General features: G+C 72.3%; 47 protein-coding genes and 1 pseudogene (1 of these 48 running past the window's edge). 25 read left to right on the plus strand and 23 right to left on the minus strand.

Annotated features, from left to right (window positions below):
• From HP550_RS21935 to rfbB, 4 genes and pseudogenes are all read right to left on the minus strand, one after another.
• A pseudogene (locus HP550_RS21935) lies at positions 1-319 on the minus strand (translation initiation factor IF-2); the annotation flags it as partial.
• Positions 320-322: 3 nt separating this feature from the next.
• Complete coding sequence (locus tag HP550_RS05870; RefSeq protein ID WP_343048004.1) at positions 323-1,555, minus strand: LCP family protein; 1,233 nt, start codon at positions 1,553-1,555, stop codon at positions 323-325.
• Between the two features lie 109 nt (positions 1,556-1,664).
• Positions 1,665-3,458 carry a DUF6311 domain-containing protein gene (locus tag HP550_RS05875; RefSeq protein ID WP_175346660.1) on the minus strand — a complete coding sequence of 598 codons (1,794 nt, stop codon included), beginning with the start codon at positions 3,456-3,458 and terminating at the stop codon, positions 1,665-1,667.
• Positions 3,459-3,566: 108 nt separating this feature from the next.
• Positions 3,567-4,562, minus strand: a complete 996-nt coding sequence (gene rfbB / locus HP550_RS05880; RefSeq protein WP_175346661.1) for a dTDP-glucose 4,6-dehydratase — start codon at positions 4,560-4,562, stop codon at positions 3,567-3,569.
• A 167-nt stretch (positions 4,563-4,729) separates the two neighbouring features.
• Here rfbB and HP550_RS05885 point away from each other — a divergent pair, with 167 nt between their 5' ends.
• From HP550_RS05885 to HP550_RS05930, 10 genes are all read left to right on the plus strand, one after another.
• Positions 4,730-6,670, plus strand: a complete 1,941-nt coding sequence (locus tag HP550_RS05885; RefSeq protein ID WP_175346662.1) for a DUF4214 domain-containing protein — start codon at positions 4,730-4,732, stop codon at positions 6,668-6,670.
• 109 nt (positions 6,671-6,779) lie between these two features.
• Complete coding sequence (gene rfbF / locus HP550_RS05890) at positions 6,780-7,559, plus strand: glucose-1-phosphate cytidylyltransferase (protein WP_175346663.1); 780 nt, start codon at positions 6,780-6,782, stop codon at positions 7,557-7,559.
• The gene (locus tag HP550_RS05895; protein ID WP_210767734.1) at positions 7,556-8,539 is read left to right on the plus strand and encodes a glycosyltransferase; all 984 of its coding nucleotides are present in this window, start codon (positions 7,556-7,558) and stop codon (positions 8,537-8,539) included. The genes rfbF and HP550_RS05895 overlap by 4 nt, the downstream gene beginning before the upstream one ends.
• Positions 8,536-9,126 carry a GtrA family protein gene (locus HP550_RS05900; protein WP_175346664.1) on the plus strand — a complete coding sequence of 197 codons (591 nt, stop codon included), beginning with the start codon at positions 8,536-8,538 and terminating at the stop codon, positions 9,124-9,126. Before HP550_RS05895 ends, HP550_RS05900 begins: the two co-directional genes overlap by 4 nt.
• A complete protein-coding gene (locus tag HP550_RS05905; RefSeq protein WP_175346665.1) occupies positions 9,123-11,009 on the plus strand; it encodes a thiamine pyrophosphate-binding protein in 1,887 nt (628 codons plus the stop codon). Before HP550_RS05900 ends, HP550_RS05905 begins: the two co-directional genes overlap by 4 nt.
• A complete protein-coding gene (locus tag HP550_RS05910) occupies positions 11,006-11,875 on the plus strand; it encodes an acetaldehyde dehydrogenase (acetylating) (protein ID WP_175346666.1) in 870 nt (289 codons plus the stop codon). The genes HP550_RS05905 and HP550_RS05910 overlap by 4 nt, the downstream gene beginning before the upstream one ends.
• Before the next feature lie 7 nt (positions 11,876-11,882).
• Positions 11,883-12,908, plus strand: a complete 1,026-nt coding sequence (gene dmpG / locus HP550_RS05915) for a 4-hydroxy-2-oxovalerate aldolase (protein WP_175346667.1) — start codon at positions 11,883-11,885, stop codon at positions 12,906-12,908.
• Positions 12,909-12,925: 17 nt separating this feature from the next.
• Positions 12,926-13,882 (plus strand): NAD-dependent epimerase/dehydratase family protein, encoded by a 957-nt coding sequence (locus HP550_RS05920; protein WP_175346668.1) that lies wholly within the window; start codon positions 12,926-12,928, stop codon positions 13,880-13,882.
• The gene (locus HP550_RS05925; protein WP_210767735.1) at positions 13,879-14,517 is read left to right on the plus strand and encodes an NUDIX domain-containing protein; all 639 of its coding nucleotides are present in this window, start codon (positions 13,879-13,881) and stop codon (positions 14,515-14,517) included. Before HP550_RS05920 ends, HP550_RS05925 begins: the two co-directional genes overlap by 4 nt.
• A 116-nt stretch (positions 14,518-14,633) precedes the next feature.
• Positions 14,634-15,824, plus strand: coding sequence for a hypothetical protein (locus tag HP550_RS05930; RefSeq protein ID WP_175346669.1), 1,191 nt, complete (start codon positions 14,634-14,636; stop codon positions 15,822-15,824).
• Between the two features lie 30 nt (positions 15,825-15,854).
• Here the strand turns inward: HP550_RS05930 and HP550_RS05935 are convergent, their stop codons facing one another.
• From HP550_RS05935 to HP550_RS05955, 5 genes are all read right to left on the minus strand, one after another.
• Positions 15,855-16,193: a ferredoxin family protein gene (locus HP550_RS05935; protein WP_175346670.1), complete on the minus strand. Its 339-nt coding sequence runs from the start codon at positions 16,191-16,193 to the stop codon at positions 15,855-15,857.
• A gap of 3 nt (positions 16,194-16,196) precedes the next feature.
• Complete coding sequence (locus HP550_RS05940) at positions 16,197-17,234, minus strand: NAD(P)/FAD-dependent oxidoreductase (protein ID WP_175346671.1); 1,038 nt, start codon at positions 17,232-17,234, stop codon at positions 16,197-16,199.
• Positions 17,231-18,265 (minus strand): CDP-glucose 4,6-dehydratase, encoded by a 1,035-nt coding sequence (gene rfbG, locus HP550_RS05945; RefSeq protein WP_175346672.1) that lies wholly within the window; start codon positions 18,263-18,265, stop codon positions 17,231-17,233. The genes HP550_RS05940 and rfbG overlap by 4 nt, the downstream gene beginning before the upstream one ends.
• Complete coding sequence (rfbH, locus tag HP550_RS05950; RefSeq protein ID WP_175346673.1) at positions 18,265-19,590, minus strand: lipopolysaccharide biosynthesis protein RfbH; 1,326 nt, start codon at positions 19,588-19,590, stop codon at positions 18,265-18,267. The genes rfbG and rfbH overlap by 1 nt, the downstream gene beginning before the upstream one ends.
• 81 nt (positions 19,591-19,671) lie before the next feature.
• The gene (locus tag HP550_RS05955; protein WP_175346674.1) at positions 19,672-21,942 is read right to left on the minus strand and encodes a hypothetical protein; all 2,271 of its coding nucleotides are present in this window, start codon (positions 21,940-21,942) and stop codon (positions 19,672-19,674) included.
• Positions 21,943-22,170: 228 nt separating this feature from the next.
• On the opposite strand from HP550_RS05955, the gene HP550_RS05960 reads away from it, so the two are divergent.
• Complete coding sequence (locus HP550_RS05960) at positions 22,171-24,195, plus strand: SpoIID/LytB domain-containing protein (RefSeq protein WP_175346675.1); 2,025 nt, start codon at positions 22,171-22,173, stop codon at positions 24,193-24,195.
• 54 nt (positions 24,196-24,249) lie between these two features.
• Here HP550_RS05960 and HP550_RS05965 read toward each other — a convergent pair whose 3' ends face one another.
• Genes HP550_RS05965 through HP550_RS05985 form a run of 5 tightly spaced genes read right to left on the minus strand, consistent with a single transcriptional unit; the run spans position 24,250 to position 30,136 of the window.
• Complete coding sequence (locus tag HP550_RS05965; protein WP_175346676.1) at positions 24,250-25,770, minus strand: glycosyltransferase; 1,521 nt, start codon at positions 25,768-25,770, stop codon at positions 24,250-24,252.
• Positions 25,767-27,272 (minus strand): glycosyltransferase, encoded by a 1,506-nt coding sequence (locus HP550_RS22945; protein ID WP_175346677.1) that lies wholly within the window; start codon positions 27,270-27,272, stop codon positions 25,767-25,769. The genes HP550_RS05965 and HP550_RS22945 overlap by 4 nt, the downstream gene beginning before the upstream one ends.
• Positions 27,269-27,964 (minus strand): hypothetical protein, encoded by a 696-nt coding sequence (locus HP550_RS05975; RefSeq protein ID WP_175346678.1) that lies wholly within the window; start codon positions 27,962-27,964, stop codon positions 27,269-27,271. Before HP550_RS05975 ends, HP550_RS22945 begins: the two co-directional genes overlap by 4 nt.
• Positions 27,965-28,013: 49 nt before the next feature.
• Positions 28,014-29,234, minus strand: a complete 1,221-nt coding sequence (locus HP550_RS05980) for an ABC transporter ATP-binding protein (protein WP_175346679.1) — start codon at positions 29,232-29,234, stop codon at positions 28,014-28,016.
• Entirely contained in the window at positions 29,234-30,136 is a 903-nt protein-coding gene (locus tag HP550_RS05985; RefSeq protein ID WP_175346680.1) for an ABC transporter permease, read from the minus strand. The genes HP550_RS05980 and HP550_RS05985 overlap by 1 nt, the downstream gene beginning before the upstream one ends.
• Before the next feature lie 240 nt (positions 30,137-30,376).
• On the opposite strand from HP550_RS05985, the gene HP550_RS05990 reads away from it, so the two are divergent.
• Genes HP550_RS05990 through HP550_RS06005 form a run of 4 tightly spaced genes read left to right on the plus strand, consistent with a single transcriptional unit; the run spans position 30,377 to position 35,938 of the window.
• Positions 30,377-31,435, plus strand: a complete 1,059-nt coding sequence (locus HP550_RS05990; protein ID WP_175346681.1) for a methyltransferase domain-containing protein — start codon at positions 30,377-30,379, stop codon at positions 31,433-31,435.
• Positions 31,436-31,489: 54 nt separating this feature from the next.
• Entirely contained in the window at positions 31,490-32,476 is a 987-nt protein-coding gene (locus HP550_RS05995) for a GDP-mannose 4,6-dehydratase (RefSeq protein ID WP_175346682.1), read from the plus strand.
• The gene (locus HP550_RS06000; protein WP_175346683.1) at positions 32,466-33,455 is read left to right on the plus strand and encodes a GDP-mannose 4,6-dehydratase; all 990 of its coding nucleotides are present in this window, start codon (positions 32,466-32,468) and stop codon (positions 33,453-33,455) included. Before HP550_RS05995 ends, HP550_RS06000 begins: the two co-directional genes overlap by 11 nt.
• Positions 33,452-35,938 carry a glycosyltransferase gene (locus HP550_RS06005; RefSeq protein ID WP_175346684.1) on the plus strand — a complete coding sequence of 829 codons (2,487 nt, stop codon included), beginning with the start codon at positions 33,452-33,454 and terminating at the stop codon, positions 35,936-35,938. The genes HP550_RS06000 and HP550_RS06005 overlap by 4 nt, the downstream gene beginning before the upstream one ends.
• A gap of 9 nt (positions 35,939-35,947) precedes the next feature.
• Here HP550_RS06005 and HP550_RS06010 read toward each other — a convergent pair whose 3' ends face one another.
• On the minus strand, positions 35,948-38,320 hold the full coding sequence (locus tag HP550_RS06010) for a glycosyltransferase (RefSeq protein WP_175346685.1): 2,373 nt from the start codon (positions 38,318-38,320) through the stop codon (positions 35,948-35,950).
• On the minus strand, positions 38,317-39,282 hold the full coding sequence (locus HP550_RS06015; protein WP_175346686.1) for a glycosyltransferase: 966 nt from the start codon (positions 39,280-39,282) through the stop codon (positions 38,317-38,319). The genes HP550_RS06010 and HP550_RS06015 overlap by 4 nt, the downstream gene beginning before the upstream one ends.
• Positions 39,283-39,314: 32 nt before the next feature.
• Between HP550_RS06015 and HP550_RS06020 the strand changes: the two genes are divergently transcribed.
• Entirely contained in the window at positions 39,315-40,421 is a 1,107-nt protein-coding gene (locus HP550_RS06020; RefSeq protein WP_343048005.1) for a glycosyltransferase family 4 protein, read from the plus strand.
• On the opposite strand, the gene HP550_RS06025 is transcribed toward HP550_RS06020, so the two are convergent.
• Positions 40,407-41,039, minus strand: a complete 633-nt coding sequence (locus HP550_RS06025; RefSeq protein ID WP_175346687.1) for a dTDP-4-dehydrorhamnose 3,5-epimerase family protein — start codon at positions 41,037-41,039, stop codon at positions 40,407-40,409. The genes HP550_RS06020 and HP550_RS06025 overlap by 15 nt on opposite strands.
• Before the next feature lie 87 nt (positions 41,040-41,126).
• On the opposite strand from HP550_RS06025, the gene rfbD reads away from it, so the two are divergent.
• Positions 41,127-41,981: a dTDP-4-dehydrorhamnose reductase gene (rfbD, locus tag HP550_RS06030; RefSeq protein WP_175346688.1), complete on the plus strand. Its 855-nt coding sequence runs from the start codon at positions 41,127-41,129 to the stop codon at positions 41,979-41,981.
• Here the strand turns inward: rfbD and rfbA are convergent.
• Positions 41,978-42,847 (minus strand): glucose-1-phosphate thymidylyltransferase RfbA, encoded by an 870-nt coding sequence (gene rfbA / locus HP550_RS06035; RefSeq protein ID WP_175346689.1) that lies wholly within the window; start codon positions 42,845-42,847, stop codon positions 41,978-41,980. The genes rfbD and rfbA overlap by 4 nt on opposite strands.
• 71 nt (positions 42,848-42,918) lie before the next feature.
• Between rfbA and HP550_RS06040 the strand changes: the two genes are divergently transcribed.
• Positions 42,919-44,049, plus strand: coding sequence for a glycosyltransferase family 4 protein (locus HP550_RS06040; RefSeq protein ID WP_175346690.1), 1,131 nt, complete (start codon positions 42,919-42,921; stop codon positions 44,047-44,049).
• On the opposite strand, the gene HP550_RS06045 is transcribed toward HP550_RS06040, so the two are convergent.
• Positions 44,034-45,596, minus strand: a complete 1,563-nt coding sequence (locus HP550_RS06045; RefSeq protein ID WP_175346691.1) for a DUF2142 domain-containing protein — start codon at positions 45,594-45,596, stop codon at positions 44,034-44,036. The two genes, HP550_RS06040 and HP550_RS06045, sit on opposite strands and share 16 nt — an antisense overlap.
• A 104-nt stretch (positions 45,597-45,700) precedes the next feature.
• Here HP550_RS06045 and HP550_RS06050 point away from each other — a divergent pair, with 104 nt between their 5' ends.
• From HP550_RS06050 to HP550_RS06065, 4 genes are read left to right on the plus strand one after another with little or no spacing between them, the layout of a single operon-like run.
• Positions 45,701-46,444 carry a glycosyltransferase family 2 protein gene (locus HP550_RS06050; protein WP_175346692.1) on the plus strand — a complete coding sequence of 248 codons (744 nt, stop codon included), beginning with the start codon at positions 45,701-45,703 and terminating at the stop codon, positions 46,442-46,444.
• Positions 46,441-46,851 (plus strand): DUF2304 family protein, encoded by a 411-nt coding sequence (locus HP550_RS06055; RefSeq protein WP_343048006.1) that lies wholly within the window; start codon positions 46,441-46,443, stop codon positions 46,849-46,851. Before HP550_RS06050 ends, HP550_RS06055 begins: the two co-directional genes overlap by 4 nt.
• Complete coding sequence (locus tag HP550_RS06060) at positions 46,848-48,161, plus strand: lipopolysaccharide biosynthesis protein (protein WP_175346693.1); 1,314 nt, start codon at positions 46,848-46,850, stop codon at positions 48,159-48,161. The genes HP550_RS06055 and HP550_RS06060 overlap by 4 nt, the downstream gene beginning before the upstream one ends.
• Positions 48,154-49,176 (plus strand): glycosyltransferase family 2 protein, encoded by a 1,023-nt coding sequence (locus tag HP550_RS06065; protein ID WP_175346694.1) that lies wholly within the window; start codon positions 48,154-48,156, stop codon positions 49,174-49,176. The genes HP550_RS06060 and HP550_RS06065 overlap by 8 nt, the downstream gene beginning before the upstream one ends.
• A 10-nt stretch (positions 49,177-49,186) precedes the next feature.
• On the opposite strand, the gene HP550_RS06070 is transcribed toward HP550_RS06065, so the two are convergent.
• Together HP550_RS06070 and HP550_RS06075 are read right to left on the minus strand one after the other, a co-directional pair.
• Positions 49,187-49,909, minus strand: coding sequence for a TIGR03089 family protein (locus HP550_RS06070; protein ID WP_175346695.1), 723 nt, complete (start codon positions 49,907-49,909; stop codon positions 49,187-49,189).
• Positions 49,906-50,544 (minus strand): methyltransferase, encoded by a 639-nt coding sequence (locus HP550_RS06075; RefSeq protein WP_175346696.1) that lies wholly within the window; start codon positions 50,542-50,544, stop codon positions 49,906-49,908. Before HP550_RS06075 ends, HP550_RS06070 begins: the two co-directional genes overlap by 4 nt.
• Positions 50,545-50,812: 268 nt before the next feature.
• On the opposite strand from HP550_RS06075, the gene HP550_RS06080 reads away from it, so the two are divergent.
• The 3 genes from HP550_RS06080 to HP550_RS06090 all read left to right on the plus strand — a co-directional run bounded on the left by HP550_RS06080 (position 50,813) and on the right by HP550_RS06090 (position 56,372).
• Positions 50,813-51,142, plus strand: a complete 330-nt coding sequence (locus HP550_RS06080; protein ID WP_281362148.1) for a WhiB family transcriptional regulator — start codon at positions 50,813-50,815, stop codon at positions 51,140-51,142.
• A 65-nt stretch (positions 51,143-51,207) separates the two neighbouring features.
• Entirely contained in the window at positions 51,208-54,714 is a 3,507-nt protein-coding gene (locus HP550_RS06085; RefSeq protein WP_175346697.1) for a glycosyltransferase family 2 protein, read from the plus strand.
• Entirely contained in the window at positions 54,711-56,372 is a 1,662-nt protein-coding gene (locus tag HP550_RS06090) for a DUF5719 family protein (protein ID WP_175346698.1), read from the plus strand. Before HP550_RS06085 ends, HP550_RS06090 begins: the two co-directional genes overlap by 4 nt.
• A gap of 1 nt (position 56,373) precedes the next feature.
• Here HP550_RS06090 and HP550_RS06095 read toward each other — a convergent pair whose 3' ends face one another.
• A complete protein-coding gene (locus tag HP550_RS06095) occupies positions 56,374-57,249 on the minus strand; it encodes a glycosyltransferase family 2 protein (protein WP_175346699.1) in 876 nt (291 codons plus the stop codon).
• A 12-nt stretch (positions 57,250-57,261) separates the two neighbouring features.
• On the minus strand, positions 57,262-57,671 hold the 3' portion of the coding sequence (locus HP550_RS06100) for a metallopeptidase family protein (protein ID WP_343048008.1). It continues 88 nt past the right edge of the window; only the last 410 of its 498 coding nucleotides appear in the window; its start codon lies off the right edge, out of view; its stop codon occupies positions 57,262-57,264.

A 57,671-nucleotide genomic window follows, 5' to 3' on the forward strand; every position in this document is an offset into this window, starting at 1 on the left:
GGCGGGAGGAGGTCGACCGGGGAGCGGTCGCGGCCGCCGGCCCGGTCGTGCGGCCGGGGACCTCGACCGGCGCGGCCGCCCCCGCGGGCCGGCCGGACTGCCCTGCCGGAGAGATCGCGGGCGGTCGTCCCGTGCTCGGCGCAGGCGTCCGGCCGGCGTCGGCGCGCTCGGGACGTGCGGGACGTGCGGGCGGTGCGGTCGGGCGCGGGGGACGCCCGACGACGATGGGCTCCGCGTCGGCCGGACGGACCGGACGCGCCGGAGCGCCGGGGGCGAAGCTCGGAGGTGGGGTGCGCGGCGACCGCTCGTCGGAGGCCATGCCTCAGCAGACGTCTGTGGTGTCGTCGGCGCTGAACGCCTCTTGCCCGGCCTTCTTCGTCTCCGACGGCGCCGGAATCACGGGCGTCTCCGGGGCGGTCGTCGCGCCCGGCGTCGTCGGGGCCGTCGTCGCCGGAGCGGCAGGCGTCTCGCCGAGGGCCGGGACGTCGTTCACGAGGTTCGCCCACACCTCGTCGGCGGCGGACGTCCACTCGACGCGGTTCGGGTCGGACCTCGCCGCAGCGAACGGGATCGTCATGAAGGTGATGTTGCCAGTGCTGATGTTCCGGAGGTTGTAGGCGAGGCCGGTCATGTTGCCGATCGACATCCCGTTGTCGGTCGTCAGCGAGGCGGTCGCCGCGCTCAGGAACGAGATCAGCTTCTGCGGGTTGGTGAGCACGTCGCGGGACAGGACCTCGCGCACCATCGCGGCGATGAGCTTCTGCTGGTTGCCGATCCGGTTCGTGTCGGAGCCGTCACCGATGCCCTCGCCCTTGCGCGCCCGGGCGTAGGCCAGGGCGGTCGCGCCGTCGAGCGTCTGGAATCCCGGCGCCAGCGCGAGCCCGGCTTCGGGGGAGAACATCGAGTTCGGGATGCACATGGGCACCCCGCCGATCGAGTTCACCATCTGCTGGAAGCCGGTGAAGTCGACGACGACGAAGTGGTCGATGGTGACGCCGGTGTTCTGCTGGACCGTGTTGATCGTGCACGCGGCGGCTGACGTCATGTCGCCCCCGTTGTCCCAGCCGGTCGCGAACGCACCGTTGAACATGCCGTGGGTGGCTCGCGTGGTCTTGCCGTTCGTCATGGTGCACACCGGGATGTCGACCAGCGAGTCGCGCGGGATCGAGATCAGCTCGACGCGCGACCGGTCGGCGGAGATGTGCAGCACCATGGTCGTGTCGGAGCGCATGCCCGCGACCGCGCCACCGATCTCGCCGTTCTCGCCGTCGCGCTGGTCCGAGCCGAGGATCAGGATGTTCACGGCCTGACCGGCGTTCGGGTCGTCCGGGTCGGGCTCCTTGGTGGGCTCCGCGATCGGGTTGACCAGGTCCGAGACGTCGACCTTCTCCATGTTGCCGTTGAGCTTCGCGGCGACCGCCGCGACGCCACTTCCACCGAACACCACGAGAGCCGCCACGCCGAGGGCGATCGTGCGGAGCACGCCGTGGGCGTGCAGGGTCCGGGCATGCCTGGCGGCACGAGGGCGTGGGACGGCAGCGTGGCGGGAGGTCACGCGTCGATCGTAGGAGAGCGCCCCGGACGTGCGGGGGAGTGCACGCAGTGGCGTCGTGGAGGATCTGTGCAGATCAGCGGCCCGGGCGGGCCAGAGCCGCCCGCCCGGACTACGAACGCAGGTCGAACACGAGGTAGCGGCCGTCGGCACCCTCGACGACCGGGGCACCGACGAGGGCACGCCAGGCTCGCTCGACCCCGCCGTCGTCGTCGCCGAGCGCCTGCGTGTCGAGCACGACGGCCGAGAACCCGGCGTCGAGCATCGCCGCCTGGGCGTCGGCGACGGGCATGCCGGCGACGACCGAGGGCCACGCCGACTCCGGGCGTCCCTTGATCCCCCCGCCCGACCAGCGCAGGGTGTCGGAGTGCAGGAACGGCCTGAGCTGGTCGGTGTCCGCGACGCCGTTCACGGCGGGCGACTCCGGATAGCTCATGAAGGGCAGCTGGAAGACCGCGGCGTCATCGCCGAACGTCTCCTCCACCTGGCCGACCCAGTCCGCGTCGGCCCGGAACGTGGCCTGCACCGACTGGTGGTCCGGGCGGTACAGCGGGCTTGCCTGGTCGAGCGTGCCGAGGACGATCAGCACGGTACCGCCCGCGACGAGCGTCACCATGGCGACCGCACGCGAAGTGCGGGCACGCAGCCGGCCCGCGGCGTGATCGAGCAGCAGGCCGACCGCGGCGAGCGACAGCAGGGCGAGGACGATCGACATCCGGTTCCAGCCCCGGACGTTCGGTGTGAGGAACGAGATCAGGCTGCTGACCCCGCCGACGGTGCTCAGCAGCAGCGCCACCAGCGCGAGGCCGCCCAGGGACACCAGCATCGACAGGCGGACGCCTGGGTGGGACGGGTGCGATGCCGGCCGCGCGACCTGGACGACGACGATGACGAGCAGGGCGAGGAGCCCCGCGGCGGCGACGAGTCCCAGCGACGGGAACTCGCCCGGCAGCGGGAAGTCGTCGTCATAGGTGGTACGCACGTCCGCGAGCAGCCTGATCGCATGGCCCGGCACGGGCAGGAGCAGCGCGGCCAGCTTGAGGGCGTACACCTCGGAACCGGCCTGGTTGCGGAACAGCGCGCCCTGGTTGGCGCCGTGCGCCCGCGCGTACAGGAGGTCCGGGACCATGAGCAGCGCCAGCGTGGCCACCAGGACCGCCCCCGCTGCCGCCGCGCCGAGGAAGCGTCGATCGTCCCGGTGGTAGAACATCGCGACGAGCGCGCCGATCCCGAGCAGGCAGAGCGTGAAGACGGCGTAGTACGTCGACCCCGTCGCGACGAGCACGAGGGCCAGGCCGGTCGACAGTGCGCGCGTGTCGAGCCGCCACCGGCCGAGCCGGAGACCCGCGCCGGTGCCGCCGGACCACAGCGGTTCTCCGCGCCACACCCGCACGACGACCAGGAGCGCCGGCGGCAGCACCCAGTAGGACGCGAGGAAGAGGTGCGTCTCACCGCGGGAGAAGTGGTAGGGCGCGAGCGCGAAGAGCGTGGCGCCGACCACCGTCATCGCACGGCCCACACCGATGCGGCGCAGGAAGTAGGCGGCGGTCAGCGCCGCCAGCGGGAAGCCGAGCACGAAGTACACGTTGAGCGTCACGGCCCAGTCGCCAAGCACGGCTCCGAGGAGCTTGATCAGGAGGAGGTGCAGGTCCTCTGACAGGGGGTAGTCGTGGTAGATCTGCCCGGCCGGCCACCCGAGGAGCGGCTGGTGCTCGTACCAGCCGGTGGTCAGCGTGGTCTTGACGTGCGCGGCGATCGCGACGGCATCGCCGGAGTACGAGAAGGGGACGTGCCAGTCCACCCGCGTCAGACGCAGCGCCCAGGCGGCGCTGACCAGTGCGAGCATCGCGGCGGTCGCGTAGACGAGCACCTCGGACAGCCGTCCTGTCGTTGCCCGTCCCCGCACCGGAGCTCTTCCCGTCGTCATCCCGCTCGACGGGAGGGTTGCCGCGCGTGGTGCCCACGCTGGTCGCACAGCATAGGCGACGTCAGTCGACCGGCGACGACGCGACAGCTAGCGTCCCAGCTGCGCGTACTTCGCCTCGGTGGCGTCCTTCTGCGGACGCCACCAGGCCTCGTTGGCCTGGTACCAGGCGACGGTGGCCTCGAGCCCCGCGCGGAAGTTCTCGTACCGCGGCGCCCAGCCGAGCTCCTCGCGCAGCTTGGTGGAGTCGATCGCGTAGCGCAGGTCGTGGCCGGGACGGTCGCTCACCAGGTCGTAGGCGTCGGCCGGCTGCCCCATGATCTCGAGGATGTCCTCGACGACGGTCTTGTTGTTCTCCTCGCCGTCGGCCCCGATGAGGTAGGTCTCCCCGAGGCGGCCGCGCTCGATGATCGCCCAGACCGCGCTGTTGTGGTCCTCGACATGGATCCAGTCGCGCACGTTCTCGCCCGAGCCGTACAGCTTGGGGCGGACGCCGTCGATCACGTTGGTGATCTGGCGCGGGATGAACTTCTCCACGTGCTGGAAGGGGCCGTAGTTGTTCGAGCAGTTGGAGATCGTGGCGCGGACGCCGAAGCTGCGGGCCCACGCGCGTACCAGCAGGTCCGAGGCGGCCTTGGTCGACGAGTACGGGCTGGACGGGTTGTACGGGGTCTCGGGCGTGAACTTCGCCGGGTCGTCCAGCTCCAGGTCGCCGTAGACCTCGTCGGTCGAGATGTGGTGGAAGCGCACGTCGTGGCGGCGGACCGCCTCGAGCAGCTGGTACGTGCCGATGATGTTGGTGCGCAGGAACGGCCACGGGTCGTGCAGCGAGTTGTCGTTGTGCGACTCGGCGGCGAAGTGCACCACCAGGTCGACGTCCTTGACCAGGCTGTCGACGATGTCCGGGTCCGCGATGTCGCCCTTGGCGAAGACGATCTTCCGCTCGACCGGGTCCAGGCTCCGCTCGTCTCCGGCGTAGGTCAGCGCGTCGAGCACCGTGACCTGGACGTCGGGACGCTCACGGACGGTCTGGTGGACGAAGTTGGAGCCGATGAAGCCGGCTCCGCCGGTGACGAGCACGTGCACGACGGAAGACCTCCGAGCGGGGGACAGGTGTCGGCAAGCCTATCGGTGCGGGTGTCGACGCCCGACTGCGCGCACGACGCGAAACGGACAAGTGCGCGGCGGTCTTTGACAATGCGGACGGCCCAGGTGAACCTCGACGGAAACCGTTGTCTGCGTCAGGACCCGCCATGCCATCACGTACCGCCACGATCACTGCGGCCGTCGTCGCCGCCGCGGTGCTCGCCGTGCCCGGCCTCGCCCAGGCACGCGCGGCCGAGCGCCCGGCGTTCAGTGACGGCGTGGTCCGCGCGGCCACCGCCAGCGCAGTGACTCCGGCCGCGTCGCAGGACCCGGACGTCGTCGTCGAGGAGGCGCCGCTCGTCGTGGCGACCGAGGCCGAGGCCACCCCGAGCACCGGTGAGAACCCCGCCACCGTCGATCCCGGTGACGGCACGCTCGTGGCCGACGCCCTGACCCAGGACGGCCGCGTCGAGACCGACGTGATCGTGACGCCCGACGCCCAGACGATCGGGGTGACCTGGCCCGCGGGTGCCGCACCCGCCGAGGACGCCCAGGTGCGCACGCTCGACGACGGGACCTGGACGGCGTGGCAGGCGCTCGAGGGCTCGGACGTCGCGCCGGATCTCGGCACCGTTGACGCCGCGCGCACCCGCGACGGCACGGACTCGTTCTGGATCGGCGACGCCGACGCCGTGCAGCTGTCCTTCGCGGCGACGAGCACCGGCGGACCTGCCGACATGAGCCTCACGCTGGTGGGCTCCCAGGAGGTGGCGCCGGCGAGCGCCGAACCGCTGGTCGGCAGCGTGGCGTCGACGGGCAGCGCTCGGGCCACCGTCCGCAACGCAGCGCTGACGGCCCCGGCGGCCGCGGCGCTCCCCACGGCGGTCGCAGCGCCCATCGTGTTCACCCGCGACGCGTGGGGTGCGCGTGCCCAGGCCTGCTCGCCCGACGTCGCCAAGACGTTGGTCGGCGCCGTGCTCCACCACACCGCCGGCAGCAACACCTACGCCTCGGTCGCCGAGGCGATGCAGCAGATCAGGAACGATCAGGCGTACCACATCGACGGTCGCGGCTGGTGCGACATCGGCTACAACTTCATCGTCGACAAGTGGGGAAACCTCTATGAGGGTCGGCAGAACAGCCTCACGCAGCCGATCATCGGGGTCCACGCCGGAGGGTTCAACACCGGGACCGTCGGCGTCTCGATGCTCGGCGAGTACGGGGCCGTCGCGCCCTCCCCGGCGATGCAGGAAGCCGTCGCCAGGATCATCGGCTACCGCCTGGGCGTCTACGGCAGGAACCCGGACGGCTCCATGGTCTACACCACCCTCGGCGGCGAGAACTCGCGCTTCGCTGCCGGAACGACCCTCCAGCTCCCTGTCGTCTTCGGCCACCGGGATGTCGCCTACACGGCCTGCCCCGGGAACCTCGGCTACTCGACGCTCCCGGGGATCAGGCAGCGCGCGCTGCGCGTCGCGTACGCGGAGCCGCTGGTGCGTGCGCTCTACCACGACATGCTCCAGCGCGTGCCCGACCCGACCGGTCTCCAGACGTGGACGAGCATGATCCTCACGGGTGCGACGCCGGCGTCTGCGCTGGGCACCGCGATCGCGCACAGCCGGGAGTACGTCCAGCGCAGGGTCACGGAGGCCTACGTCGAGGTGCTCGGGCGCGGCCCGGACCCGCAGGGTCTCGAGGTCCAGACCCTGGAAGTCATGGCCGGCCGCCTGCGGGTCGAGGATCTTCGCGGACGTCTCATCGCCAGCGACGAGTACTACCTGCGGGCGGGTGGGACCAGCACGGCCTACGTCCAGCGGCTGTACCGCGACATCCTGCACCGCGAGGCCGCGGCCTCCGAGGTCGCCTTCTGGGTGAGCACGATCGGCACGCGCGGCCGCTCGGCTGCGCCGTCCGGCGTCTGGTGGTCGCTGGAGAGCGCCCAGATCCGCGTGACCGAGATGTACGTGATCTACCTGGGCAGAGGGCCTGATCCCACGGGATTCGCCACCTGGGCGCCCTACTGGATCACGAACGGGGAGGACGCCCTGCGTGCCGGCGTCGTCGGGAGCGAGGAGTACCTGGCCCGATCGCCCCAATTCATGCCGTGAGGCCGTGCGGGCAGGGGAGCGAGCCCGACGCGGCTACACTCACCTACCGAAAGCGGGCATCCACGAGTCGGAGTGGGTTCCGGCATCGACGAGAGGCAAGCCCACCACGATGAAGGCCGTTCTGCTGGCGGGTGGTCTCGGTACCCGCATGCGCGAGGAGACCGAGTTCCGTCCCAAGCCCATGGTGGAGATCGGCGGCAAGCCGGTCCTGTGGCACCTGATGAAGACGTTCGCGGCGCACGACGTCACGGACTTCGTGATCTGCGCCGGGTACAAGGGCGAGCAGATCAAGGAGTACTTCCTGAACTACGCCGCCCACAACACCGACTTCACGATCACCCTGGGGCGGTCGGGCAGCGTGGAGTTCCACGACGACCACCTCGAGCGTGACTGGACCGTGACGGTCGCCGACACCGGGCAGTCGACGCTGACCGCCGGGCGGGTCGAGCGCATCGAGCCCTACGTCAAGGGCGAGCGGTTCATCGTGACCTACGGCGACGGCCTGGCGGACATCGACATCAGCGCGCTGCTGTCGTTCCACGAGGCCCACGAGCTCAAGGCGACCATCACCACGGTGCAGCCGCTCTCGCGTTTCGGGCTCGTCGAGCTGGACGACCAGAGCCGCGTCACGCGCTTCCGCGAGAAGCCGCAGATGGAGGACTGGGTGAGCGCCGGGTTCTTCGTCTTCGAGCCCGAGGTGTTCGACTACGTCCGCGACAGCGACGAGGTGATGCTCGAGCACGAGCCGCTGGACCGCCTCGCGGACGAGCGTCAGCTCGCCGCCTACCGGCACGAGGGCTTCTGGCAGCCGATGGACACCTACCGCGAGTCGCAGATGCTCAACGAGATGTGGGACACCGGCAAGGCGCCGTGGAAGGTCTGGCAGTGACCGCGGACATCGAGGTGTCGACCACCTCCACCGATGCGGTGGTCGGTCGCAAGCTGATCTCCGTCGTGATCCCGGCGTACAACGAGTCCGACTGCGTCGACGAGCTCGCGCGTCGTCTCGCGGACGTGGCGGACGGCGAGAAGGACCAGTACGACTTCGAGGTCATCATCGTCGAGAACGGCTCGCAGGACGACACCTGGGAGAAGCTGCAGAAGATCCACGCCGACGACGGGCGTTTCAAGATCCTGCAGCTCGCGCGGAACTTCAAGATGGACGGCGGGCTCACCGCAGGCCTCGCCTTCGCCACGGGCGACGCCTGCGTGGTGATGACGGCCGACCTCCAGGACCCGCCCGAGCTGATCCCCGAGTTCCTCCGCAAGTGGGAGGAGGGCTACGAGAACATCTACATGGTCGTGAGCGAGCGCCAGGGCACAGGGCCGCTGCGCACGTTCAACTCGAAGGCCTTCTATTGGCTGGCGGGAAAGCTCACCGACGGAGCGATCCCTCGCAACGCGAGCGACTTCCGGCTCGTCGACCGGGGCGTCTACGAGACGATCAACCAGATGCAGGAGCGCAACCGGTTCATCCGGGGGCTCTTCGCGTGGGCCGGCTACAAGTCGATCGGCATCCCGCACCGGCGGCCGCCGCGCTTCGGTGGAGAGTCGAAAGCGCACTCCCTCAAGGTTCTGGACCTCGCGTTCAAGGGAATCTTCGCGCATTCCTATGTCCCGCTCCGGCTCATTACCGTCACCGGGCTCGGCGTTTCCGCGATCTCCGCGATCGTGCTCGTCGCTTTCACGCTGCAATTCCTCTTCTCAGGCGTTCCCTTCGCGGGGTTCGGCACCTTGATCGGCTTCATCCTGCTGCTGTTCGGAATTCTCTTCTCGATGATCGGCATCGTCAGCGAGTACGTCGGCCTGATCTACGAAGAGGTCAAGCAGCGCCCCAACTTCGTCGTGCGACGTCGGCTCGGTCTGTGACGGTCGCACCGGTGGACGGATCGTCGGCGCCGACCCGGCTGCGTGCGCTGCTCGACTCCGAGGGGTTGCGCTTCGTCCTCGTCGGCGGTGTCAACACCGTGTTCGGGTTCGGGATCTTCGCCCTTCTCCAGTCCACGCTCGGCACGGTCGTGCACTACCTCGTCGTGCTGGTCGTGGCGCAGGTGATCGCGGTGCTCGAGGCGTACGTCCTGCAGCGTTACGTCGTGTTCCGGGCGCGCGGGCGCTGGTGGCGTGACCTTGTCAGGTTCAGCTCCGTCTACGCGGTGGCGTTCGCCGTCAACGCGGCCGCGCTGCCGCTCCTGGTCGAGGTCCTGCACATGGCCGTGATTCCGGCTCAGGCCGTGGTCACCGCGGCCGTCGCGCTCGGGACGTTCCTGGTGCACCGCAACTTCACCTTCCGACACTCCCGGAGGTCGGCCCGCGAGGCCGTGCCGACCGCCACGACCCGAGGGGCAACGCCTCAGGTCACCGCCCTTCCCACTGCCGGCGCCCCTGCCGACGACACCACGTCCCCCCGCGTCGCGCAGACTGACGACGCCGCACCCAGGAGTACGATCCGACCATGAGCGAATCCGTCGTGACCGGCGCCGATGCCGTCGCCGCAGCCCTCGAAGAACTCGGTGTCGACATTGTTTTCGGTATCACCGGAGCAGGGAATCTCGCGATCTGTGACGCGATTTATCGGCGCGGAGCGACCCGGCTGATCTTCGTGCACCACGAGCAGGCGGCGCTCATGGCGGCCCAGGGCCTGGCGCGCACGACCGGTCGGCTCGGTGTCGCCCTCGTGACGACGGGCGGCGGCTCGACGAACGCGCTGACCGGGATCGTCGGAGCGCAGATGGACTCGGTGCCGCTGCTCGTCCTCTCCGGCAACGAGAGCTCGATCCACACGAGCACGGACAACGAGCTGCGGATCTGGGGTGTGCAGGGCTTCGACTCGCGCCAGGTCTTCGCGCCGGTGACCAAGGCGGCGCACCGTGCGCGCAACGCGGACCAGATCCGCGACCTCGTGGTGAACTCGGCGCGCACGGCGCTCGAGGCCCGAGCCGGCGCCGTGACGATCGACATCCCGATGGACCTCCAGCGCAAGCCGCTCAGCACCACGCTCGCCGGGTCCCCGGCCGTCCCGGTCCTCGACCTCGGGAGCAGCGTGGACTACGGCGACGTCCTCGACTCGTCGCTGGACCGCCTGACGGCGGCGCTGCGGCGCAGCATGCGCCCGGTCCTGCTGCTGGGGAACGGCCTGCGCAACGGCATGGACCGGCCCGAGATCCGCTCGCTCGTCGCGGACATCGGCATCCCCACGCTGCTGTCCTGGTCGGCGATCGACCTGCTCGACTCGTCGCACGCCATGAACTTCGGTCGCTCGGGCATCTACGGCGACCGGTACTCGAACATGATCGTGCAGAACGCCGATCTCGTCATCGCCATCGGCTCGCGTCTGGCCATCCCGCAGCTCAGCTACGACCCGGCGGACTTCGCTCGCGACGCGCAGGTGTTCGTGGTCGACGTGGACGGCAAGGAGCTGGAGAAGTTCGTCGGGGACCGGTGGGTCCGGGTGCAGGCCGACGCGGCGCAGTTCCTGGAGCAGTTCGCCAAGCTCGGGCCCGTCGCTGCGGACATCGACACATGGGTGCGCAAGTGCGAGCAGCTGCGCACCGACTTCCCGCGTCGTGCGCAGACCACCGAGGCGATCCCCGCCGCACAGCGCGACCAGTTCGTGAACTCCTACGACGTCGTCTACGAGATCAGCGACCAGGCGGGCTCCGACGACATCTTCGTCACCGACATGGGCACCGGGCTGTTGTCCGGGTTCTACGGTCTGGACGTCAACGAGGACCAGCGCCTGGTGACGTCGCTGGGGCTCGGGGAGATGGGCTACGGCCTGCCCGCAGCGGTCGGTGCGCAGTTCGCGCACCCGGAGGCCCGGGTGGTCTGCCTGAACGCCGACGGCGGCATGATGCTCAACCTCCAGGAGCTCCAGACCGTCGCTCACCACAAGCTGCCCATCAAGCTCGTCGTGTTCAGCAACGACGGGTACCTGATGATCAAGCACTCTCAGCGCAACCTCTTCGACGGCCGGTACGTCGGGTCGGACCTCGACTCCGGGGTGTCGTGCCCGGACTTCTCGAAGCTGGCGGACACCTTCGGGTTCTCGTACGTAGGGCTGTCGGAGCAGGGCGACATCAGCGCGAAGGTCGCCGAGTTCCTCGCGACGGACGGCCCCGTGCTCCTCGAGGTGTTCATGCACCCCGAGCAGCTGTTCATCCCCCGCGTCGGCACGCTCAAGGGCGAGAACGGCACGCTCATCTCGCCGCCGCTCGAGGACATGATCCCGCTGGTGAGCGAGGCGGAGCTGAGTGCTGCGATGAGCGGGGCGCTGCACCCGGAGTCGACCAGGATCCGCAGCGTGCCGGGCGTGCTCCCGGTACAGGGAGGCAAGTCATGAGAGCCGCGATCATCGGGACGGGCAACATCGGCATCGACCTGGCCGAGAAGCTTCTGCGGGAACACTCGCTGGAGCTGATCGCCATGGCAGGTCGGCGAGCGAGCTCTCCCGGCCTGGCGCGCTTCGAAGGCCGGGTCAAGTACCTGACGGCCGACGGCGTCGACGGGCTCGAGGAGCACTTCGACGAGATCGACGTGTTCTTCGACGCGACCTCGGCGGACTCGCACCGTGAGCACTGGAAGCGGCTCGAGGGGCTCGGCAAGGCTGTCGTCGACCTGACCCCGTCGCGGGTCGGTGCGGCGTTCGTGCCCGGGGTGCTCGACCACGAGAACCAGCCCGGCAAGCCGATCCACAACATGTCGATGGTGACCTGCGGCGGCCAGGCCTCAGTGCCGATGGTCAGCGCCCTCGCGCGCCATGTCGAGCGCGTCGACTACGTCGAGGTGTCGTCGAGCATCGCGTCGCTCTCCGCCGGACCGGCCACGCGCGCGAACATCGACGACTACATCCGTGCGACGGAGAACGCCGCGCGGCTGGCGTCCGGCGCCGACGTCGCCAAGTCGATCCTCGTGCTCAACCCGGTCGAGCCGCCGACGATCATGCGGACGACCGTGCACATGAAGGGCCTCCTGGGTGACCTGGCGACTCTCGACCGCACCGTCCGCGACGCGGTCGACCTCGTGCGGGAGTACGTCCCGGGCTACCGGCTGCTGGTGCCGCCCGTGCAGCATGCCGCCGACGTTCTCACCGTCTCCATCGGCGTCGAGGGGGCCGGCGACTACCTGCCGCCCTACGCCGGCAACCTGGACATCATCACCGCGGCCGCGGTGAAGACCGCGCTCGACATGGTCGCAGTCGCGAGTTAGGCATCCCATGACCACCACCACCACGCCCACCGCGCAGATCACCGTCTACGACGTCACGCTGCGCGACGGCAACCACGCCCTCCGGCACCAGGCCTCGCGCGAGCTCGTGCGTGACTACTGCCAGCTCGCCGACGTGTCGGGTGTCGACTACGTCGAGGTCGGCCACGGCAACGGCATCGGCGCATCGTCGGCCCTGGTCGGCTTCTCGCTCGAGACCGACGAGGTCCTGCTCACCACCGCGCGTGAGGCGCTCACCCGCAAGAAGCTCGCCGTGCACTGCATCCCGGGTTTCGCGACCGTCGAACGCGACGTGCTCCCGGCGCTGGCGAACGGCGTGGACCTCGTGCGGATCGGGACGCACGTCACGGAGGCGGACACCGGCGCCAAGCACCTCACCGCGGTGCGCGAGGCGGGCCGCGAGGCCGTCTCGGTGCTGATGATGAGCCACATGGCCACCGTCGAGCGTCTGGTCGAGGAGTGCGTGAAGGTCGAGGGCTTCGGCGCGCAGGCCGTTGTGCTCATGGACTCGGCGGGCCACTTCTCGCCGGCGGACGTCACGGCACGGATCTCCGCGATCGTCGACGCCGTTGGTATCGACGTGGGTTTCCACGCACACAACAACCTCGGTGTCGGCATCGCAAACGCGCTCGCCGCCCTGGACGCGGGTGCGACCATCGTCGACGGGTCCTCCGCAGCGCTCGGTGCCGGTGCAGGCAACGCACAGCTGGAGTGCCTCGCGGCGGTGCTCGTCCAGGAGTACGGGGTGGATCTGGGCGAGCTCACGCCGTTCTTCCGGATGGGCAGCCTGATCGCCGAGCGAGCTGCCGGCCACCTGCCGAAGACCACCAGCTCGAGCGTGATCAGCGCGCTGGCCGGTGTGTTCAGCGGCTATGCGCCGCACGTCCAGGCGATCGCCGAGGAGCTCAACCTCGAGCCTGCGCTCCTGTGGCGTGAGCTCGGGGCGCGCAAGGTCGTCGCCGGCCAGGAGTCGATCATCCGTGAGATCGCCCGCGATCTCATGGACCTGTCCTAGGCGTGGTCGCAGGGCCGATGCCGCCGTCCCGAACGACGGCTCCCGTCAGCGCGCGCGCCGCCGACCAGGTGGCCTCCGTCGTCCGACCTGACGACCGGGTCCTGCTCACCGGCGCCGGAGGCTGGTTCGGCTCCACCGTCGCGGCGCTGCTGCACGGGCACGACGCACAGGTCATGCACGTGACCCAGCGTCCCCGCACGGTCCAGCACGGGAACGGCTCCGTCGAGGCCGTGGCGTGGGACTGGGCGACCGTGCGCGACTTCGCACCCACCGTCGTCGTGGACTGCGCCTTCGTCCTGCGCGACTACATCGACCAGACGTCGATCGAGCAGTACGTCCACGTCAACACCGTGCTCACCCAGCGCCTGCTCCAGGTCTCCCAGCTGCCGGGGGTCCGCACGGTGCTCTCGGTGTCGAGCGGCGCGGCGGCCCACCCCGTCGACGCCTCGCGGCACGAGGTGGACGTCGACCCGTACGGCTACCTGAAGCGGCAGGCCGAGCTCGCGTTGTCCGGGCTGGATGCGGCGGTCGACGCGAACCTGGTCGTCGCGCGCCCCTACAGCCTCTCGGGGACGCTGGTGAGCCGCCCTCGACGGTACGCGTTCTCGGACCTCGTGCTCCAGGCCCGCGAGGGTGCCGTCCACGTCAAGGCGGGGCACGACGTGTGGCGTCGGTACGTCGGTGTCGACGACTTCTTCGCGGTCTGCCTCGGCGTGGGTGCGCAACGGTCGGGGACCGTGAGCTCAGCCGGCGAGCTGGTCGAGTTCGGAGCACTGGCTGAGCGCGTGAACCACGTCCTGGACGCACGCGCGACGGTGACTCGTGCCGACCGGACCGGCGCGCCGGCGGACGACTACTACTCACGGGACACCACGTGGGACGAGGCGTGCAGATCTCTCTCGTACCGGCCGGCGGACCTCGACGAGCAGATCCGCACGGTCGACGCCTACCTGGCCGCGGCCGGCCGCTCGTGACGGAGGAGCACGCCTACGACGTCCTCGCGTCCCGCAGGGTGTTCGACGGGCGTGTGCTCTCGGTGCGCTCCGACCGGGTGCTCATGCCGGGCGGCACGGACGCGCAGCGCGACGTGGTGGAGCTGCCCGGCGCGGTCGGGATCGTGGCGCTGCGCGACGACGGCCGCGTGCTGCTGGTGCGGCAGTACCGCCACCCCGTCCGCCGTCGACTGTGGGAGATCCCGGCGGGGCTGCTCGACTCCACGTCCGAGACCCCGCAGGACGCGGGGGAGCGCGAGCTGTTCGAGGAGGGCGGACTGCGCGCGAGCGGGTGGCACACGCTCGTCGACACCTTGACGTCGCCGGGCATGTCCGACGAGACCATCCGGATCCTGCTCGCCCGAGGCCTGACGTCGATCGACGCCGACGAGGAGTACTCGCGGTTCGACGAGGAGGCCGAGATGGAGCGCTCGTGGGGCGACCTCGACGAGGCCGTCCGATGGTGCCTGGACGGCACGCTGGAGAACGGGCTCACGATCGCGGGCCTGCTCGCGGCGCGAGTCGCACGGGAGACACGGTTCGCCGACCTGCGGCCGAGCTCGACGCCGTGGCGGGCGCGGCGCGCCGGGTCGACCACGGACGACGGGCAGCGGTGATGGGGGAGGGTGCCGCAGCGGCCCTGGACGAACCCGCCGCCCCGTGACGGGACCGCAGCATCCCGTCTCCGGCCGATCAGGTCCGGCTGGACCTGAGGCTCCTGAGGCGCCCGTCCGTGCTCGCCCCAGCCCTGTCTGCGTGGCTCGCCGGTTGCTGGCTGGCGATCATCACGGCGACGACGTACATCGGTGACGACCTGATCAACAAGGACATCCGAGCCGCCGCCGCCGAGCGGGGTACCGATCTGGGTGGCCTCATCGGGCACTACACGTCGCAGTGGATGACGGAGCAGGGACGGTTCTTCCCCGGATCCCTGGGCTGGTCGTACACGGTCTTCTGGGTGACCGAGGTGCGCGTGCCCTACAAGTTCGTCCTGGGCGCGGTGCTGGTGGCGTGCGTCGCGGCGTGCGCTCTGCTCAGCGTCACGCTGACCGGTCGGTGGCGCGTCGCCCCCGCTCTGGTCGCGTCGGCGGTCTGCTTCGTGCAGGTCCGGGTCGGCTTCGATGCCATCATCGGGTTCGCTGGACTCGTCCCCCTCACCCTCGGGCTGTGCGCAGCCGCGATCGTCCTCCTCGTGCGAGGCCGCGGCTGGGTGTCCGCACTCGTCGCCGCGGCGCTCTACTCGATGGCGCTCGTGACCTACGAGACCGTGATCCTGTTCGTCCCCGCCATGGCCGCGCTCGTCGTGTACTGGCGTCGGCGCTGGCTCCCCGCCCTGGCGCTGGTGGTCCCAGCGGCGTTGGCCGCCGGGGCGGCGGTCGTCCTACGAGGCGCGGTGCGCACGCCCACCCTCGCCGCCTACACCGTGGACCTCGACCCGCACGTCGTCGTCCCGACGTTCGCGAAGCAGGCCCTCGCTGCCCTGCCGATGTCGCAGTGGATCCTCGGCGCTCCAGGCGTGCCGTCGGTGCCGACCGGCGCAGTCGTGGTGGCTGCGCTGGTGTGCGGACTGCCTGTCGCCGCGCTGATGCTCTCCGCGTCGGGCGGCCCTCTGCGTGCGTCGTGGGCGGCGATCGTCAGCCTGGGGGGATTTGGGCTGTGGATCTGGCTGACCTCAGCACTGCTCACCGGGATCACCGTGCGCTGGCAGGAGGAGGTGCACCGGGGACAGGGCTACCTGTCGGTCGTCTACGGCTATCTCGGGTGCGCCCTGCTCGCCTGTGCGATCTGGCTCGTCGGCGAGAGACTGGTGGCGGATCGGTCGCGGACGGCGCGGGCGGCGTGGAGGATCACGAGCGCGCTCGTGATCGCGGCTGTCGCGACCGCGACGATGGCGGGCAACCTCGCGATCACGTCCTTGGTCTGACGATCCCGCGGACGGGACCCCGGCAACGGGCTACTGCCAGCCGTTGACCAGGGGCGTGTCGACGCCGATCGGTCCGAGCGCCTCGGCGCCGCCAGGGTTTCCGAGCGGCTCGGGACGACCCGGCAGCGGCAGCTCGAAGAACGCCAGGTTGTCCGCGGTGAACGCCTCGCGCTCGTCGTCGCCCTTGGCGCGCCGGGCGGGGAAGATGGCGACCTCGGGGCAGGCGAGCTCGCACGCGCCGCAGTCGATGCACTCGCTGGCGTTGATGTAGTTCTTCCGCTCGCCCTCGTAGATGCAGTCCACGGGGCAGACGTCGACGCACGAGCGGTCCAGCGCGTCGATGCATTCCTTGCCGATGACGTAGACCATGGCTCAGCCTTCCGATCCGGCAGCGACGAACTCTGGCTGGAGCTCCTCGTCGGTGGAGTGCCCCGGGAACAAGGACAGGTCGGGGTCGATGAGGACGGCGGCGTTGTTCACCGCGGTCGCGGCCTCGCCGAACCCGGTGGCCATCAGTGCGACCTTGCCGGGGTACGTCGAGCAGTCTCCCGCGGCGAAGACGCCGGTGACGTTCGACTGCATCGCGGAGTCCACGACGATCTTGCGGTCCTGCATGGCCAGGCCCCAGGCGGCGAACGGCGAGGGTGCGGTGACCAGGCCCAGCGCACCGATCACGGTGTCGGCGGGCATCTCGTGCTCGGCGCCCGACGAGTCCCGCACGACGACCGCACGGACCGCGTCGTCGCCGTGGATCGCCTGGATCTCGCTCTCCGTGAGCAGCGTGACGCCGAGCGACTCCGCGCGGCTCATCTGCGACGCGTGCGCCCGGAACTGGCGTCGGCGGTGGACCACGGTCACGGAGCGCGCGATGGGGGACAGCTGGATCGCCCAGTCCAGCGCGGTGTCCCCGCCGCCCACCACGACGATGTCCTCGTCCTCGTGCGACGACGGGTCGTGCACGACGTACGTGACGCCCCGGCCGTGCCAGCCGTGCCCTAGGGGGAGCACCCGTGGTCGGATGCCCCCGACGCCCGTGGCCAGGACGACCGCGCGGGAGTCGATGGCGGAGCCGTCCTCGAGCGAGACGGACAAGCCGGCCTCGCGCTCCTCGCGCACGATGTCGACCACGTTCTGGCCGAAGATCGTGCGGGGCTCGTAGATCTCGGCCTGCGCGCGCAGCCCGGCGATGAGCTCGGCCCCCGTGATGCCGACGAACCCGGCGACGTCGTGGATCGTCTTGGCGGGGTAGAGGGCGGCAACCTGGCCACCGGGGTCCGGCTGGGCGTCGACCAGGGTCACGCTCAGGCCCCGGAAACCCGCGTAGTAGGCAGCGAACAGTCCTGCGGGTCCGGCACCGACGATGGTCAGGTCACACGCCGTGCGGTGCGCGAACACGTCCTGGTCCTTCATGCGGGCCGCCCCGCGAGCTCGAGGTACTCGCGCACCTGCGCGACGGTCTGGGTGCGCGGATCGGTGCCCGCGCCGACCTTCTGGGCCCACTCGACGGTCCAGGCGAGCGCGTCCGGCAGCCGCAGCGCGTCGTGCCAGCCCAGCGCCAGCGCGGCCTTGCGGGAGTCCAGGGCGAGCAGGCCAGCCTCGTGCACCTTCGGACCCTCGTCGAGCTCGACGGTCGCGTCGCGGCCCCACAGGGCAGCCACCGACGTCGCGATGTCGCCGACGCGGACGAACGACTCCGTGCCCGGGCCGAAGTTGAACGCCTCGCCCGCGAGCCGGCCGTCGAGCAGCGCGTCCGCGAGCAGCAGGTAGCCGTGCAGGCAGTCGAGCACGTGCTGCCACGGACGGACCGCGTCGGGGTAGCGCAGCCGCACGGGCTCGCCGGCGGAGAAGGCGGCCACCAGGTCGACCATGAGCCGCTCGGGGCAGACATCGCCGCCGCCGATCACGTTGCCCGCACGCGCGATCCCGGTGGGCACCGCCGAGCCGGAGCTCTGGATCCAGCTCTGCGTGAGCAGGTCCGCCGCTGCCTTCGAGGCCGAGTACGGGTCCACGCCGCCCAGCGGCTCGCCCTCGCGGTAGCCCCAGATCTGGTCGACGTTCTTGTAGACCTTGTCGGTCGTCACGATCACCTGGGCCTGCACGCTCGGCGTCGACTGCACCGCCTGGAGCACGTGCAGCGTGCCCATCACGTTCGTCTCCCACGTCGTGCGGGGGTCGCGGTACGACTCCCGCACGAGCGGCTGAGCGGCGAGGTGCAGGACGACGTCGGGCGCGATGGCCCGGATGGCGTCCGCCGTCGCCGCAGCGTCCCGGATGTCGACCCGCAGGTCGTCGCGCAGGGCCTCGCCCAGACGCGCCCGCTCGTACACCGCACCGGGCGCCGGGTCGAGCGACAGCCCGGAGACCGTGTGCCCTTGCTCCGTCAGCATCAGGGTCAGCCACGCGCCCTTGAAGCCCGTGTGACCGGTGACGAGGTAGTGCATCAGCGAGCGCCGTCCTTGCCCGTGACGTAGTTGATGAGCGTGTCCGCCATGTAGTCGATCATGCTCTCGGTGAGGCCCGGGTAGACGCCGAGCCAGAACGAGCGGTTCATCACGGTGTCGGAGTTGCGCAGGTCGCCGACGACGCGCCGCTCGATGTTGCGGTAGGCCGGCTGGCGCAGCAGGTTGCCCGCGAAGATCAGGCGCGTGCCGATCTTCTTGGTCTCCATGTGCCGCATCAGCTCCTCGCGGTCGACCGCGAGGTCGTCCGCGAGCGTGATCGGGAAGCCGAACCAGGCCGGGTCCGAGTTCGGGGTGGCCACCGGGAGGATGAGCCCCTCGACGCCCTGGAGGCGCTCGTACAGGTAGGCGAAGTTCTCCTTGCGGCGCTTCACGAAGAAGTCGAGCTTGCGCAGCTGGCTCAGGCCGAGCGCGGCCTGCATGTCCGTGCCCTTGAGGTTGTAGCCGATGTGGCTGTACGTGTACTTGTGGTCGTAGCCGAGGGGCAGGTCGCCCAGCTGCCACTGGAACCGCTTGCCGCACGTGTCGTCCTGGCCGGTCTCGCAGTAGCAGTCACGGCCCCAGTCGCGGAACGACTCCACCTGACGCGTGACCAGCGGGTGCTTAGAGAAGACCACGCCGCCCTCACCGGTGGTGATGTGGTGGGCCGGGTAGAACGAGACGGTCGCGGTGTCGCCGAAGCTCCCGGTGCGCTGACCGCGGTACGTCGAACCGAGCGCGTCGCACGAGTCCTCCACCAGCCAGAGCTTGTGCTCCTTGCACAGCTCCTGGACCAGGTCGAGGTCGAACGGGTTGCCGAGCGTGTGGGCCATCATGATGGCCTTCGTCTTCGGGCCGACAGCCTCGCGCAGCTGGTCGCCGATCGCGTCGTACGTGCCGAGCTCGACGTCCACGAAGACGGGCATCAGCCCGTTCTGGATGATCGGGTTGAGCGTCGTCGGGAACCCCGCGGCCACCGTGATGACCTCGTCGCCGGGCTTGAGCTGACGCTTGCCCAGCTTCGGGCTCGTGAGCGCGGACAGTGCGACGAGGTTCGCCGACGAGCCGCTGTTGACGAACGACGCGGCGCGCGTGCCGACGTAGTCGGCGAGCGTGTCCTGGAACTCGGTGGTCCAACGACCGGCGGTGAGCCAGCCATCGAGGGACGAGTCGACCAGGGCGACCATGTCGTCCGCGTCGAGGACCTTTCCGGACACGGGAACGGTGGACTCCCCGGGGACGAACTCTCGTGCGGCGAGAGAGACGTCGGCGAACTGACGCACACTCTCCAGGATCGACTCTCGGCGAGCGGTCAGGTCGTCGTTCACAGGTCTCCTCGAAGCGGGGCGGAAGCGGCCATGATCTTACCTCCGCCCGGTCGGTGTCCGAGTTGCGGGCTCGGCGGGTTCTCAGTCCAGCGGGCTGAGATGCAGGTCGATGATCTGCTGCCGCAGGTCGCGCGTCTCGCCGGGGGCGGTGGTCGGTGCTGAGTCCGTCACGAACGCCAGCGGGGTCGTCCCCGGCGGAGCGACGACGGGGATCGCGAGGGTCGCCACGTGGTTGACGACTATGAGCTCGTGCTCGTCGGCCCCCACCGTCACGGTCACGTCGGCGCGGGGGTCCGCGACGACGATCGAACCCGTGAGCATGACATCGACAGGATCGTCGGTCGGGTTCAGGATGACGGCGTCGGCCCGCGCCCCGCCCCAGCGCCACGTCTTCGTCGCATCCGCCTCCGGCGCGAAGAAGCCGGTGCCGTACTCGATCCGCACGGGGTGCAGCACCTGATCGAGCGACGGGATCTGTGCGCCCTCGGCCCGGAGACGCGACGCGTACGGACGCAGGTCGTAGACGGCGAGCGTGTTGTCCGGGTTCACGAACGGCACCTGCGGGCCGATGGTCGCCACGATGGCGGCCTCCTCCGCGACACCGTGGTCGGCGTAGCCGTTCCGGTTGACGTAGATGGCCTGGAACCCCGCGCCGACGAGCTTGGGCAGCGTGCTGGGTATGCCCTCACTGAGTGCGACCTGCTGCCAGCTCGTGAACGCACCCTTCACCGAGCCGTAGCTCCACGCCAGGTCGGAGTGGACGTAGGCGCGCAGGTGGTCGTACGGCGCCATGGAGACCACGGGTGGGGCCTCGGGGAAGTCCGAGTACGGGATCTGGAACACCGCCGCGCCGGCCCCGTACCGGTCCTCCAGCTGCTGGAAGTAGTCGGCGTCCGCGTTCCAGGCGTTCGATGTGTGCGGGTAGTCCGGCCGGATCGCCGGCCCGGTCTGGTCGAAGAGCGCGATGCCCAGCACGACGGCGGCGACCCCTGCGCGGGCGAGCGGCCGTCGAGCGACCGGCCACCGTCGACCCAGGCGGTGCAGGCCGCGGTCGATCAGGACGGCGAGGCCGGCCAGGGCGAGGAACGCGATGTTCACGGACATGCGGTTCCAGGCGCGCAGCTGGTCGAACGCGAGCGCCGCAGCGACGCTGTTCAGCCCGGCGACCGTCGAGAACAGCAGAGCGACGACGGTCAGCACCCCGAGCGGATGCAGCCGGCGGCGCCAGAGGGGCCGATGCGCGGCGACGGGCACCAGGACGGCGAGGAGGACGGCGACGAATCCCACGAGTCCCAGCACGCCGAGCGTCTCGGTGTTCTCGCCGGGGATCACCGACTCGCCGGTGACAGCGCGCAGGTCGGCGAGCGCGGGGATGCGGTGGTACCAGGCGGGGAGCACCAGGTTCACGATCTTCAGGCCGAAGAACTCGCTCGCCGCGTAGGACCTCCCGGTGACGGCAGCGGAGTCGGCGTCGGCGGACCCCAGGTACAGGAGGTTCGGGAGCGCTGCGAGGCCGATGCCTGCGACGACGATCACGAAGAACGCCGCAGCCGTCGCGAGGGGCCGGACGGTGCGTTCTCCGATCGCGCGCAGCAGGGCAGCGGCGAGCGCCAGGACCAGGCCGAACGCGGCGTAGTACATGCCGCCGCCGATGAGGACCACCGCGGACGCCAGGACCACGTACTCACGCCATCGGTAGAGCCGCGGGCTGCGCCACAGGTCGACCTGGCGCGTGTAGATCCACATGGCGACGAGGCAGCCGATCGGCGCCGCGTAGTACACCGAGAGGAAGAGGTGCGGCTCGCTGCGCTGGAAGTGGTACGGCAGGATCGCGTAGGCGGCACCGAGGACGACGCTGATCGGTCGCGAGATGGACAGTCCTCGGAAGCACAGGCACGCGACCGCGGCGACCAGCGGGAACCCCAGGACGAAGAAGACGTTGACCGAGGCGGCGGGGCTGAGGACCAACGACAGGACCTTGAGCGACAGCAGGCCCCAGATGTCCCCGACCGCGACCGGCCACGGCCTCAGGTCCTGACCGATCGGTGCACCGAGCAGCGGCGTGCTCTGGAACCAGCCGGTGAGCTGCATGTTCCGGACCAGCATGAGGTTGAGCAGGGCATCCCCTGAGCCCACGAGCGGCACGTTGAGGTGCGCTGCCCACAGTCGCAGAGCCCAGACCGCGGCGAGGCCGCCGAGGGCGGCACTCGCCAGTGCGGTGGCCACCTCGCGCCACACGACGCGTGAGGTGGTGCGCACGGGCGCGCCGCGCACCTCCGCGCTCTCGGCCACCGGCTCGTCGGTCCGGGAGGGTGAGCCGTCCGCCGCCCCCATCACTGCCGCGCGAGCCATCCTTCTCCATACGTGCGAATCGTCTCGGTCGGCGGTCCGCCGACAGAGAACGATACTCGACGGCTCCGGTCGGCCGAACACCACCAAACCGCCCGACCCGGGCACCAGCTCCGCGGTCCGGTCAGCGACATGCCGTCACCGTCGTTGACGTGCGGGATCCTGCGTCCAAAGATGAGCAACCCGTGCGGCCCATGGCCCCGCGAAGGACATCGTGAGGAGTCAGACACCGTGCAGGCTACGCAGGTCCGAATTCCACGGCGCAGCGGCTCGCGCTGGCTGGCGGCGGTCGTCGCCCTGGTCGCCGCGGCTGCCACGCTGACGTCGGCGGCCGCGGGCGCGGCTGCAGCGGCCGACGACGTGACCATCACCGGTCACGGGTGGGGTCACGGGCGCGGTATGGGCCAGTACGGCGCGCTCGGCTACGCGCTGCAAGGTGCGTCCTACGCCGACATCGTCCGCCACTACTACGGCGGGACGACCTTGGCGGCCGACGCAGGGAACCCGGAGATCACGGTCGAGCTGTCGGCGCTGACCGGCAAGGACACGATCCTCACCGGACCCGGCCTGTGGGTGAACGGTGAGTCGACAGGCACCGGCGCGGTCCTCGTCCGGGCCGACGGGGCCGGCGGGCTGAACGTCTACACGGCCGCGTCGTGCGCAGGTCCGGCCTGGACCCTGTGGAGGACGCTCGGGTCCGGGCTGACGGTCGGCAGCTCTGCCGACACCACGCAGCAGAGCCAGCAGACGCGCGTGTGCGAGGCGACCGGGTCGCGCGGGTACCGCGGTGTCTTCCGCGTCGTGCTCGCCGGCGGTGTCCAGTACACGTGGAACCAGGTGGCGGTCGAGGACTACCTGCGGGGTGTTGTCCCGCGTGAGATGCCGTCCTCATGGTCCACCCAGGGCAGCGGCAAGGGCATCGAGGCGCTCAAGGCTCAGGCAGTCGCCGCCCGCGCGTACGCACTGAGCGGCTCGAAGAGCTCGTCGGGTGCGATCACGTGCGACACCACCGCGTGCCAGGTGTACGGCGGATCAGCGACCTGGTCCGCCGACGGCACGCAGGTGACGTCGCTCGAGGCGGCGTCCACCGACAGCGCCGTGGCCGCCACGCGCTCGCAGGTGATGCGGACGGCGGGCGGGGCGATCGCGCGGACCGAGTTCAGCTCGTCGACGGGTGGATACACGGCCGGCGGCGTGTTTCCCGCCGTCGTCGACGACGGCGACGCGATCGGCGGGAACGTCAACCACAACTGGACGACCACGCTCTCCCGGGCGTCGGTCACCAGCGCGCTCGGCGTGGGGGCGCTCGCGTCCATCCAGGTCACCGGGCGCAACGGCCTCGGTGCGGACGGCGGGCGGGTGACCCAGGTGACGGTCACGAACACCGCCGGCACAGTTACGACGTTCACCGGCAACGCCTTCCGCAGCCGGCTCGGGCTCAAGAGCGACTGGTTCTCCGTCACCGTGACCGCACCCGTCGACTACTGCTCCGGATCGGGCGGGGCCGGCTATTGGATGGCGGCCTCGGACGGCGGCGTCTTCGCGTTCTGCGGTGCCGGGTACTACGGGTCGGCGGGAGGCCTGCGTCTGGCCTCGCCCGTCGTCGCCATGGCCTCGACCGCGAGCGGGCGGGGCTACTGGCTGGTCGCCTCGGACGGAGGAGTCTTCTCCTACGGTGACGCGGCGTTCTTCGGGTCCACCGGCGCGATCAAGCTCAACAAGCCGATCGTCGACATCCTGCCGACCGCGTCCGGCAACGGGTACTGGCTGATCGCGACCGACGGGGGAGTCTTCGCGTTCGGTGATGCCGCGTTCCGCGGGTCCACGGGTGCGATCCGGCTCAACAAGCCGATCGTCACCTCGCAGCGGACGCCGTCCGGGAACGGCTACTGGCTGATCGCCTCGGACGGGGGGGTCTTCGCGTTCGGGGACGCCGGCTTCTTCGGCTCCACAGGGGCGATCCGCCTCAACCAGCCCATCGTCGCGGCGGTCGCCCCCGCCGTCGGTGGGTACGGGCTCGTCGCCTCGGACGGCGGCTACTTCGCGTTCCCTCCTGCCCAGTTCTACGGCTCGACGGGCGCGATCAAGCTGAACAAGCCGATCGTGACCGCGTCGCTGACGCGCTCGGGTGCGGGGTACTGGATGTTCGCGTCCGACGGCGGTGTCTTCGCGTTCGGTGACGCGCCGTTCCTCGGTTCTCTCGGCGCGCTCAAGCTCAACGCGCCGATCGTTGATGCCGCGGCGCCCTCGCGCTGACGCGGGAAGGGCACTCCGGAGGCGACGCCCCCGGAGTGCCCTCCTGACCGGCGATCAGCCGACGAGGTACTCCCAGACGTCCGCGGCGTAGTCGTCCCACGTCCGCGCGGGGCGGCTCGCGGCCTCCGCGCGCAGGCGGTGGTACTCGTCCTCGTTCGTGAGCAGCCGGCGCAGGGCGTCCGTGACCGACGTGTCGTCGCGAGGGTCGACGAACAGGACTCCGCCGTCCGCGCCGATCTCGTGCATGCTGCCGTAGCCGGAGGTGATCGCCGGTGTGCCGGCGGCGATCGACTCGGCGACCGGCAGCCCGAATCCCTCGTTGAACGACGGGAAGATCGTGCACCTCGCCAGCCGGTAGGCGGCCCAGAGCATCTCGTCGCTGATACCGCTTGCGCTCTCCACCGGCCGGCCAGCAGCCTGCAGCTCGGTGAGGCGGGCGCTGAAGCGCTGCCCGCGCCAGGAGTGGCCGCCGATGAAGGTCAGGCTGAACTCGAGACCTTCGCGCCAGAGGATCTCGGCAGCGTGCAGCACCGCGCCATGGTTCTTGCGGGGCTCGTGCGTCCCGACGCACAGGACCATGGGCATCCCCGCGACGCGGAAGCGGCCGTTCGCCCGGGCGAGGACGTCGTCGTCGACCGGAGGAGCCTCGGCGGGGAGCAGGATAGGTGTGATCTCGGGGCCGACCATGCCGATCGCGCCGAGCATCGTGCTCCAGCCGCCGTACTCGCCGCCGGCCGCCTGCGAGATCGTGGTGATCCGGTCGAAGTGGCGGACCGTCGCGAGGTGGTCGGCGAAGAAGTCGGGCACGCCGACGTCGCTCGTGTCGCCCGAGGTGATGGGGATGCAGTCGAACCCGATCGCGCCCGTGCGGTTGGGTGCGTACCGGGCCATTGCCAGGATGCGCTTGTTGCGCTCGCGGTCGGCGACCAGCTCCGGCAGCGCGTACGTGCAGGTCCACGCCACGACGATCGCGGCGTCCGTGCGAGCAGCCGACTCCTCGGGGGAGCCGTCGGACCCCGGAGGTAACGGTGCTCCGGTCATCCGGGCGTCCTCGCGCGCCGTGAGCTCCCGCATGGCGTGGAAGTGGTCGATCCACGCCACCATGGTCAGCGGGTGCGCGGCCGACCATCGCCGCGCAGTCTCGCGGGCCACCCGCTGGATGCCGGTCGCCAGGTCGGTGTGCGCGGTGTGGTGTACGTCGACCACGACCGCGCCGGTGACGATCCGGACGGGGCGGTGCAGCGTGTCCGCGGTCGTCGCCGCGACGATCTCCGCCATCAGCGGCTCGGCGCCCGAGAACTCGGCCTGCCGGCAGACCGCGAGGACGGTGCGGTCGATCGGGAGCTGTCCCGAGATCGCTGCGAGCGCCAGCCACGCCTCGCCGCGGTCGGTCGGTCGGACGACGCGGCCGAGCTCCGCGGTCAGCTCGCGCATCGACGGTGTCGCCCCAGGAGCGATCCGGCACGGGCGCCCGAGGGTGTCGGCGACCTGGCGGAGACGGTCCGACCAGGCGTGCCGCTGGGGCGCACCCGTCGGGTCTGCGGCCTGTCGGGACAGGACGGCAAGCCTGCTCATGCGCTTACCACGCCGGACATCGAAGCCTCCCAGAGCTCGTCCGCATACCCCTGCCACGTCCGTTCCTCACGCGCCGCGATCTCGTCCCGCAACGCCCTGCGGCGCTGCGGGTCGGTCAGGAGCGTCCGCATCGCTGCGGTCACCGCGTCGTCGTCCCGGGGGTCAACCGTCACGCAACCGCCGCCCTCGGCGATCTCTTGGAGCGACCCGAAGTTCGACGTGATCACGGGCGTGCCGCAGGCGAGCGACTCGGCAACGGGGAGCCCATAGCCCTCGTGCAGCGAGAGGAAGACGGTGAACGAGGCGCTGCGCAACGTGTTCGCCATCTCCTCGTCACTCACACGACCGAGGTTGCGCACCGGCCGGCCGGCCTTCAGCAGCGGCGTGAAGCACATGTTCTCCGGACCCATGAACCCGACCCCACCGATGAAGACGAGCTCGAAGTCGACCTTCTCGCGCCAGAGCCGCTCCGCTGCCTGGACGAGGACGGCGTGGTTCTTGTGCGGGTCGTGGGTGCCGACGCAGACGACGACGGGACGTGCGTCGTCCGCGGGGCCGGCAGCGGCCTGGACTCCGCGGTCGGGCGGAGAGGCAGGCAGGAGCACCTCGGTGACCCGTGGCCCGGCGAGCCCCTGCGCCCCGAGGGCTTGCGAGAATCCGGCGAACTCGGTCGTCGCTGAGCGGCTGATCGCGGCGATGTGGTCCGCGTGCTTCACGACGTTCAGATACCGGGCGAACCGGGTCGCCTCGAAGCCCGGCCGCAGGTCGGCGCTGACGATCGGGATCATGTCGTAGCCGATGGCGACGATCCGGTTGTCGGTCCACTGGGCCAGCGCCGCGTAGCAGTCGCTGGCCTCGGGCTCCGGGATCTCGGGGAGGATGATGCTGCTGCCCAGCGGCACGACGAGTCGCGTGACTCCCTGGTCCGCCCGCTTCGCGGACGAGCCCCCGCCCGGCTGGTACGCCATGACGTTCGGGACCTCCCACGGGTGCAGTCGCCGCAGGGCCGTGTAGGAGTCGGTCCACGCGACGGGGAGGATCTCGTGCGCCTCGTCCCACCGCGGCACGGTCTCGCGGACCACGCGCTGGATCCCGGTGTGGAAGTCGCGGCGGGCGCAGAAGTCGACGTCGACCACCACGGCATCGCGCACGATGTCCAGCTCGTAGGCGCCGTCGGAGTCGGATGCCAGCTCGAAGGCGATGTCGAGCAGTCGCGTCTGGACCTCGCGGTCGGTGCCGAGTGCCATGTGTCGGGAGGCGTCGCGCAGGTCCTCCTCGCCGGGCAGGGCGCCACCGAGCGCGGTCATCAGGAGCCAGAGGTCCTGACGCGAGCCCGAGCGCTGGCAGGCGGCGATCAGCTCGGGGAGCAGGAGAGCACCGGCGCGTCCCGGGGCCGACGGCCGGGGGTCGTGCCCGCGACCCAGCAGCACCGTGCTCGCGGCGCGCAGCCGCTGGTCCAGCGCACCGACGGCGGACTCTGTGTCGACGTCCGAGATCGTCACTTGCGGCCCGCCCGCAGCCGGACGGACTGGACGGCGCGCAGCGGTGCGGTGAGCCGCCACGAGACCGTGCTGTACGTGGCGTTGAGCAGGTGGTGCAGGTGCGCCACCTCGTCCTTCAGCTCCTTGTTCGTCCGGCCGCTCTCGACAGCGGCGCGCTTCGCCCATCGCGTGAGCGCTGCCGTGCGCCAGTACACGATCTCGTCGACGAGCTCTGAGCGAGAGCGCGAGGACACGCCGTCCGGCCACCGCTCACGGTCGGACGGTGCGAACGAGAGAACCGGTCCGAGCTCGTCGACCCTGCTCTCGTGGGCGTACAGGCACCAGTCGACCGTGCGGAGGCAGCCGACGTAGCCTGCCGCCTGCGCAGGCTCGTCCCAGCCCGGCCATGGCCGCTCGTCGGGGGCGTCCGAGCGCCGCACCGCCAGGACGGCGGGCGACGTTGGCCCCGCTGTCGAGAGCGCGTCGGTCACGGAGTCCTCGAGCGTCAGCAGAACGGACGGCGCGGCGTCCGACGCCCACCCGCGGACGTCGAGCGCGGCGACCACGGAGCGGACAGTGTCGTCAGACGTCCCGACGACGGCGTACGTGCTGGGCTCCTCCGTACGCAGGGCGCGCACCAGGACGAGCACCTCGATCGGCACGTCGGCCGCAGCAGCAGCGTGGGTGAGGGGAGTGGGCGAAGCGTTGGTCATCGGAGTTCCTCGTCCGGTACTAGCGATCTTCATGGCGGTGCTCGGGGCGCTAAGCCAGCGAGCGGTCCTGGGTGGAGCGGGTCTCGATGAGCGGTCGGAGATCGGCCGTGCCGACCGCCCGGGTGTCGGAGTGAACGGTGAACATGGCGGCCTGGGACTTCCAGTCGATCGCGGTCCCGTCGGCGTGCTCGAGAGCGGCGGTGACGTAGTACTGCCCGGTGACCAGGTCGAGCCGGGGGATCCTGAAGACGACCTGACGCTCCCCCATCAGGGTCGGCAGGTCGACGGCCGCGAGCTCCGTGTTGGTGCCGTAGACCACCTGCGCCAGCGGCGTCTCGATCGAGATGCCGGCGCGCCAGCGGGTGAGGGGAGTCGGGCTGCGGAACGTCAGCGCGACGTCGACGGAGTCGCCCGCGTCGAACTCGGCGGCACGGGATCCCGTCCGGTCGAACAGCTCGACCTTGGCGAGCGTCGCCTGCGTGCTGGGTGCGGCGACGGCCTTGATCTCGAGCTCTTCCTGGCGCGCGTCCTCGTACCCCTGGCGCAGGACCTGCAGCCCTCGCTCGGGGAGCCCGTCGAAGATGACCCGACCGCTGTCGAGAACCACCGCACGGTCGCAGAGCTCGCCGACCTGCTGCGCGGAGTGCGAGACGAGGATGATCGTCCTGCCCTCGGACTGGAACTCGTGGATCCGGTCCATGCACTTGCGCTGGAACGGTTCGTCACCCACGGCGAGGACCTCGTCCACCAGCAGGATCTCCGGGTCGACGTGCACGGCGACCGCGAACGCGAGCCGGACGTACATCCCCGACGAGTAGAACTTGACCTGGGTGTCGATGAACCGCTCGATGCCCGAGAAGTCGACCATCTCGTCGAAGTGCTTCTCGGTCTGCTTCTGGCTCAGGCCGAGGATGGACGCGTTGAGGAAGACGTTCTCGCGACCGGTCAGGTCCGGGTGGAAGCCAGCTCCGAGCTCGAGGAGCGCGGCGACCCGACCACGGTGCTCGACGGTGCCGGTCGTCGGCTGGAGGATGCCGCCGATGAGCTTGAGGAGCGTCGACTTGCCGGATCCGTTGTGCCCGACCAGCCCGACGGTGGATCCGGCCTCGATGTCCAGGTTGACGTCCCGCAGGGCCCAGAAGTCGTCCTTGCCCCGCTCCCGGTCCTTGAACAGGCCGATCGCTCGCTCCTTGAGCGACTTCTCCTTGTGGATGATGAAGCGCTTGGACGCGTCCTGGACCCTGACGACACTGATCTCACTCGTCGACATCACAGCTCCTGCGCAAAGTTGCCCTCGAGCCTCGCGAACACGCGATGACCGATCACCAGGAGCACGAGGCTGATGCCCAGCGCGATCAGGAGCCGGATGGTGAGGTGGTCGGGGTAGGCGGCGCCGGCGCCGGCGGCCCAGAACGTCCGTTGGAAGCCGAGGACGCACAGGGTGACGGGGTTGGCCAGGTAGAGGTCCTTCAGGAACCCGTCGGGGATCGCCTGATCGACGAGCGCCCAGGAGTAGACGATGGGCGACGCCCACATGGCCACCATCAGGACGACCTCGACGAGGTACTGGACGTCCCGGAGGAAGACGTTCAGGGCCGACAGGGTCAGCGCGAGCGCGAGCCCGAAGACCAGGAGGACCGCAGCGGCCAGCGGCGCGTAGTACAGCGTCGACAGCTGGGGAGGTTCTTGGAGGACCACCGTGGCGACGATCAGGATGCCCAGCTGGATCGCGAAGTTGAACAGGGCCGAACCGACCACGCTGAGCGGGAAGACCTCACGCGGGAGATAGATCTTCTTGACGAGGCCGCCGTTCCCGACGATCGATCCCGTCCCGCCGGCGACGATGTCGGAGAACAGCGACCACGCGGTCAGTCCGGTGAAGACGAAGATGGCGAACGACGGGATCGCCCGCTCGCCTCCGAGGAACTTGCCGATGGCGACGTAGTAGACGAGCAGCATCGTCAGCGGTCGGACCAGGGACCAGAAGAATCCGAGGGCGCTGTCCTTGTACCTCGCGCGGAGCTCGCGCCGGACGAGCAAGCCCAACAGCTCGCGCCGGTCCCAGATGTCCTGGATCGACTTCAGTGCACCCGACCAGCCGCGCGTGCGCCCGGTCGCCTTCAACGGCTCACGGGAGACGGCTGCTATCCGCTCCTGGGCACTGATGGTCATGCGGCTCCGATCGTCGGGGAATCGCTCGCTCGCGCCGGGCGCCGTGGCACACGCAGCGCGCGCAAAGGCGCGAGCGGAACGTCACTCTACCCTTGCGGGTGGTTCTCCCCGGCGTCACCCGCACGCGAACCGCTCCGCGACGGTGGGCGCTTCGTCCCCACCTAGGGTGTACCAGTGCGCGGGGGCGTCGACGAGGTGAGGAGCTCAGTGATGGTCGGTCGGGAGGAGCACCCAGCTCCCGTGAACGGACGGCAGCCCGATGACGCGCTGCCCAGCACACCGGCGGCCGTACAAGCCGTAGCGGCGCGGGAGTACGCCGCGGACCAGTTCGTGACCCGCGGCGGTGCGCGGGGGATGGCCAAGCGGGTCGCCTCACCCGCGGCGCGCAAGCTCCTCACCCGCGTCATCACCGCCCTGGGCATGCTCTCCAGCGCGGTCGAGCGCGCGGAGGGCGATCGAGTCGCGCAGGGCCGCACCACATCCGCGGAGCTCGCCGCGCTCCTGGCGCGCATCGACGACCTGGAACGACTCGAGCTGACGCGACGCGAGCACGTGCGCGCGCTCGCCGGGCGGGTCGACGCTCTCGACCCGTCCGGGGTGTCGTCGGACGCCGACGACATCCTGGACGCCGACGGCTACGTCGAGTTCGAGCGTCGGTTCCGGGGTTCCCGGGAGTCGATCCTCGAGCGGCAGCGCGACGCCGTGCAGTGGGTCTCCTCCCTGGTGGGCTCGGACGCGCCCGCGCTCGACCTCGGCTGCGGTCGCGGTGAGTGGCTCCAGGTCCTCAAGGAGTCGTCGGTGCCGGCCATCGGCGTCGACTCGAACACCGGCATGGTCGAGGCGGCCAGGGCAGCGGGCCTCGACGTCCGCCTCGGTGATCTGCTGGAGTACCTCGAAGCCGTGGAGCCGGGAACCCTTGGCGCGGTCACAGGTTTCCATGTGGCCGAGCATCTGCCGCTGCCGGTGCTCCGTCGACTGATCGACGCGGCGTTCGTCGCGCTGCGACCGGGCGGCATCCTGCTGATGGAGACGCCGAACCCGATGAACATCGTGGTCGGCGCGTCGTCGTTCTACCTCGACCCGACGCACCTGCGCCCCGTGCACCCGCACTTCTTCCAGTTCCTGGTCGAGCACCGCGGGTTCGAGGAGGTCCACCTGCACTACGTGCACCCGGCGGACGCGTCCGCGATCGTGGGCCCTGACGAGGTGGCGTCGGCAGGGGGCGCGCGTGTGCTCGAGGCGGCCTCGCACGCGATCTTCGGTGCGCAGGACTACCTCGTCGTCGCCCGCAAGCCCTGAACCCGCTGCCGCTAGGATCTCCGAGTCACCCGGTCCCGAAACCATGAGGAAGTCATGCCCCGCGCACTCATCACCGGTATCACTGGCCAGGACGGCCTCTACCTCTCCGAGCTGCTGCTCGCGAAGGGATACGAGGTCTACGGCCTGATCCGCGGCCAGAACAACCCGAAGTACGGGCTCGTCCGAGAGCTCCTGCCGGACGTGAAGCTGTTGACCGGTGACCTGACCGACTTCTCGAGCCTCATCCGAGCGCTCGAGGTTGCTCGGCCGGACGAGGTCTACAACCTCGGGGCGATCTCGTTCGTGGCCTACTCCTGGGAGAACGCGCTGGTCACCAGCGACGTCACGGGCAAGGGCGTGCTCAACATGATCGAGGCCGTGCGGCTGTACGCCGGTGACGACCTGAGCAAGGTGCGGTTCTACCAGGCGTCGTCGTCCGAGATGTTCGGCAAGGTGCAGGAGGTGCCGCAGCGCGAGAACACGCTGCTGTGGCCGCGCTCGCCGTACGGCGTGGCCAAGGTCTTCGGTCACTACATGACGATCAACTACCGCGAGTCGTACGGCATGCACGCCTCCTCGGGGATCCTGTTCAACCACGAGTCGCCGCGTCGTGGGCCGGAGTTCGTCACGCGCAAGGTCTCGCAGGCCGTCGCGCGGATCTCGCTCGGGCTCCAGGACGACATCACGCTGGGCAACCTGGACGCGAAGCGTGACTGGGGCTTCGCCGGTGACTACGTCGACGCCATGTGGCGGATGCTCCAGCAGGACGAGGCCGACGACTACGTGGTGGCCACGGGTGAGACGCACTCGATCCGCGAGCTCCTCGACATCTCCTTCAAGCACGTCGGCATCGACGACTGGGAGCCGCTGGTCAAGCAGGACCCGCGCTTCATGCGGCCCGCAGAGGTCGACCTGCTCATCGGCGACCCGTCGAAGGCCCAGGAGAAGCTCGGCTGGAAGCGCCAGGTCGACTTCCCGTCGCTGGTCACCATGATGGTCGACAACGACCTCGAGGAGCAGCGCGCGCTGAATGGCCGGTGACGGTGTGACGAGGGCGTTCGTCACGGGGATCAGCGGTCAGGACGGCACGATCCTCGCGGGGGTGCTCGCTGCCGAGGGCGTCGAGGTCCACGGGCTCGTCCGGTCGGCCGAGGAGGCCGACTCGCACCGGCAGCACCTGCCGGCCGGCGTGGTGCTGCACGAGGGTGAGCTCACGGACCGGGCCCGCATCGCCGAGCTGGTCGACGCGGTGTCCCCGGACGAGATCTACAACCTCGCGGGGATCAGCTCGGTCGCCTACTCGTGGGAGCACCCCGCGCTCACGGGCGAGGTGAGCGGGCTCGCGCCGGTCGGCGTGTTCGAGGCCGCGGCGCGTCTTCAGGAGCGCACGGGCCGGACGGTCCGGGTGCTCCAGGCGTCGAGCGCGGAGATCTTCGGCCGGCCCGAGCGTTCCCCGCAGGACGAGGGCACGCCGATCCGGCCGATCTCGCCCTACGGCGCCGCGAAGGCCTACGCGCACCAGATGGCCGGCATCTTCCGGGACCGCGGCCTGCACGTCGCCACCTGCATCCTCTACAACCACGAGTCGCCGCTGCGGCCGACCACCTTCGTCACCCGCAAGATCACGGCCGCCGCGGCGCGGATCGCGCTCGAGGGCGGGGGAGTGCTCACGCTCGGCTCCACCGACGTCCGCCGCGACTGGGGGTGGGCGCCCGACTACGTCGACGCGATGACCCGCGCCCTGCGGCACCCCACCGCCGACGACTTCGTCGTCGCGACCGGCCGGACCCACTCGGTGGCCGAGTTCGTGGAGGCGGCCATGGTGCACGCCGGCGTGACCGACTGGGAGAGCCACGTGGAGACCGACCAGGCCTTCGTCCGCCCCGCCGACGCCGCCGAGCAGTCCGGCGACGCGACGAAGGCCCGGGAGCTGCTGGGGTGGGTGCCGACGGTGTCCTTCGAGGAGCTCGTCGGGCGCATGGTGGACCACGACGTCGCACTGCTGCGGGACGCACGATGAGCACGCCCGCCGTCCGTGCCGGCGTCGTCACCGTCATCCTCGTCAACTACAAGGGCGCGGACGACACCATCACCGCCCTCAAGGCGTTCGACGACGTCGACTGGCCCGCCGACCGCCTCGAGCTCGTGGTCGTCGACAACGACTCCGGCGACGGCAGCGTCGAGCGGATCCGGGAGGCCGTCCCCGGCGCCCTGGTGGTCGACTCGGGCTCCAACACCGGGTTCGCCGGCGGCTGCAACCTCGGGGTCGCGCACGCGACCGGGGAGTACGTCGCGTTCCTCAACAACGACGCGCGCCCCGGCGAGGGCTGGGTCCGCGCGGCGGTCGAGGTGCTCGAGCAGGACGCGACGATCGGCTCGGTCGCCTCCAAGGTGCTGGACTGGGACGGCAACCTCATCGACTACGTCGACGGGTCGCTCACCTGGTTCGGGATGGGCTACAAGCGCGAGGTCGAGAAGCCGGACACGGGCGCGTGGGACACGGCGAAGGACGTGCTCTTCGGCACGGGCGCCGCGCTGTTCGTCCGCACCGAGCTGTACCGCGAGGTCGGCGGGTTCGACGAGCGGTTCTTCATGTTCTACGAGGACGTCGACCTCGGCTGGCGGCTGAACCTGCTCGGGCACCGGGTGCGATACGTGCCGGGGTCCGTGGCGTTCCACAAGCACCACGTGACCATGAAGAAGTTCGGCAACTTCCGCGAGAGCTACCTGCTGGAGCGCAACGCGCTGCTGTCGATGTACAAGAACTACGACGACGAGTCCCTCGCGCGGGCGCTCCCCGCGGCGATGGCGCTGGCCGTGCGCCGGTCGGTCGCCCGCACCGGGGTCGACGCCACCGCGCTCGACCTCCAGCGCTCTCCGGGTGGCGACGACGTCGGCACGGTCGAGATCCCCAAGATGGCGTTGACCGGGCCGTACGCGATCGACTACTTCGTGGAGCAGCTGCCGAGCCTGCTGGTGACCCGGCGGGAGCTCCAGGGCAAGCGCCGACGCAGCGACCGCGAGCTGTTCCCGCTCTTCCGCGAGACGATCGAGCCCGCCTACGGGCAGCCGGCGTACCTGGCCGCGCACGAGGTGCTGCTCGAGGCGTTCGGCATCGTCGAGCACTTCACCGCCCGGCACCGGATCCTCGTCGTGACCGGCGAGCCGCTGCTCGAGCGGATGGCCGGGCCGGCGATCCGGGCCTGGGAGATCGCCAAGGCGCTCGCCCCGGACCACGACGTGCGGCTCGTCTCGACGGCCGGCGCCAAGCGGACCAGCCCGGACTTCTCCGTGGAGTACGCCGCGGGCACGGGTCTGAAGGAGCCGACCGGCTGGGCCGACGTCATCATCTTCCAGGGGTTCCTGCTGGAGACGGCGCCGTGGCTCAAGGGCAGCGGCAAGGTGATCGTCGCCGACATCTACGACCCGATGCACCTTGAGCAGCTGGAGCAGGCGCGTGACCTGGGCCCCGACGGCCGGCAGAACGCGATCGACGTGACGACGCACGCGCTGAACGAGCAGCTGCGCCGCGCGGACTTCCTGCTGTGCGCCTCGGACAAGCAGCGGGACTTCTGGCTCGGTCAGCTGGCCGGCCAGGGCCGCATCAGCCCGGCGGTGTACGACGAGAACGCCAACCTGGACAACCTGCTCGCGGTGGTGCCGTTCGGCATCGAGGACTCCGCACCCGTGCAGAAGCAGCACGGGATCAAGGGCACGGTGCCCGGCATCGGCCCGGACGACAAGGTGATCCTCTGGGGCGGCGGGATCTACAACTGGTTCGACCCGCTGACCCTGATCCGCGCGGTCGACCGGCTCAAGGAGCGGCACCCCAAGGTGCGGCTCTTCTTCCTCGGCCTCAAGCACCCGAACCCCGGGGTGCCCAAAATGCGGGTGGCCTGGGAGACGCAGGAGCTGTCCCGCGAGCTCGGGCTGACCGGCCGGCACGTCTTCTTCAACGAGGGCTGGGTGCCGTACGAGGAGCGCGCGGACTTCCTGCTCGACGCTGACGTCGGCGTCTCGACGCACTTCCAGCACGTCGAGACGGCGTTCAGCTTCCGCACGCGGATCCTCGACTACCTGTGGGCGTCGCTGCCGATCGTCGCGACCGAGGGGGACACCTTCGGTGCGCTGATCCGCGAGCACGGCCTCGGACGGACGGTGCCCGCACAGGACGTGGAGTCGCTCGAGGCGGCCCTCGAGGAGATGCTCTTCGACGAGCCGGCGGCAGCGGCGGCACGCGCGGCCGTCGCGGAGTACGCGGCGACGTTCGCGTGGTCCCGGGTGCTCGCCCCGCTCGTCGAGTTCTGCCGGACGCCGCGCCGAGCCGCGGACCTGGCCGTGCCGACGGCCCCCACAGGTCAGCCGCGATCGCGGGACCGCGGGCCCAAGCGCTCGGTGCGCGACGACGTCGCGCTCGCCCGGGACTACCTGCGCGCGGGCGGCGTGAGCGAGGTCAGCCGGCGCGCCTGGGGTCGGGTCACGCGCGTCACCGGCAGGGGCTGACCGCCCCGGTCAGCGCAGGCGTCCCGCGAGCCGGCGGGCGAACGACTGTGCGCCGGCGAGCGGGTGCGCGCGGGACCGTCGGCGTCGCGCGGCCGCCAGCTCGGTGAGCCGCGCGGCGACAGACGCCCCGGAGACGCTCGCCGAGTGCCGCGTCGCGATGTCCTGCGCAGCCCGGGCGCCGCGCTCGGCGGCCACCTCCGGCTCGTCGACCACCCGTCGGAGCAGTGCGGCCGCGGCGTCGAGGTCGGGCTCGGCCCAGGTGCTCCCGGCGGGGTACGGCTCGGCGCCGGGCGGGATGCGTACCGGGGTCCAGGGCACGAGGAAGCTGTTCTCGTCGGTCATGAACTGGAGGTTGCCGCTGTAGGCGGTGGCGACCACGGGCTTGCCGTAGGCCATCGCCTCCGCGAGCGTGAGCCCGAGCCCCTCCGCGCGGTGCAGCGACACGTAGCAGTCGCACAGCGACACCAGGGCGTCCCGGGCGTCGGCGTCGAGGTAGTCCTCGAGCAGGTGGATGTCCGGGCGGCCGGCGACCGCGAGCCGGAGCTGCTCCGCCTGCGCGGGCCGTCGTCCGGCGTTGATCGACTTCAGGACGAGAGCCGGTCCCTCCCCAGGGGCGAACGCCCGTGTGAACGCCTCGACCGGGCCCAGCGGGTTCTTGCGCTCGAACGTGCTGAGGTAGTCGAACACGAAGAGGAAGAGGACGCCGTCGGGGAGGCCGAGCGAGGCCCGGGTCACGTCCGCGGGGAGCGGTCGGCGCTGCGGCAGCGGGGGCGTGATCGTCCGCACCGGGACAGGCGCGTGCGGCGCGATCGCCCGCTGCACGAAGTCGGTGGCCACCCAGACCTCGTCCACGGCCGCGAACCCGCCGTGCTGCGAGGCGGGGAACTCCTCGACCTCCCAGTACCACATGCCGATCCGGTAGGTCCGGTCCAGCAGCTCGGGGACCGTCGCCGCGATCGACGGGGTCAGGTCGGCGTTGACGCACAGGATGCTCGTGTCGAACCGGCCGGGCCGGGCCGGCTCGACCTCGGTCCCGACACCGGCACGCTGCCGGCTGGCCAGGTGCAGGTCGACCGAACGCTCGGTGTACGGGACGCCCGCGGCGCGCAGCGCGGAGACCATGAGCCGCGCGGACTCGCCGATGCCCAGCTCGCCGCGGAGGAACCCCACGACGTTGACCCCGGGCTCGGGGCGCCCGGTGACCGGTCGAGCGACCCGCGCGGCCTGCACGGCTGCGTCCAGCAGCTCCTGCGGGTACCCCTCGCCCGCGGCGTGCGCCACCACCCAGTCGACGTAGCCGGTCGTGTCCGGCCCGGGGACCCGCGGGAAGGTCTGCACCAGGTCGGGTCGTACGGAGCGCAGGGCTTGGAGGTACCGGCCCGGGCCTCCGTCCGGCGGCGACCGGGTCAGCCAGGTGAGCAGCGCGTCGCTCCCGTCGGCGGCGAACGGGTCGGGCGCGTCCGGCCCGGCCGCGCGGTAGAGCTGGCGCAGCGGGGCGTCGACGGCGAGGCCGAGCACGGTCGTCGTGGGATCCCAGTCACCGGCGCCGACCGGAGCCGCGGCGATCGTCATTGCCTGGGCGGCGACCCAGCCGGCGAGGACCGGGTGCTCGCTGAGCCGGGCGCGGGGATCCTCCGTCGCGGCGACGTCGAGCAGCCACGGGGCATGGGCGTCGACGCGGCTCAGGTCCACCGCCACGACGGGCCGCCCGTCCAGCGACAGTCCTCCGTCGGGTCGCTCGGCCACGACGTGCGCGGGGCGCAGGCTCCCTGCGGAGACGAGCGTGCTCGGGCCGTGCACCGTGCCGTGGGGGGTCGTGGCCGCGACGAGATCCAGCCAGGCCGACCCGCCACCGTCGGGTCGGGTGGCCGCCGCCCAGGCGTCGAGGAGCTCGCCCCGGTCGCCCCGGACGGCGATCAGGGCGCTGTCGTACGCGCCAGCGGCGGCCAGCTCGGCGGCATCGGGGTGCCTGCCGTCGTGCGGTACCGGAGCGTCCGTCCGCGGGACGAGGGCGACGCCGTGCGTGGCTGCCTGCTCGACCAGCTCGGTCGGCGCTGCCAGGAGCACGACGCCCGCGGCGACCGCCAGGAGGACCTTGTCGGAGCCTGCGGCACGGGCTACGGCGCGTGCCGCGAGCGGGCGGAGCTGGTCCACGAGCTCGGCAGGCTCGGCACGCACCACCAGCCGGTGCAGCTCTCCGTCGTCGATGCCGACATCGGCGGGCCGCAGGACGCGCTCGTCACCGACGGGGACGTAGGTGCCGTCGACGTCGAGCACGTGCGCCGCCGCCGACGGCGCGACCGAGAGGAGGCTCGCGACCGTCGCCCGGGCCTGCGCCGCGGTCCCGGCCGTGCTCACCAGGACGCCGTGCACCACGGTCATGCCGCACCCCGTCCCACGTACTGCGCCACCGTCGACCGGGGGACGCTGGCGTCGCGCCACAACCGACGCCGCTCCCCGAGCGTGCGAGGGAGCCGGCCGACGTAGTGCGCCAGGCCCCGGGCGCGGGCTCCGGTGGTGCCGGCCGGGCCGCGCCGGACCGCCGCCCGGACGAGCCCCGCGCTCTGCCTGCCGAACGAGCGGATGACGAGCGCCGCCGGGGCGTGCCGCGTGAGCACGAGGAGGGAGTTGCGCGTGTTGTAGTACCGGAAGACCGGGCTGTCCGTCCCGCTGCTCGCCGCGTGCTCGTGCACTGCCTGCGCCTCGGGGACGTACCGCACCGACCACCCGGCGGCGCGCATCCGCCACGAGAGGTCGGTGTCCTCGTAGTACAGGAACAGGGTGGGGTCGAAGCCGCCGACGTCGTCGAGCATCTCGCGGCGCAGCGCCGCGGCGCCGCCGCAGAAGCCGAAGACGTCGGGGTCGGTCGACTCGGTGCCCAGAGGGCGGCGGTAGTCGCGGTCGGTGCCGGCGCCCTGCGCCGTCAGGACGTTGCCGGTCGAGTTGACGAGCACGGGCTCGTCGCCGGTCAGCAGGATCCGTGCCGTGGCCGCCCCCACCCGCTCGTTGCCGGGGCCGTCGAAGGCGGCGAGCAGGACCTCGACCGCGTCGGGCGCGAACGTGGCGTCGTTGTTCAGCAGGACCACGTGCTCGGTGGTGCAGCCCCGCATGCCGAGCGCGGCGCCCCCGGCGAAGCCCAGGTTCCGCGGCGCCCGCACCACCCGCACGCCCGGGTACCGGTCGGCCAGCAGCTCGGCGGTGCCGTCCTGCGAGGCGTTGTCCACGACCACCACGTCGAGGGAGTCGCGCACGGTCTGCGCCTCGAGGGAGTCGAGGCACGCGGGCAGCAGGTGAGCGCCGTTCCACGTGACCACCACGACACGGGCGGCGACAGCGGGAGGCACGCGGCGAGTCTAGGTCTATACGCTCGGGCCTCGTGGACCCCCTGCGCACCGCCCTGACCGTCGAGCAGTGCTGGCAGCCCGTCCCCGGCGGCTCCGGGTCGTACATCGCCGAGCTCACGCGCGCGCTCGCGGACGACCCCACGGTGGACGTGGTCGGGATCGCCGCCCGCCACGGCGACGACGAGGTCCCGCGGCCGGCGCCGACGGGTCGCGTGGTGCGCGCGCCCCTGCCCAGGCTGGCGCTGTACGAGGCGTGGAGCCGGCTGCGCCGCCCGCGCGCGGAGTCGCTCACCGGACCGCTCGACGTGGTCCACGCGACCACCTGGGCGATCCCCGGGCGCAAGGTCCCCCTGGTGGTGACGGTGCACGACCTCGCGTTCCTGCGCGAGCCCGACCACTTCACCGCGCGGGGCAACGCGTTCTTCCGGCGGGCGGTCGAGATCGTCCGCGCCGAGGCCGCGCAGGTGGTGGTCCCGTCGGGCACCACCCGGGACGACTGCGTCGCGCACGGGTTCGCCGCCGAGCAGATCACCGTGGTGCCGCACGGTGTCCGTGCGGCCGAGGTCGGTGCGGCGGACGTCACCGGTTGGCGGCGGCGCTCCGGCGTCGACCGCCCCTACGTGCTCTGGTGCGGCACGCTCGAGCCCCGCAAGAACGTGGTGCGGCTGGTCGAGGCGTTCGCCGCCGCGCGGGCCGGCGGACAGCTCGAGCACGACCTGGTGCTCGTCGGTCCCGACGGGTGGGGTGAGACGTCCCGCGACGTCGAGCGGGCGCTGGCGGTGCTGCCCGCGGGCAGCGTGCACCTGCTCGGCCGGCTCGACGACGCCGACCTCCAGGTCGCGTACGCCGGCGCGGACGCCTTCGCGTTCCCGTCGCTGTGGGAGGGGTTCGGCATGCCCGTGCTCGAGGCGATGGCGCACGGCGTGCCCGTCGTCACCTCGGCGGGCAGCTCGATGGCCGAGTTCGCGGGGGACGTGGGGGTGCTGGTGGACCCGCTGGACGTCGACGAGATCGCCGCCGGCCTGGTCGCGGCCGTGGGTCACGACGACGCGGACGGCCTCCGGGCGCGCGCCGCGCAGTTCACGTGGGCGGCGTCGGCCACGGCCCACGCCGAGGTGTACCGCTCAGCGGCCGGCTGAGCCGTCCGCGAGGCCGGCGATGTAGGCGGCGACCTGGTCGGCCTGCGGCAGCGCGCCGGAGGCCAGCGCCTGGGCGAGCGTGGGCGCCTCCAGGTCCTTGGCGGACAGCTGGGGGGTCAGCGGGGAGCCGTCCCGGGCCGTCGTCGGCCACACGATGCCGACGTCGGGATCCAGCGGGTGCACGCCGTGCTCGCGCTCGGGGGTGAACGGCTCCGAGCACAGGTAGAGCACCGTGGAGTCGTCCTCGAGCGACAGGAACGCGTGCCCGAGGCCCTCGCCCAGGTAGACGGCCCGGCGGTCGACGTCGTCGAGCAGCACGGTGTCCCAGGTGGCGAAGGTCGGCGAGCCGACGCGCAGGTCGACGACGACGTCGAGCACCGCACCCTTCGCGCACGTGACGTACTTGGCCTGCCCGACCGGGACGTCGGCGTAGTGGATGCCTCGCAGCACGCCTGCCGCGGACACCGACAGGTTCGCCTGGTGCAGGCCGAAGGAGTGACCGGTGCGCTGGGCGAACGGCCCACCCTGGAAGTACTCGAGGAAGACGCCGCGGGGGTCTCCGTGCTGGACGGGCGTGATCTCCCACGCGCCGGGGACCGCGAGCTCGCGATACGTCATCGTCGTCCTCTTCGAGGGTCGGGTGGCGGACGTGCCAGGGTACCCGGGCGGCTAGCCTGGCTCGTCGGATCAGCAGAGGGAGTCGTCGTGCGGTGGTTGGTCGTGGGTGCGAGCGGGATGCTCGGCCAGGAGATGGTGGCGCTGCTCGGCGCGCGGGGCGAGGACGTGGTCGGCACCACGCGCACCGATCTCGACGTCACGGACCCGGTCGCCGTCGGCACGGTCGTGGACGGGGTGGGCCGGTACGACATCGTCGTCAACTGCACCGCCTACGCCGCCGTCGACGCCGCGGAGACCGACGAGCCGGCCGCGTTCGCCGTCAACGCCGTCGCCGCCTCGTACCTCGCCCGAGCGAGTGCGCGGTCGGGCGCACGACTGGTGCACATCTCGACGGACTACGTCTTCGACGGCCACGCGGGCGAGCCGTACGCGGAGGACGCACCGGCCGCCCCGCGGTCGGCCTACGGTCGGACGAAGGTCGCGGGGGAGTGGGCCGTCCGCGCGGAGTGCCCGGACCACCTCCTGGTGCGGACGGCCTGGTTGTACGGGGCGCACGGTGCGTGCTTCCCGAAGACGATCGCCCGCGCGGCCCGCGAGCGCAGCTCGCTCGACGTCGTCGCCGACCAGCTGGGCCAGCCGACGTGGACCGCCGACCTCGCCGACCTCGTGCACCGGCTCGTCCAGGCAGGCGTCCCCGCGGGGACCTATCACGGCACCTCGTCGGGCTCGACGTCGTGGCACGGCTTCGCGGCCGCGGTCGTCGGTGCGGCCGGGATGGACCCCGCGATCGTGCACCCGACCACCAGCGAGGCCTTCGTGCGCCCGGCGCCCCGGCCCGCGTACTCGGTGCTCGGTCACGACGCCCTGCGAGACGCCGGCATCGAGCCGATCGGCCCGTGGGAGGACCGCTGGGCCGCGGCCGCGGAGAGCGTCCTGGCCTAGCGCCCCTGCTCGAGCAGGCCGAGCAGGTAGGTGCCGTACCCCGACTTGACCAGCTTCTCCGCGCGTTCGCGCAGCTCGTCGTCGGACAGGAAGCCCCGCCGCCACGCGACCTCCTCGGGCGCCCCGACCTTCAGACCCTGCCGGTGCTCGATGGTGCGCACGTAGTCGGAGGCCTCCAGCAGCGAGTCGAACGTGCCGGTGTCCAGCCACGCCGTGCCGCGGGGGAGGACCTCGACCTGGAGCCGGCCCTGCTCGAGGTAGGTCCGGTTGACGTCGGTGATCTCGTACTCGCCGCGGGCGGACGGGGCCAGGTCGCGGGCGATCGCGAGGACGTCGTTGTCGTAGAAGTACAGGCCCGGCACCGCGTAGCTCGAGCGCGGCTTGACCGGCTTCTCCTCGAGCGACAGCGCGCGGCCGGCGTCGTCGAACTCGACCACGCCGTACGACGTGGGGTCGGCCACCCGGTACGCGAAGACGGCGCCGCCGACGATGTTCTCGAACCGCTGGAGCTTCGCGCCCAGCCCGGGGCCGTAGAAGATGTTGTCGCCGAGGACCAGCGCGGCCGGCTCCGTGCCGACGAAGCCGGCGCCGAGCACGAACGCCTGGGCGAGGCCGTTGGGCTCGGCCTGGACGGTGTAGCTGATCGAGATCCCGAACTGCGAGCCGTCCCCGAGCAGCCTGCGGAACTGGTCCGCGTCGTGCGGGGTGGTGATGATCAGCACGTCCCGGATGCCCGCCAGGATCAGCGTCGACAGCGGGTAGTAGATCATCGGCTTGTCGTAGACGGGGACCAGCTGCTTGCTCACGCCGAGCGTGATGGGGTGCAGACGTGTGCCGGAGCCGCCCGCCAGGATGATGCCTCGCATGGGGCCCATAGTGCTGCATCGGGACGGTGGACCTGAAAACCGGGCGTGTCGAGGGCACCTACGCTGGCCCGATGCGGATCCTGCTCGACGCCACGGCCATCCCCGTCGACCGTGGCGGTGTCGGGCGCTACGTGGACGCGTTGCTCCCCGCGCTCGCCCGGCAGGGTCTCGACCTGGTCGTCGCGTGCCAGCCGCGTGACGCCGGGGCTGTCGCCGGCGTGGTGCCTCAGGCGGAGGTCGTCGTGGCACCGCCGCGGGTGGCGCGCCGCGGGCCGCGGTTGCTGTGGGAGCAGACCCACCTGTCCCGCCTCGCCCGCGCCGTGCGCGCCGACGTGCTGCACTGCCCGCACTACACGATGCCCCGCACCGGCTCCGTGCCGGTGGTCGTGACGCTGCACGACGCGACGTTCTTCTCCCTGCCGGAGCTGCACTCGGGCCTGAAGCGGCGGTTCTTCCGGAGCGCGATCCGCACGGCCGTCAAGCGCGCGTCCGCTCTGGTCGTCGACTCCGAGGCCACCGGGAACGAGGTGCGGCACTACGTCGGGGGCGACCCGGCTCGGTTCCACGTCGCCTACCTGGGGGTGGACACCGCGCTCTTCCACCCCGCGGACGGAGCGGACGTCGAGCGGGTGCGGAGCTCCCTCGGGCTCGGGTCGGCGCCCTACGTCGCCTTCCTCGGGACGCTGGAACCGCGCAAGAACGTGCCCGCCCTCGTGCGGGGCTGGGCGTCCGCGGTCGAGAAGCAGGGCGTGCAGGCGCCGGCGCTGGTGCTCGCGGGCGGCCGGGGCTGGGACACCGAGGTGGATCCCGCCGTGGCGGCGGTCCCTGCGGGGCTGCGGGTCGTCCGGCCCGGCTACCTGCCGCTGGAGGACCTCGCGCCGTACCTGTCCGGGGCGACGGTCGTCGCCTACCCCAGCCTCGGGGAGGGCTTCGGGCTCCCCGTGCTGGAGGCGATGGCCTGCGGTGCCGCGGTCCTCACCACGCGGGAGCTGTCGCTCTCCGAGGTGGGCGGCGACGCGGTCGAGTACACCGGCACGGACGCGCCGAGCATCGGGACGGCACTGTCCGCCCTCCTCGCCGACCCCGCCCGGCGCGCCGAGCTCTCGGCCGCGGCGGTCGCGCGTGCGTCAGGATTCACGTGGGACGCGACGGCGGTCGCGACCGTCGCCGCCTACGAGCAGGCGGTTCAGGCCTCCGCGTGAGCCGAGGCCGTCGGCTCGACACTCTCGACAGGCGCCGGCCGGTAGAACGACCACAGTGCCCAGGCCAGCGCGGACGCCACCACCGCGTAGATCGCGATGCCCGAGAGGTACCCGATCGGTGAGGACCAGTCCGGGGTCCCGGTGATCAGCTGCCCGTCCAGGCCCTCGGCGTAGCGCCGCGAGCCCCACCAGAACGCGGCCACGTGCGCGACGAGCAGGACAGGCACCACGGCCCTGGCGGTGCGCCGATGGGCCTCGCCCGACTCGGTGCCGTCCACGCGCAGGACGAGGGCGGCCAGCAGCGGGATGCCGACCGCGATCGGCAGCGCGTACCGGCCCTGCCAGATGAGACCGGTGTCGACGACGGTGGGCAGCTGGAGGATCAGCGGTGCTGCCGCGACGCCGGCGACCAGCAGGCCGAGCGCGGCCCGCGGACGGCCCGTGCGCGCGGCGGCCATGGCCGGCAGCAGGAGCGCGCCGAGAGCGAGGTACCAGCCGACGAACGTCAGCGGGGGCGCCGGGGCATCGAGCCAGCCGAAGTCCCCGATCATGTTCTGGAGGTACAGGAAGCCGTCGCCCAGGATCCCCAGGACCGCCGTGCGCAGGTCGGCGAACTGCGGGTACAGCCCGCGCGTCGTGACGACCGACCCGTGCGTGGCCAGCCAGCCGACGGAGGCGAGGACCGCGACCGCCGCGCCGACACCGACCCAGCGCGCGGACGGCAGCCGCAGGAGCTCGCGCCACCTGCCCCGCGGAGCCGCGACGAGCGCGACGACGACGATCGCGAGCGCCCACACCGGTCCGGTCGCGCGGATGTTGAGGAGCAGCGCGCCGCTGACCACCGCCTGCACCAGCGCGGCCGTGCTGACCGGGCCGTCGCGGGAGACGAGCACCAGGCACGCGGCCCAGAAGGCGACCGCGGCGCTGATCTCCAGCCCGGCCGGGTTCACCGTGCCCGCCAGGAACAGGCACATCGGGGTGATCGCCACGCCCAGACCCCACAGGCCCGCTCGGTTGCCGGCCGTGGTGGTGAGCCGGAAGGCCGCCCACGTGAGCAGCGCGGCGGAGATCGCCGCGCTCACCAGCCGCATCGCCACGATGCTCGGGCCGGCAGACAGGAAGAGCGACGGCCAGCCGACCAGCGCGTAGTACAGCGGCGGGTACTGCCCGGCGAAGGTCTCGACCAGCACCTCCGGGCCCGCCGCGGGGAGGTCCTCCTGGCAGTCGGCGGGCTGGTCGCGGTCGAACGCGAAGCAGTTGGGCAGCGCGAGCGCGGCGGCGAAGTCCGACGGCAGTCGCACGAGCGTGCCGACGCCGGGCCGCTGCGTGCTCTGCGGGGCGTCGTTCGCGGTGCCCGACAGCTGGCCGCGGGCCACCGCGGCGGCGCGCACGACGTGGCTGGGCTCGTCGGGCGAGGCCATCAGCGGAACCGCCAGCGACCACAGGGCGCCGAGGCCGAACAGGAGCGCCCCGACCGCGAGCCAGCGCAGCACGGGGCCGCGCGGCGGGGCGGTGGTAGGCGTCGGTGCGTCGGCGCGCGCAGTCATGTCGGTCGTCCTCGGGTGGCGACGGTGCCGACCCAGAGATCGGCGAGGCGCGCGCAAGTCTAGGTGTGCTCGTCGCATTCCTGGACGCCGCTACCCTTGGCGCCATGCCCACCCCTGCCGTCCAGCGCGTGCTGGTCGTGCTCCCGGCGTGGAACGAGGAGCACTCGTTGCCGGCCGTTCTCGGGGAGATCCGCGAGCACCTGCCCGACGTCGGCGTCCTGGTGGTCAACGACGGTTCCGCCGACGCCACCAGCGCCGTGGCTCGTCGGCACGGGGTCCCGGTGCTCGACCTGCCGTTCAACCTGGGGGTGGGCGGCGCGATGCGGGCCGGCTTCCGGTACGCCATCGAGCAGCGCTACGACGTCGTCGTCCAGGTGGACGCCGACGGCCAGCACGACCCGCGCGACGTCCCCCGGATCGTCGAGCAGCTCCAGCACTCCGACATCGTGATCGGCGCACGGTTCGCCGGCACGGGTGAGTACGACGTCCGCGGGCCGCGGCGCTGGGCCATGCAGGTGCTCGCCGGGACGCTGAGCCGCATGGCCGGCACGCGGCTGACGGACACCACCTCGGGCTTCCGGGGAGCGGGCCCGCGCGCCGTGCGGCTGTTCGCGGTGCACTATCCGGCGGAGTACCTCGGCGACACCGTCGAGTCCCTCGTGATCGCCCTGCGCAGCGGCCTGACCGTCGAGCAGATCGGGGTCTCCATGCGGGAGCGCACCGCCGGCCGGCCCTCGCAGGGTCCCCTCAGGGCGACCGTCTACCTCCTGCGGGCCTGCCTGGCGCTGCTCATCTCCCTGACCCGGCGCCGCACGGTCGTCGGCCCCGCCGAGGCCGTGGTCGTGTGACCGGCGGCTACCTGTTCGCGCTCGTCGGCGGGCTCGTCACGCTCGCCTTCATGGTCGAGCTGCTCCGGCGCCGCCGGCTGCGCGAGAAGTACGCGGCGCTGTGGATCGGCGTCGCGGTGGTCGTCCTGCTGGGCGCGTTCTTCCCGCAGATCCCGGCGTGGTTCGCCGACCTGGTCGGCGTGACCACCCCGGTGAACCTGGTCTTCTTCCTCGGCCTGCTCGTCCTGCTGGTGGTGTGCGTGCAGCTGAGCGGCGAGGTGAGCGGTCTGGAGCACGAGAACCAGACGCTCGCCGAGGAGTCGGCCCTGCTGCGCAACCGCATCGAGACGCTCGAGCGGCACGCCGGCCTGGGCGCGACCGAGCCGCCGGTCGCCGATCCCGGCCCGGGTGGCGGCGCGGCCGGATGACCGACGCCGTCGACGAGCTCGCTCCGGCGGCCGCAGCGGACCGCGGCCGGGGTGGGTTCGTCCCCGTCGCGCTGGGCCTGGGTGTCTTCGGGCTGGCGACGTTCGGCTTCCTCGGGCTGGCCGGGAAGACCCTCGGGCCCGCCCTGTTCGGACCCCTGTCGGTCCTGTGGACGCTGCTGAACGCCGTCGGCATCGGCCTGTTCCTGCCGTTCGAGCAGGAGCTCGGGCGCACGACCGCGGCGCGGCGCGCGCTCGGTCAGGGCAACCGGCCCGTCGTGGCCGCGGTGCTGCGGTTCGGGGTGGTCATCGTCGCGACGGTCGTGGTCGTCTCGCTCGTCGCGACGCCCCTGCTGGCCTCCGAGCTCCTGGGGGGCCGACGCACCCTCGTGCTGCTGCTCGTGCTCGCGCTCGTCGGGATGGGACTGTCGTACGCGGTCCGCGGGCTGCTCGCCGGCAACGGGCGCTTCGGCCACTACGGAGCCCAGCTGGCGGTCGACGGGATCCTGCGCGTCGCGGCGGCTGCGGTGCTGGCCTCGCTCGGCGTGCGGGACGCCGTCGCGTACGGGGTGGTCCTCGTCGTGGCGCCGCTCGTCGCGGTCCTCGTCACCACGCCGCGGCACCGGGCCGAGCTCGTCTCTCCCGGCCCGCCCGTGGTCCGTGGCGACGTCGTCCGCGCGATGGTGGTCCTCCTCGTCGCGTCCGTCACCTCGCAGCTCCTGGCCAACGCGGGCCCCCTCGTCGTGCAGGTGCTCGCGACCCCGGGCGAGGAGGCGCTCGCCGGTCAGTTCCTCGCGGCCCTCGTGATCGCGCGCGTGCCCGTGTTCCTGTTCGCGGCGGTGCAGGCGGTGCTGCTGCCCGGGCTCGCCTCGCTGGTCGGTTCCGGCGCCGTCTCCGGGTTCGTCCGGAGGCTCGGGCTGGTCACGGGCCTCACCGCCGCGATCGCCGGCGTCGGCGTCCTGGTGATGTGGATCTGGGGCGACGCCCTCGTGGGGCTGCTGTTCGGCGACGAGTTCGGAGTCGGGCAGGAGGTGATCCTGCTGATCGCCGTGTCGGGCGCGCTGTTCATGCTCGCGCAGCTGTGCGCCCAGGCGCTCCTCGCGCTCGGTGCGGAGCGGTGGGTGGTCGTCGGCTGGTCCGCGGGGCTGCTGGCGCTGGTGGTCGCGTGCTTCGCGCAGGGATCGGTGACGTGGGTCGCGGCGACGGCGCTGGTCGTCGGCTCGGGGGCCGCGCTCCTGGTGCTCGCGGTCGCGCTGGTGGCCCGCACGGCGCGGTGGCGGCGGACGGTCGCGGGGGAGGTCCGGCATGGCTGAGCGGCCCGTGGTCGACGTCGTGATGCTGGCCTTCGGCGACGAGCCCTACCTCGCCGACGCGATCGACGCGGTGCTGGCCTCCGTGGGCGTCGACGTGCGGTTCGTCCTGGTCGACAACGGGTGCACGCGCGACGACGTCGACGAGCTCAGCGCCGACCGCGGGGTGTCGCTGCTGCGACCGGCGCGCAACCTCGGGTTCACCGGCGGGGTCAACCTCGGGGCGCGCGAGGGCGCGGGGGAGTACCTCGCGCTCGTGAACAGCGACGCGATCGTCGCGCCCGACGCCCTGGCCACCCTCGTCGCGGTCGCGGCCGACCCGACCGTCGGGATCGCCAGCGCGGACGTCCGGCTCGCCGACGACCCCTCGACCATGAACACGGCCGGCAACCCGCTGCACGTCCTGGGCCTGAGCTGGGCGGGCGGGCTCGGCGACCCGGCGTCGCAGCACCGGGCGGCGCGGGACGTGGCGTCGGCGACCGGCGCGACCCTGGTGCTCAGACGTGCGGTGTGGGACGCGCTCGGCGGGTTCCCCGAGGACTTCTTCGCCTACCAGGAAGACCTCGACCTCAGCTGGCGGGCGTGGCAGCGCGGGTGGCGCGTGCGGTACGTGCCGGGGGCGGTCGTGGTGCACCACTACGCGTTCAGCCGCAACCCCCGCAAGATGTACCTGCTGGAGCGCAACCGCCTGCTGTTCGTCCTCACGTCCTACGGGACGCGCACCCTGCTGCTCCTGGCGCCGGCCCTCGTCGGCTTCGAGCTCGCGATGGCGCTGGTCGCGGGCCTCCAGGGCTGGGGTCGGCAGAAGGTGGCCGGCTGGGTGTGGGTGCTGCGGCACCTGGGCTGGGTGCGGTCGCGGCGCTCGGCCGTGCAGGCCGCGCGGACGGTCCCGGACCGCGACCTGGTCGGGCTCTGGGTCGCGCGCTTCTCGCCGGTCGCGCTCGCCCTGCCCGCGGGCGCCGAGGTGCTCCAGGTGATCCTGGCCGGGTACTGGCGGCTGGTCCGGCGCTTCGTCTGACCTCGGCGGGTCAGAGCTCCAGGGTGACCTGCTCCGCCGCCACCAGCCGGTCGCGTCGTGCCGCGTCCGCGGCGAGCTCGGTCGCGACGCCCGGGTCCAGGAGCACGACCGATCCGCCCGTGTGCAGCACGCCGACGGCCGTCCGCAGGAAGGCGCCGGTGTCGTCGTGGGACATCAGCACGCGCTGCGGTGCGGGAGGGGCCGTCGCGAGGAGGGTGGGGACGAGGTCCGCGTGCGCGATGACCGCGTCGGCCGTCGCCAGGGCCGGAGCCGTCGGGACCGTGGGCGGCGCCCAGAGCAGCTGGTCCGCGTACGTCATCACGGCCGACCCGGCGTCGACCGCCCCGCCGGGGAGGGTGCCCGCGAACCGGCGGGCGAGCGCGGGCAGAGCGACGGCGACCAGGGCGGCATGGCCCGCGTGCGGGAGCGGGTCGGTGGTCACCAGGACGTCGGCCTGCGACGGCCGCGGATCCACGCTCGCCCCGACGCGCCAGGCGGCGAGCGCCCAGACGAGGGTCCGCCAGTGCGGGGGCAGGTCCAGCCCGACGACGGTCTGCGGGCCGACGTCGAACTCCTCGACCAGGAGGTTGGCCGTCTTGTTCACCCAGTTCACCGTGACGGCGCCCGAGAGCTCCACGCGCTCGCCATCCGGCCCGTACCAGGTGATCCGTGGGGCGCCGCCGGCGCGCACGAGCGCCGCGAGGAGGTCGGTGATCGTGCCGGGCGGGGTCATGCGGCCGGCTTGGTCGCGAGCACGACGAACTCGTTGTAGGTGAACAGCCGCCCGGTCCAGCGCGGGAACGGGAACGAGTAGGTCCGCCGGACTTCCAGCCCCAGCTGCGCGCACAGCTCGATCAGCACCGGGAAGTCGCTGAAGCGCACGTGGGTGGCGTCGCTGGCGTAGCCCCGCTCCATCGGCGTGATGAAGGCGGCCCGCCCGCCGGGGGCCAGCACGGAGACGTAGGGCTGCACGACGTCGAGGATCTGGTCGGCGGGGAGGTGCTCCACCAGGTGGGCCGCCAGGAGGCCGTCGAAGCTCTCGGGCGCGCTCAGCACCGGGTCGGCGAAGAACTCCTCGTCGGTCCACGCGTCGAGGCCGCGGGAGCGGGCGACCTGGACGGAGTGCGGGTTGTGGTCGACCCCGACCGAGCCGGGGTCGAGCGACTCGAGGTTGCGGCCGATCCCGCAGCCCACGTCGACCGTGCGACCGAGCCGGAGGCGCTGGACGTGCCGCCGGTACGGCGCCTGCACGTCCAGCAGCTGCTTCCATCGCGCGCTCTCGAGCCGGGCCAGGCGTTCGGCGTAGTCCGGCCCCGCGGTCGGCCGCGGGGTGGCGCTGTTGCCCTCGTCGTCAGGTACGGCTGCCACGTCTCACGTCCTCGTCACCGGGGTCCGGATGGTGGGCTCACCCTACGAGAGGGCCGTCCGACACGCCCGGCGCACACGTCTTCACCAAGTTCACCCGACAAAACCGGACAACTACCACGGCTCCGCTTGACCAACGCGAACGACACGCGTGTAATTCCTTAGAACGGATTCATGAGCGCGCACCACCCGCGACGCCCTGGAGAGAGCGTCGCACGCCGAGCCCCTGAACGAGCAGATGAACCAGCACGAGGACCGCACGGAGGCACGCATGTGGAACCTGCTCGACAATGACGAGATCTTCCCTTCGGAGGCACGGACGAGTGCGCAGACGCACGCGTCGAACGTGCTGCCGATCTTCGGCGCCCTCGAGGACGAGGGCCCCATGGGGTGGCAGGAGCGCGCGCTGTGCGCCCAGACCGACCCCGAGGCGTTCTTCCCCGAGAAGGGCGGCTCGACGCGTGAGGCCAAGAAGGTGTGCACCGGGTGCGACGTGCGCTCCGAGTGCCTCGAGTACGCACTCCAGAACGACGAGCGCTTCGGCATCTGGGGTGGGTTGTCCGAGCGGGAGCGGCGCAAGCTCAAGCGGCGTGTCGTCTGACGTCCTCGCCGGGCGGGAGTGTCGCGCGCGGGCCTGGTGCCCCGCGGCGGCATGATGACCCGAGCATGACTGACACGCTCCTGCCGGTGGACCTGCCCACCGCGACCTCCCCGACACCGGTGATGACGCCGGTGTCCGCGGTCGTCGTCACCCGCGGCCGGACGCCCTACCTCGCCACCACGCTCGCGGCCCTCGCCGCACAGACCCGCCGACCGCTGCGGGTGCTGCTCGTCGACGTCGCCCCCGCGACCGACGACTCCCTCGAGCAGCTGCTGAGCGACTCGTTCGCCGCCGTCACCGCCTCGGCCCCCGCGCTGCGCCTCGTGCGCGCGCCCGGCTCCCGCTCGTTCGGGCAGGCCGTCCGCCGCGGCCTCGAGGCGGACGACGCGCCCCCGACCACCTGGCTCTGGCTCCTGCACGACGACAGCGCACCGGCCCCGTCGGCGCTGTCCGAGCTGGTCCGCGCGGTCGGTCACGCCCGCTCGGTCGCCGTCGCCGGGGTCAAGCAGCGCACGTGGACCGACCCGGAGCGGTTGCTCGAGGTGGGGCTGCGCTCGTCCCGCTCGGGCAGGCGGATGACCGACGTGGAACCGGGCGAGCTCGACCAGGGCCAGCACGACGGTCGCGACGACGTGCTCGGGGTCGGCATCGCCGGTGCGCTGGTCCGGCGGGACGTCTGGGACGACCTCGGCGGGACGGACCCCATCCTGGGCCCGTTCGGCGACGGGTTCGACCTGTCCCGGCGCGCCCGGCTGGCCGGTCACCGCGTGGTGGTCGTGCCGTCCGCCGTGGTCCGCCACGCCCAGGCCGGCTACCTCGGGCTGCGCTCGGTGGACGCCGCGAGCGTCCCCGTGGACCGGGACGGTGACGGCGAGGACGACCGGGCCGACTCGCGCCGCTCGTTCGCCGCCCGCCGCCGCGCCCTGGTGCACAGCAGGCTCGTCTCCGCACCGCTGCCGCTCGTGCCGGTGGTCGTGGTCCTCGCGCTGGCCGCCGCGGTGGTGCGCGCGTTCGTCCGGCTCGCCGCGAAGCAGCCCGGCCTGGCCGTCGACGAGCTGCGCGCCGTGCTCGTGGCGCTCGGACGCCCGGACGGGGTGACCCGTGCCCGGCTGGCAGCGACGCGCAGCCGCCATCTGCCGCGGCGCACGCTGCGCCCGCTCCAGGCCGGCTGGCGCGACGTGTGGTCGCAGGCCCGGGACCGTCGGCTCGCCCGCGCCGAGGCCAGCCGCGTGGTGCAGGCGCCCAGCGAGCTCGAGCTGCGCGAGCTGGCCGCGGTGGCCACGCGCCGCCGCACCACGCTCGCCGTGGTCGCCGGCCTTCTCGTCGTCGTGTCCGGTGTCGGGCTCGGACCGCTCGTCGCCGCGGTCGTGGGCGGCGCGAGGCTCGTCGGCACCGCCCTGCTGCCCTCCGCCACGCGGCTGGGGGATCTCTGGTCGGCCGCCACCTCCGGCTGGGTCGCGGACGGGCTCGGCGGACCCGGTCCGGCGGACGCGCTGCTCACGGCGCTGACCGTCCCCGCCGCTGTCGCGGGTGGGTCTACGTCGTCCGCCGTGGCCCTGCTGCTGCTCGGGTCGGTCGTCCTCGCGGGCGTCGGCGCGTGGGCAGCTGCGGGGGCCGCGACGCGCTCGGTCGGCGTCCGCGCCTGGGCCGCGCTGGTCTGGGCCGGCGCCCCGGCGCTGCTGCTCGGCCTCGGCGATGGACGCCTGGGTGCGGTCGTCGCGCACGTCGCCCTGCCGTGGGTCGCCCTCGGGCTCGCCCGGGCGGTGGGGGTGCAGCGCGTCGACCAGGTGCTGTCCGGGGTCGCCACGGCGCGGCGCGCCGACGAGGTCGACCTCGAGACGCCGGTGCGCGGCACGCCGACGGTCCCGACCCCTCGGGTCTCAGGAGATGCCGGGGATGACGCGGGACCGGTCGCCGGATCCGTCGCACCCGTGCGCGTCGGCGCGCCGGACCCCTCGGGCTCCATCTCGGCATCGGCTGGCGCGGCGATCGCCTTCGCCGTCGTCGTCGCGGGATCACCCTCGCTGCTCGTTCCCGGCCTGCTGGCCCTGTGCGTGGTCGCCCTGTGCGCGCCGCGCCGCCGCGGCCGGGTGCTGCTCGTGGCCCTGCCCGCGCTCGCCCTGCTCGGCCCCACCCTGCTCGAGGCGGGCAGCCGCGGCCTCGAGGGCTGGCGCCTGCTCCTCGCCGACCCGGGACTGCCGAGCGCCTCCACCGCGGCGGACCCGCTGAGCCGGCTGCTCGGTGTGCCCGCCGACGCCTCGTCCCTCGTCCCCGGCGTCCTGCCGGGCGCGCTCGCCGTCGCGTGGCCCCTCGCGCTGGGGTCCGTCGTCCTGCTGGTGGCGGTGCTCGCCCTCCTGCGCGGAGCGCCGGTCGCGCGGGCCGTCCGGGGTGCCTGGCTCGTCGCCGCGCTCGGTGCGGCCACCGCCGCGGTCGCCGTGGCCGTCCCGGTCGCGGTGTCGGACGGCGTGGTCGTGCACGGCTGGCCGGGACCGGCGCTCTCGCTCGGGGGTGCCGGGTTGCTGGCGGCCGCGGTGATCGGCGCGGACCGGCTGCGCGAGCGGCTCGTGCACTACACCTTCGGCTGGCGGCAGCCGCTGGTCGCGGTCGTCACGCTGGTCGCCGTCGCGGTTCCCGTGGTGTGGCTCGGCACGTGGACGTGGCAGGCGCGCAGCGGCGACGCCGTCGGCCTGCGTGCCGTCGAGCGCTCGATCATCCCGGCGGTCGGCCAGCAGGCGCAGGCCTCGCAGCTGTCGTCCCGGGTGCTCGCGGTGAGCCTGGAGCCGAACGGCGACGCCGACGGGTCGACCGTCACGTGGCAGCTCGTCCGCGGCGACGGCCCCGAGCTGGTGGACCAGGCGGCCGCGGAGTCGACCCGCACCCTGAGCGGGGACCTGCTGACGCCGGTCGTGGTCGCACCCGATGCCGCGACCAGCGAGGTGGACGGGCTCGTCGCGCGCCTGGCGTCGGCGGCGACCGGCGACGTGGCCGGCGAGCTGGCCGCGCTGGGCGTCGCGGACGTGCTGGTCCCGCCGCTGCCCACGGACCTCGGCGAGGTCGATCCCGACGTCGCCGCGGCGCAGCTCGACGAGCTCGTCAGCCGGCTCGACTCGACCGCCGGGCTCGAGCGGGTGACCGAGAACGCGACCGGCACGCTGTGGCGCGTGCAGGCGACCCCGCCCGTGGCCGGCGGCGCCGCCCCGACCACCCTGCCGGCGTGGGCGCGCCTGCTGCCCGCGGGGGCGGACGTGACGGACCCCGCCGTGGCCGCCGTCGCGGTCCCGTCCGCGGACCGGGCGATCGACTCCACGGTCGCGGCGGGTGCCGCGGACCGACTCCTCGTCCTCGCCGAGCGCGCCGACCCGCGCTGGCACGCGTGGCTCGACGGGCGGTCGCTGCGGGCGGTCGACGACGGCTGGCGGCAGGTGTTCGCCGTCGGGGCCGACGGCGGCGAGCTGGTCGTCCGGTACGACAACCCGGTGCGCACCCCGTGGCTGGTGCTCCAGGGCCTGGTCGCCCTGGTGACGGTCCTCCTGGCCGTCCCGGTGCGCCGACGCCGGGGAGCCCGGGCATGAGCGGGGGAGGCGTCATCGACGCGACCGGTCCGACGCGGACGCAGGTCTGGCTCGGTCGTACGGCCCGTGCAGCGTCCGGCCTCGCGGTGCTCGGGCTGACTGCCGCGATCGTCGCCGGCGCGCGCCTGCCCGAGGGCACCTCCGGCACGAGCGTCCCGCCGGCCCAGATCTCCGTCCCGGCCTCGGTGTCGACGCTCGTCTGCGCCGGCCCGCTGATCCAGCCCGACGACACCGGTCGCGGCGACTCCGCATTCGACCCGACGCCGGTGGACCCGGTCACCACGGTCACCGCCGTGACCTCGGTGCCGGACGCGGACGGTGGCTCCGCCGCAGTGGTGGGGTCGCTCGACCGGTCCTCCGCGACCGGGACGCTGGACGCCGGAGGTGACTCGGCGGTCGTCACCGGCGTCGCCGGACCGCAGGTGGTCCGCGCCGAGCCTGGGGCGGCCGCGCCCGCCCGGGTGGCCGCGACGAGCGCCGGACTGGTCACCGCGGGTGACCTGCGAGGTCTGTCCGCCGCCTCGTGCCAGCAGCCGACGGCCGACGCGTGGCTGCTCGGCGGCGCCACCGACCTGTCCAGCACCGCGCAGCTGGTGCTGGACAACGCCGGGTCGACGCCAGCCGAGATCACGCTCGAGCTCTGGGGCCCGTCCGGCCCGGTCGACCTCACGGGCGAGCGCTACCTGGTCGCGCCCGGCGCCTCACGCATGGTCGTCCTCGGCGGGATCGCCGCCGAGCAGCGCCGGCTGGCGGTGCACGTGTCGGCGACGGGGGGACGGGTCGGGGTGCACGTGCAGGACTCCGCGATCGACGGGTTCACCCCCGCGGGCACCGACCTGGTCGTCCCCGGTGCCGCGCCCGCACGGCGCCAGGTGGTCCCGGGCGTCTCGGTGTCGGCCTCGGCGGTCGGCGACGTGACGGCCTCCGCGCTGCGGCTCCTGGTGCCGGGCACGGTCGGCACGACCGCCCGCGTGACGCTGCTGGGCCCCGGCGGGGTCACGGAGCTGCCCGGCGCGGACGAGGTGGTGCTGGTGCCCGGCGAGGTGACCGACGTGCCCCTGGGCGGGCTGCCCGCCGGCGCCTACACCGCGGTCGTGGACGCGGGGGAGCCCGTCGTGGCCTCCGCCGTGGTGACGCGGACGGGCGCCGTCGGCGAGCTGGACGACGTGCCGAGCGTCGAGCGTGCCTGGGCGGCCTCGACCGCGGTGGGGCGCAGCGGCGTGGTCGCCGTGCCGACCGGGACCCTGGGGACCCTCGTGGTCGGAGCCGTGTCGAGCGACGCGGACCCGAGCGCCGACGGCGTGGCCACGGGATCGGTCCGGCTGCTCGGGGCGGACGGCGTCGTCCTGGCCGAGCGGTCGCTGCGGCTGGACGCGGGGACGACCGGCGCCTGGTCGGTCGACGACCTGGCCACCGGCACGGGCGCGATCGTCGCGCCGGACCCCGCCGTCGTCCCGGTTCCACCGGCGACGCTCGCGGGGGTGGTGGGCGTGGACCTCGTCACGGACGAGGGTTCGACGGTCGCGCTCGTGTGGGCGCTGGTCGCAGCCGTCGACCAGCCCGACGGGGTGCTGGTCTCCGTGCTCGACCCGGTGCCCGTGCCGCGCCTCACGGCGGACGTGGCGGTCCGCGAGGACCCCCGGCTCGGCACGCGCTGACTCAGTCCGCTGCGCGCAGCTCCGAGCGCTCCCGCAGGCGCAGCCCGAGCACCGCCGCCTGACGCACCGGCCACTGGTACCAGTGCGGGTACCGGCGGTGCACGTACCGGGCGGCGCTGGCGTGGTGCGCAGAGATCATGGGCGCGGGCTTGGCGCGCCAGGACGTGCCGCCGACGTGCGTGACCTGCACCTGTGGCACGTACAGGTTGATCCACCCGGCGCGTCCGAGGCGCTCGCCGAGGTCGACGTCCTCGAAGAACATGAAGTAGCCGTCGTCGAACCCGCCCACCGCCTCGAACGCCTCGCGTCGCAGCAGCAGGCACGCGCCCGACAGCCAGCCCGCGGGCCGCTGGTCGCCCGCGTTCTGCTGGTGCGCCTGGTACCGGCGCGTCCAGGGGTTGCCCGGCCAGACCTTGACGAACAGCGCGTGCCCGGCGCCCTGGGTCAGCGACGGCAGCTCGCGCGCCGAGGGGTACACCGTGCCGTCGGTGTTCAGCAGGGCCGGTCCGACCGATCCAGCAGTCGGCGCGGCCCGGCCGGCCGCGACGAGCGCGTCCAGCGACCCGGGCTGCCACTCGATGTCGGAGTTTGCGACGACGATCCACGGCGCCTCGGCCCCCGTTGCGCCCAGGTTGGCGGCGCCCCCGTAGCCCAGGTTGGATCCGCTGGCGACCAGCCGCGCGCCGAACTCGTCGGCCACCGCTCGTGCCACGGCGGGGTCGGAGCCGTTGTCGACGATCACCAGCTCCGCCGGGTTCGCCGAGGCGGTGGCGAGGGTCCGGGCGAACGTGGCGAGCTCGTCACCGGGGTGGTAGACGACACAGACGACGCGGACATCGGGGGCTGGCGTGGACGGGGGCGGGACGGCGGTGCTCATCGTCCGGACAGGCTAGTGGGCGTCGCCGTAGTGCGGGTCCACGTCGTCCGGCGAGCGGCCCAGCAGGTGCGCCACCTGCTCGACGACCACGTCGCGCACCAGGTCCGCCAGGTCGAGCGGGTCGGTGGCACGGGACTCGACGGGGCGGCGGTAGACGACGATGCGCGCCGGGAGGCCGGCGTCGGACGGGAAGTACCGGCCGAGCGGCACCCCGCCGTGCTCCCACGGGGCGGGGTTGGACGGCGGCACGTCCTCCACGGCGAACTCCGTGCCCACCAGCTGGCGCGCCCACAGGCGCTCGATGCGCTCGACGGCGTCGAGGACGAGGTCGTCGAACCGCTCGGCGCGCGTGCGGTAGGCCGGCATGGTGCTGGGCAGCAACGGTCCTCGTGGCCCGCGCCCGCGGCGGTCGCGGCGCCGCA

This window comes from Cellulomonas humilata (assembly GCF_013359775.1).
GTDB classification, from domain to species: Bacteria; Actinomycetota; Actinomycetes; order Actinomycetales; family Cellulomonadaceae; genus Cellulomonas; species Cellulomonas humilata.

What these genes read in the sequence shown, in the direction of transcription:
- rfbG (WP_175346672.1), bottom strand. Translation starts at nt 18,265, where the DNA reads ATGCACTACCTCGTCACCGGTCACACGGGCTTCAAGGGCGCGTGGCTG.
- HP550_RS05935 (WP_175346670.1), bottom strand. Translation starts at nt 16,193, where the DNA reads ATGGTCTACGTCATCGGCAAGGAATGCATCGACGCGCTGGACCGCTCG.
- HP550_RS06080 (WP_281362148.1), top strand. Translation starts at nt 50,813, where the DNA reads ATGTGGAACCTGCTCGACAATGACGAGATCTTCCCTTCGGAGGCACGG.
- HP550_RS05905 (WP_175346665.1), top strand. Translation starts at nt 9,123, where the DNA reads ATGAGCGAATCCGTCGTGACCGGCGCCGATGCCGTCGCCGCAGCCCTC.
- HP550_RS06060 (WP_175346693.1), top strand. Translation starts at nt 46,848, where the DNA reads ATGACCGACGCCGTCGACGAGCTCGCTCCGGCGGCCGCAGCGGACCGC.
- rfbA (WP_175346689.1), bottom strand. Translation starts at nt 42,847, where the DNA reads ATGCGAGGCATCATCCTGGCGGGCGGCTCCGGCACACGTCTGCACCCC.
- HP550_RS05965 (WP_175346676.1), bottom strand. Translation starts at nt 25,770, where the DNA reads ATGAGCAGGCTTGCCGTCCTGTCCCGACAGGCCGCAGACCCGACGGGT.
- HP550_RS06065 (WP_175346694.1), top strand. Translation starts at nt 48,154, where the DNA reads ATGGCTGAGCGGCCCGTGGTCGACGTCGTGATGCTGGCCTTCGGCGAC.
- HP550_RS06010 (WP_175346685.1), bottom strand. Translation starts at nt 38,320, where the DNA reads ATGACCGTGGTGCACGGCGTCCTGGTGAGCACGGCCGGGACCGCGGCG.
- HP550_RS06095 (WP_175346699.1), bottom strand. Translation starts at nt 57,249, where the DNA reads ATGAGCACCGCCGTCCCGCCCCCGTCCACGCCAGCCCCCGATGTCCGC.
- HP550_RS06025 (WP_175346687.1), bottom strand. Translation starts at nt 41,039, where the DNA reads ATGACGTATCGCGAGCTCGCGGTCCCCGGCGCGTGGGAGATCACGCCC.
- HP550_RS06000 (WP_175346683.1), top strand. Translation starts at nt 32,466, where the DNA reads ATGGCCGGTGACGGTGTGACGAGGGCGTTCGTCACGGGGATCAGCGGT.
- HP550_RS05995 (WP_175346682.1), top strand. Translation starts at nt 31,490, where the DNA reads ATGCCCCGCGCACTCATCACCGGTATCACTGGCCAGGACGGCCTCTAC.
- HP550_RS05985 (WP_175346680.1), bottom strand. Translation starts at nt 30,136, where the DNA reads ATGACCATCAGTGCCCAGGAGCGGATAGCAGCCGTCTCCCGTGAGCCG.
- HP550_RS06070 (WP_175346695.1), bottom strand. Translation starts at nt 49,909, where the DNA reads ATGACCCCGCCCGGCACGATCACCGACCTCCTCGCGGCGCTCGTGCGC.
- HP550_RS05975 (WP_175346678.1), bottom strand. Translation starts at nt 27,964, where the DNA reads ATGACCAACGCTTCGCCCACTCCCCTCACCCACGCTGCTGCTGCGGCC.
- HP550_RS06050 (WP_175346692.1), top strand. Translation starts at nt 45,701, where the DNA reads ATGCCCACCCCTGCCGTCCAGCGCGTGCTGGTCGTGCTCCCGGCGTGG.
- HP550_RS06045 (WP_175346691.1), bottom strand. Translation starts at nt 45,596, where the DNA reads ATGACTGCGCGCGCCGACGCACCGACGCCTACCACCGCCCCGCCGCGC.
- HP550_RS05910 (WP_175346666.1), top strand. Translation starts at nt 11,006, where the DNA reads ATGAGAGCCGCGATCATCGGGACGGGCAACATCGGCATCGACCTGGCC.
- dmpG (WP_175346667.1), top strand. Translation starts at nt 11,883, where the DNA reads ATGACCACCACCACCACGCCCACCGCGCAGATCACCGTCTACGACGTC.
- HP550_RS06040 (WP_175346690.1), top strand. Translation starts at nt 42,919, where the DNA reads ATGCGGATCCTGCTCGACGCCACGGCCATCCCCGTCGACCGTGGCGGT.
- rfbF (WP_175346663.1), top strand. Translation starts at nt 6,780, where the DNA reads ATGAAGGCCGTTCTGCTGGCGGGTGGTCTCGGTACCCGCATGCGCGAG.
- HP550_RS05885 (WP_175346662.1), top strand. Translation starts at nt 4,730, where the DNA reads ATGCCATCACGTACCGCCACGATCACTGCGGCCGTCGTCGCCGCCGCG.
- HP550_RS06090 (WP_175346698.1), top strand. Translation starts at nt 54,711, where the DNA reads ATGAGCGGGGGAGGCGTCATCGACGCGACCGGTCCGACGCGGACGCAG.
- HP550_RS05980 (WP_175346679.1), bottom strand. Translation starts at nt 29,234, where the DNA reads ATGTCGACGAGTGAGATCAGTGTCGTCAGGGTCCAGGACGCGTCCAAG.
- HP550_RS06005 (WP_175346684.1), top strand. Translation starts at nt 33,452, where the DNA reads ATGAGCACGCCCGCCGTCCGTGCCGGCGTCGTCACCGTCATCCTCGTC.
- HP550_RS06085 (WP_175346697.1), top strand. Translation starts at nt 51,208, where the DNA reads ATGACTGACACGCTCCTGCCGGTGGACCTGCCCACCGCGACCTCCCCG.
- HP550_RS05920 (WP_175346668.1), top strand. Translation starts at nt 12,926, where the DNA reads ATGCCGCCGTCCCGAACGACGGCTCCCGTCAGCGCGCGCGCCGCCGAC.
- HP550_RS05940 (WP_175346671.1), bottom strand. Translation starts at nt 17,234, where the DNA reads ATGAAGGACCAGGACGTGTTCGCGCACCGCACGGCGTGTGACCTGACC.
- HP550_RS05955 (WP_175346674.1), bottom strand. Translation starts at nt 21,942, where the DNA reads ATGGCTCGCGCGGCAGTGATGGGGGCGGCGGACGGCTCACCCTCCCGG.